Annotated in this window: 45 protein-coding genes and 2 tRNA genes (1 of these 47 only partly in view); 34 read left to right on the plus strand and 13 right to left on the minus strand. The window is 59.8% G+C overall.

Translation table 11 applies throughout. From position 1 onward, the window contains the following. Positions 1 to 81 precede the first annotated feature (81 nt). Entirely contained in the window at positions 82 to 1,716 is a 1,635-nt protein-coding gene (locus tag ACQ66M_RS00275; RefSeq protein ID WP_430401249.1) for an alpha-amylase family glycosyl hydrolase, read from the minus strand. A gap of 121 nt (positions 1,717 to 1,837) precedes the next feature. Here ACQ66M_RS00275 and ACQ66M_RS00280 point away from each other — a divergent pair, with 121 nt between their 5' ends. After that, positions 1,838 to 2,347 (plus strand): flavin reductase family protein, encoded by a 510-nt coding sequence (locus ACQ66M_RS00280; protein ID WP_350172541.1) that lies wholly within the window; start codon positions 1,838 to 1,840, stop codon positions 2,345 to 2,347. Positions 2,348 to 2,378: 31 nt separating this feature from the next. After that, a complete protein-coding gene (locus ACQ66M_RS00285) occupies positions 2,379 to 2,930 on the plus strand; it encodes a thioesterase family protein (RefSeq protein ID WP_430401251.1) in 552 nt (183 codons plus the stop codon). Positions 2,931 to 2,940: 10 nt separating this feature from the next. Here ACQ66M_RS00285 and ACQ66M_RS00290 read toward each other — a convergent pair whose 3' ends face one another. Beyond that, the gene (locus ACQ66M_RS00290) at positions 2,941 to 4,593 is read right to left on the minus strand and encodes a sensor histidine kinase (RefSeq protein WP_430401253.1); all 1,653 of its coding nucleotides are present in this window, start codon (positions 4,591 to 4,593) and stop codon (positions 2,941 to 2,943) included. 144 nt (positions 4,594 to 4,737) lie between these two features. Between ACQ66M_RS00290 and ACQ66M_RS00295 the strand changes: the two genes are divergently transcribed. Beyond that, positions 4,738 to 6,021: an FAD-dependent oxidoreductase gene (locus tag ACQ66M_RS00295; protein ID WP_350172547.1), complete on the plus strand. Its 1,284-nt coding sequence runs from the start codon at positions 4,738 to 4,740 to the stop codon at positions 6,019 to 6,021. Between the two features lie 53 nt (positions 6,022 to 6,074). Here ACQ66M_RS00295 and ACQ66M_RS00300 read toward each other — a convergent pair. Continuing rightward, positions 6,075 to 6,150 (minus strand) — tRNA-Trp (locus ACQ66M_RS00300). 161 nt (positions 6,151 to 6,311) lie between these two features. Beyond that, the gene (gene tuf / locus ACQ66M_RS00305; protein ID WP_430401255.1) at positions 6,312 to 7,502 is read right to left on the minus strand and encodes an elongation factor Tu; all 1,191 of its coding nucleotides are present in this window, start codon (positions 7,500 to 7,502) and stop codon (positions 6,312 to 6,314) included. A 214-nt stretch (positions 7,503 to 7,716) separates the two neighbouring features. Here tuf and pgi point away from each other — a divergent pair, with 214 nt between their 5' ends. The 7 genes from pgi (at position 7,717) to ACQ66M_RS00340 (ending at position 14,728) form a co-directional block, all read left to right on the plus strand. After that, positions 7,717 to 9,267 carry a glucose-6-phosphate isomerase gene (gene pgi / locus ACQ66M_RS00310; protein WP_430401257.1) on the plus strand — a complete coding sequence of 517 codons (1,551 nt, stop codon included), beginning with the start codon at positions 7,717 to 7,719 and terminating at the stop codon, positions 9,265 to 9,267. A gap of 1 nt (position 9,268) precedes the next feature. Continuing rightward, a complete protein-coding gene (locus ACQ66M_RS00315; protein ID WP_430401259.1) occupies positions 9,269 to 10,330 on the plus strand; it encodes a ribonuclease E/G in 1,062 nt (353 codons plus the stop codon). Next, positions 10,327 to 10,548 (plus strand): DNA gyrase inhibitor YacG, encoded by a 222-nt coding sequence (locus tag ACQ66M_RS00320; RefSeq protein WP_430401261.1) that lies wholly within the window; start codon positions 10,327 to 10,329, stop codon positions 10,546 to 10,548. Before ACQ66M_RS00315 ends, ACQ66M_RS00320 begins: the two co-directional genes overlap by 4 nt. Positions 10,549 to 10,604: 56 nt before the next feature. Further along, positions 10,605 to 10,679, plus strand: a tRNA-Phe gene (locus ACQ66M_RS00325). A gap of 145 nt (positions 10,680 to 10,824) precedes the next feature. Further along, positions 10,825 to 12,222, plus strand: coding sequence for an alpha,alpha-trehalose-phosphate synthase (UDP-forming) (locus tag ACQ66M_RS00330; RefSeq protein ID WP_430401263.1), 1,398 nt, complete (start codon positions 10,825 to 10,827; stop codon positions 12,220 to 12,222). Positions 12,223 to 12,230: 8 nt separating this feature from the next. After that, positions 12,231 to 12,962 (plus strand): trehalose-phosphatase, encoded by a 732-nt coding sequence (otsB, locus tag ACQ66M_RS00335; protein ID WP_430401265.1) that lies wholly within the window; start codon positions 12,231 to 12,233, stop codon positions 12,960 to 12,962. Next, on the plus strand, positions 12,959 to 14,728 hold the full coding sequence (locus ACQ66M_RS00340) for a glycoside hydrolase family 15 protein (RefSeq protein WP_430401267.1): 1,770 nt from the start codon (positions 12,959 to 12,961) through the stop codon (positions 14,726 to 14,728). Before otsB ends, ACQ66M_RS00340 begins: the two co-directional genes overlap by 4 nt. A 2-nt stretch (positions 14,729 to 14,730) precedes the next feature. On the opposite strand, the gene ACQ66M_RS00345 is transcribed toward ACQ66M_RS00340, so the two are convergent. Together ACQ66M_RS00345 and ACQ66M_RS00350 are read right to left on the minus strand one after the other, a co-directional pair. Then, positions 14,731 to 15,360 carry a GNAT family N-acetyltransferase gene (locus ACQ66M_RS00345; protein WP_430401269.1) on the minus strand — a complete coding sequence of 210 codons (630 nt, stop codon included), beginning with the start codon at positions 15,358 to 15,360 and terminating at the stop codon, positions 14,731 to 14,733. After that, entirely contained in the window at positions 15,357 to 15,935 is a 579-nt protein-coding gene (locus tag ACQ66M_RS00350; protein WP_430401271.1) for a hypothetical protein, read from the minus strand. Before ACQ66M_RS00350 ends, ACQ66M_RS00345 begins: the two co-directional genes overlap by 4 nt. 103 nt (positions 15,936 to 16,038) lie before the next feature. On the opposite strand from ACQ66M_RS00350, the gene ACQ66M_RS00355 reads away from it, so the two are divergent. Together ACQ66M_RS00355 and ACQ66M_RS00360 are read left to right on the plus strand one after the other, a co-directional pair. Beyond that, the gene (locus ACQ66M_RS00355) at positions 16,039 to 16,959 is read left to right on the plus strand and encodes a LysR family transcriptional regulator (protein ID WP_430401273.1); all 921 of its coding nucleotides are present in this window, start codon (positions 16,039 to 16,041) and stop codon (positions 16,957 to 16,959) included. A gap of 140 nt (positions 16,960 to 17,099) precedes the next feature. After that, positions 17,100 to 19,472 carry a transketolase gene (locus ACQ66M_RS00360; protein ID WP_430401275.1) on the plus strand — a complete coding sequence of 791 codons (2,373 nt, stop codon included), beginning with the start codon at positions 17,100 to 17,102 and terminating at the stop codon, positions 19,470 to 19,472. On the opposite strand, the gene ACQ66M_RS00365 is transcribed toward ACQ66M_RS00360, so the two are convergent. Next, the gene (locus ACQ66M_RS00365) at positions 19,473 to 20,522 is read right to left on the minus strand and encodes an acyl-CoA dehydrogenase family protein (protein WP_430401277.1); all 1,050 of its coding nucleotides are present in this window, start codon (positions 20,520 to 20,522) and stop codon (positions 19,473 to 19,475) included. A gap of 13 nt (positions 20,523 to 20,535) precedes the next feature. Further along, entirely contained in the window at positions 20,536 to 21,729 is a 1,194-nt protein-coding gene (locus ACQ66M_RS00370) for an acyl-CoA dehydrogenase family protein (protein ID WP_430401279.1), read from the minus strand. 149 nt (positions 21,730 to 21,878) lie between these two features. On the opposite strand from ACQ66M_RS00370, the gene ACQ66M_RS00375 reads away from it, so the two are divergent. Next, on the plus strand, positions 21,879 to 22,643 hold the full coding sequence (locus ACQ66M_RS00375) for a crotonase/enoyl-CoA hydratase family protein (RefSeq protein WP_350170973.1): 765 nt from the start codon (positions 21,879 to 21,881) through the stop codon (positions 22,641 to 22,643). 1 nt (position 22,644) lies between these two features. Here ACQ66M_RS00375 and ACQ66M_RS00380 read toward each other — a convergent pair whose 3' ends face one another. After that, positions 22,645 to 23,451 carry an RNA methyltransferase gene (locus ACQ66M_RS00380; RefSeq protein ID WP_430401281.1) on the minus strand — a complete coding sequence of 269 codons (807 nt, stop codon included), beginning with the start codon at positions 23,449 to 23,451 and terminating at the stop codon, positions 22,645 to 22,647. Positions 23,452 to 23,528: 77 nt separating this feature from the next. On the opposite strand from ACQ66M_RS00380, the gene ACQ66M_RS00385 reads away from it, so the two are divergent. Continuing rightward, on the plus strand, positions 23,529 to 24,746 hold the full coding sequence (locus ACQ66M_RS00385; protein WP_430401283.1) for an NADP-dependent isocitrate dehydrogenase: 1,218 nt from the start codon (positions 23,529 to 23,531) through the stop codon (positions 24,744 to 24,746). Between the two features lie 84 nt (positions 24,747 to 24,830). Here the strand turns inward: ACQ66M_RS00385 and ACQ66M_RS00390 are convergent, their stop codons facing one another. After that, positions 24,831 to 25,532, minus strand: a complete 702-nt coding sequence (locus ACQ66M_RS00390; protein WP_430401285.1) for a VIT1/CCC1 transporter family protein — start codon at positions 25,530 to 25,532, stop codon at positions 24,831 to 24,833. A 74-nt stretch (positions 25,533 to 25,606) separates the two neighbouring features. Further along, complete coding sequence (locus ACQ66M_RS00395; RefSeq protein WP_430401287.1) at positions 25,607 to 26,581, minus strand: peptidoglycan-binding domain-containing protein; 975 nt, start codon at positions 26,579 to 26,581, stop codon at positions 25,607 to 25,609. 183 nt (positions 26,582 to 26,764) lie between these two features. On the opposite strand from ACQ66M_RS00395, the gene purB reads away from it, so the two are divergent. Then, the gene (gene purB, locus ACQ66M_RS00400) at positions 26,765 to 28,063 is read left to right on the plus strand and encodes an adenylosuccinate lyase (RefSeq protein ID WP_430401289.1); all 1,299 of its coding nucleotides are present in this window, start codon (positions 26,765 to 26,767) and stop codon (positions 28,061 to 28,063) included. An 89-nt stretch (positions 28,064 to 28,152) separates the two neighbouring features. Here the strand turns inward: purB and ACQ66M_RS00405 are convergent, their stop codons facing one another. Next, positions 28,153 to 30,759, minus strand: coding sequence for a TonB-dependent receptor domain-containing protein (locus ACQ66M_RS00405; RefSeq protein WP_430401291.1), 2,607 nt, complete (start codon positions 30,757 to 30,759; stop codon positions 28,153 to 28,155). Between the two features lie 119 nt (positions 30,760 to 30,878). Continuing rightward, positions 30,879 to 33,641, minus strand: coding sequence for a hypothetical protein (locus ACQ66M_RS00410; protein ID WP_430401293.1), 2,763 nt, complete (start codon positions 33,639 to 33,641; stop codon positions 30,879 to 30,881). A gap of 290 nt (positions 33,642 to 33,931) precedes the next feature. Here ACQ66M_RS00410 and ACQ66M_RS00415 point away from each other — a divergent pair, with 290 nt between their 5' ends. The 19 genes from ACQ66M_RS00415 to ACQ66M_RS00505 form a co-directional block, all read left to right on the plus strand. Continuing rightward, positions 33,932 to 34,246, plus strand: coding sequence for a helix-turn-helix transcriptional regulator (locus ACQ66M_RS00415; protein ID WP_430401295.1), 315 nt, complete (start codon positions 33,932 to 33,934; stop codon positions 34,244 to 34,246). Between the two features lie 212 nt (positions 34,247 to 34,458). Then, complete coding sequence (locus tag ACQ66M_RS00420) at positions 34,459 to 35,349, plus strand: type II secretion system protein N (RefSeq protein WP_430401297.1); 891 nt, start codon at positions 34,459 to 34,461, stop codon at positions 35,347 to 35,349. Between the two features lies 1 nt (position 35,350). Continuing rightward, positions 35,351 to 37,294, plus strand: a complete 1,944-nt coding sequence (gene gspD / locus ACQ66M_RS00425) for a type II secretion system secretin GspD (RefSeq protein WP_430401299.1) — start codon at positions 35,351 to 35,353, stop codon at positions 37,292 to 37,294. A gap of 4 nt (positions 37,295 to 37,298) precedes the next feature. Continuing rightward, positions 37,299 to 38,801, plus strand: a complete 1,503-nt coding sequence (locus tag ACQ66M_RS00430; RefSeq protein ID WP_350170962.1) for a GspE/PulE family protein — start codon at positions 37,299 to 37,301, stop codon at positions 38,799 to 38,801. Then, the gene (gene gspF, locus ACQ66M_RS00435) at positions 38,788 to 39,996 is read left to right on the plus strand and encodes a type II secretion system inner membrane protein GspF (protein WP_350170961.1); all 1,209 of its coding nucleotides are present in this window, start codon (positions 38,788 to 38,790) and stop codon (positions 39,994 to 39,996) included. Before ACQ66M_RS00430 ends, gspF begins: the two co-directional genes overlap by 14 nt. A gap of 26 nt (positions 39,997 to 40,022) precedes the next feature. Next, complete coding sequence (gene gspG / locus ACQ66M_RS00440; RefSeq protein WP_350170960.1) at positions 40,023 to 40,472, plus strand: type II secretion system major pseudopilin GspG; 450 nt, start codon at positions 40,023 to 40,025, stop codon at positions 40,470 to 40,472. A gap of 8 nt (positions 40,473 to 40,480) precedes the next feature. After that, positions 40,481 to 40,975 carry a prepilin-type N-terminal cleavage/methylation domain-containing protein gene (locus tag ACQ66M_RS00445; RefSeq protein WP_430401301.1) on the plus strand — a complete coding sequence of 165 codons (495 nt, stop codon included), beginning with the start codon at positions 40,481 to 40,483 and terminating at the stop codon, positions 40,973 to 40,975. Beyond that, a complete protein-coding gene (gene gspI / locus ACQ66M_RS00450; protein WP_350170958.1) occupies positions 40,968 to 41,339 on the plus strand; it encodes a type II secretion system minor pseudopilin GspI in 372 nt (123 codons plus the stop codon). Before ACQ66M_RS00445 ends, gspI begins: the two co-directional genes overlap by 8 nt. Continuing rightward, positions 41,336 to 41,941 (plus strand): type II secretion system minor pseudopilin GspJ, encoded by a 606-nt coding sequence (gene gspJ / locus ACQ66M_RS00455; protein ID WP_430401303.1) that lies wholly within the window; start codon positions 41,336 to 41,338, stop codon positions 41,939 to 41,941. The genes gspI and gspJ overlap by 4 nt, the downstream gene beginning before the upstream one ends. Next, complete coding sequence (gene gspK / locus ACQ66M_RS00460; RefSeq protein ID WP_430401305.1) at positions 41,938 to 42,903, plus strand: type II secretion system minor pseudopilin GspK; 966 nt, start codon at positions 41,938 to 41,940, stop codon at positions 42,901 to 42,903. Before gspJ ends, gspK begins: the two co-directional genes overlap by 4 nt. Continuing rightward, positions 42,903 to 44,057, plus strand: coding sequence for a type II secretion system protein GspL (gene gspL / locus ACQ66M_RS00465; protein ID WP_430401307.1), 1,155 nt, complete (start codon positions 42,903 to 42,905; stop codon positions 44,055 to 44,057). The genes gspK and gspL overlap by 1 nt, the downstream gene beginning before the upstream one ends. Continuing rightward, complete coding sequence (gene gspM / locus ACQ66M_RS00470) at positions 44,054 to 44,539, plus strand: type II secretion system protein GspM (RefSeq protein WP_430401309.1); 486 nt, start codon at positions 44,054 to 44,056, stop codon at positions 44,537 to 44,539. The genes gspL and gspM overlap by 4 nt, the downstream gene beginning before the upstream one ends. Then, the gene (gspN, locus tag ACQ66M_RS00475; protein WP_350170953.1) at positions 44,536 to 45,288 is read left to right on the plus strand and encodes a type II secretion system protein N; all 753 of its coding nucleotides are present in this window, start codon (positions 44,536 to 44,538) and stop codon (positions 45,286 to 45,288) included. Before gspM ends, gspN begins: the two co-directional genes overlap by 4 nt. Before the next feature lie 2 nt (positions 45,289 to 45,290). Further along, positions 45,291 to 45,770, plus strand: coding sequence for a hypothetical protein (locus tag ACQ66M_RS00480; RefSeq protein ID WP_430401311.1), 480 nt, complete (start codon positions 45,291 to 45,293; stop codon positions 45,768 to 45,770). 252 nt (positions 45,771 to 46,022) lie between these two features. After that, entirely contained in the window at positions 46,023 to 47,273 is a 1,251-nt protein-coding gene (locus ACQ66M_RS00485; protein WP_430401313.1) for an efflux RND transporter periplasmic adaptor subunit, read from the plus strand. 14 nt (positions 47,274 to 47,287) lie between these two features. After that, positions 47,288 to 50,443: an efflux RND transporter permease subunit gene (locus ACQ66M_RS00490; RefSeq protein ID WP_430401315.1), complete on the plus strand. Its 3,156-nt coding sequence runs from the start codon at positions 47,288 to 47,290 to the stop codon at positions 50,441 to 50,443. 79 nt (positions 50,444 to 50,522) lie between these two features. Further along, the gene (locus tag ACQ66M_RS00495) at positions 50,523 to 52,430 is read left to right on the plus strand and encodes an ABC-F family ATP-binding cassette domain-containing protein (RefSeq protein WP_430401317.1); all 1,908 of its coding nucleotides are present in this window, start codon (positions 50,523 to 50,525) and stop codon (positions 52,428 to 52,430) included. A gap of 222 nt (positions 52,431 to 52,652) precedes the next feature. Continuing rightward, entirely contained in the window at positions 52,653 to 54,206 is a 1,554-nt protein-coding gene (locus ACQ66M_RS00500; RefSeq protein WP_430401319.1) for a PfaD family polyunsaturated fatty acid/polyketide biosynthesis protein, read from the plus strand. An 8-nt stretch (positions 54,207 to 54,214) separates the two neighbouring features. Next, positions 54,215 to 57,671, plus strand: partial view of a beta-ketoacyl synthase N-terminal-like domain-containing protein gene (locus ACQ66M_RS00505; RefSeq protein ID WP_430401321.1) — the 5' portion only. It continues 470 nt past the right edge of the window; only the first 3,457 of its 3,927 coding nucleotides appear in the window; it begins with the start codon at positions 54,215 to 54,217; its stop codon lies off the right edge, out of view.

Below are 57,671 nucleotides of genomic sequence, written 5' to 3' on the forward strand. Positions count from 1 at the left end.
GTTGCCAAAGCCGTTCTCGGCTCACAGGGCCAATCATTTGAATGCCCTAGCCACGCTAAGCTGTCGTAGCGTCAACGCGTGTCAGATTCGGCCAATCCAGACGGAATATTCAGGTACACTGTCCGATGCATTTTCAGCCCATCCGGACTCAGCCCAGGCTGTCACGCCCGATGGCAGAAAATCCGGGCGCGCAATCGGTACGGCACCGAGGTTGAACAGGCAAAGCACATTTTCGTCACGACCCATGCGACGGAACGCCAACAAAGGTTCCTGAGCATCGAAGAATTCGATATCTCCCACCATCAAAGCTGCCGAATCCTTACGAAGTCTCAGAATCTCACGCGTGAAATTAAGCACTGATCCGGCATCTTCGCTCTGCTGATCCACTGCGGCCTCGGCATGCCCCTGCCCGTTCGGAAGCCATGGGCTACCCGTTGTGAAACCTGCCGCCGCCTGCCCCTTCACCCATGGCATGGGTGTTCGGGCACCGTCCCGTCCAAGTGTGAGCGGCCAGTTCGCAATCGCCTCGGGATCCTGCAATGCCTCGTAGGCGATTTCCGCCTGGGGCAAGCCAAGCTCTTCGCCCTGATACAGTATCGGATTTCCCCGGAGGCATAGCAGGAGCGCATTGGTCAATCTCGCAAATCTGTTTCGGTCCCTGCCGTCATACCAGCGCGATACACATCGCGGCGCGTCGTGGTTGGAAAAGGCCCATGACGGCCAACCCGTTTCAAAACCGCCCATCCAGTTCGATTGCGCGCGACGAACGCGCCGCGGTGTCAATGTTGACGCATAGAGAAAGTCAAAACTATAGGCTGAACTCAAGCGCGCATCGCCCATCGTGAACGCTTTCATTTCCGGCAGCGGATCAGGCCCGGCAACTTCCGCCACCGTGAAGACCGCACCATATCCGTCCGTCAACCCGCGCACGCGTTCCAGGAATTTCGGGATGTCCGGATGGGATTGATTGTGGACGTGATGTTGCAGGTCGTGTGGCCGGGTGATTGTCCGGTTGCCGATTTCCCTGGCCGGGTTGTCCGTAAACTCGGGATCGAACATCGAGAAGTTGATTGCATCCAGCCTGAATCCGTCCACGCCCCGGTCCAGCCAGAAGCGAGACGCGGCGAGCAACGCATCCTGAACCTCGCGATTGTGGAGATTGAGCTGCGGCTGGCTGGGCAGGAAATTGTGCATATAATATTGTTGCCTGCGCGCATCCCAGGTCCACGCAGGGCCACCAAACACAGCCTGCCAGTTATTGGGTGGTGAGCCGTCCGGCCTGGCGTTCTGCCACACATACCAGTCAGCTTTCTTGTTTTCACGGTTGCCCCGGCTTTCGCGAAACCATGCGTGCTCATCCGATGTATGTGACATCACCTGATCGATGATCACGCGCAGGCCTTCTCCATGCGCAACCTCGATGAGGTGATCGAAGTCATCAAGCGTTCCGAAAATCGGGTCGACATCGCAATAGTCGGACACGTCGTATCCGAAATCCTTCATTGGCGACGTGAAGAATGGCGATATCCACAGCCCGCAGACGCCGAGCGAGGCGATGTATCCGAGCTTTTCGGTAATCCCCGGCAAGTCACCGACGCCATCGCCATTCGTGTCCAGATAGCTGCGCGGGTAGACCTGGTAGATAACCGCCCCGCGCCACCATGGCTGTGATGCACTACCGGTCGTGCCCAGTTGCGTCTGCTTGGAGCCCGTCATTTCATGCAAACCCTTCCTAACATGTATCCCGTTCAATCAATTGCTCCACCACAGGGGCAACTTATGAGAAATATGGGATTTCAACTTTGCTACACCACAAATGCAGCCTAGATGAACAGATATGGAATTTGACACCCGCTCTTTCCGGGACGCACTCGGCCTGTTCGTCACTGGTGTAACGATCATAACAGCCCGAACGGAAGACGGCGAACCCTTCGGCGTGACCGCGAACAGCTTCAATTCCGTTTCCATGGACCCGCCCTTGATACTCTGGTCGCTCAGCCGCGGATCACGCAGTGTCACAGCCTTTCAAAATGCCGGTCACTTCTGTGTTCATATCCTGCGAGAGGATCAATCGGAGCTTTCACGGCATTTCTCCAGAAGGGACGTCGACAAATTCGAAGGAATTGAGTTCGAACCCGGCGAAGGAGGCGCGCCCATTCTTCCTCGCAGCGCAGCGCGACTCGAATGCCGAACGTATGCCCAGCATGATGGTGGCGACCACATTATCTTCCTCGGTGAGGTCATTCGCATCTCGGCGGATCACACTGCCCGCCCGCTCCTGTTTCATGGCGGGCGTTATGCCGTGTTATCTGATACGGTAGAAAAACAGGACGCCGGGATTGGTTAGCAGGCGTCCGGGCAAAGGCGTTGGGACGCAGATGAACCTGTTCGTGCGATTCGTGTTCGTTTTGATTGCGGCGCTGCGCCGTCAGTCTTCCGTGGGGCCACTTGAAGCATCACGGCTTCAGCTACGCGTCTGGTTCACAGACCTGTCCTTCTCTCAGTGCGTGCCCCTGCACCGTATCCGCTCCTACACCGACCTGGCAACGGTCAACTCGGTGATGCAGATCGGCTTGGGCCGCATGGTGCGCCAGAACGGCTGGATGCCCATCATTCAGGCGGAATCAATTCGCCAGACCGGTGACCTGCGCCTCGCCCAGAAGTTCGAAGTTATTACATCAATCGTCGGATGGCAGGACAATTATGTCTGCTATGTCCATGAATTTATCGCGGCTGGCCAGCATGTTGCCGTCAGCACCATGCTGGCGCGAATCATCGGCCGCAAAGGATCGCCTGTGCCGATCAGCTCAATTGCCCGCGAACTGGGTGCACCTGATCTTAGCCCCGCTCTTGATCCCAGTTTTCGCCAGATGATTATCGATTCCGAACGCGGAAGAGCCGTCGGAGCAGGCTCCACGCCCTGCACCTGACACGGGCCGCTTAAATGTTTTCGCGAACAGGCGCTGGCTTCTCGTGCTCATTTGCTGATACGCAACGGCTTGGCGGAATCACGAGGAAGGCGCTCGTGCCACGGCCGTCCTGGCTATCAAGCAGCACATCGCCATCATGCTGCCGCGCCAGTTTCCGACTGACAGTCAAGCCGAGACCAACGCCTCGCCCATCCTTCATTTCATTCGTGCGCGAACTCTGGAAGAAAGGCTCGAACGCCTGTTCGACGTCGCTCTTCGTCATGCCAAGGCCGCGATCCCGCACCATCAGCAGAATACCGCGTCCGACGATCCGCGACACTTTCACGGTAATAGAGGATGCAGAGCCATGCTCGAACGCGTTCGTTACCAGGTTCTGGACGATCCGCTCCAGTGCAGTGCGATCATAATAGACATTGGGAAGCCCGGGTTCGATACTGATCTGGAGTGGCACGTCGGCATATCCAGGTGAGGCGAGGCGGACCCGGCTGACGGCACTATTGACGATTTCCGCCAGCTCCACGACCTCTTCCTCGGCCGTAACCGTTTCGCGGTTCAGCTTTGAAAAGCTGATGATCTGATCGATGATTCCGCCAAGATAAGAAGCGTGTTTTCGAATCTGATCGGCATAGCCACGGAATTCACGCTCGTCGAACGGTATGTTGGAATCACTGCCCATCAAACCTGAACACCCGACGATCACGTCGAGCGGCACTTTAAGCTCGCGGCTCATGGAGTTCAGGAAGCGGGTTTTGGCCGCATCAGCAGTTTCCGCTTCTTCCTTCGCAACTTCAAGATCGCGCTTACTTTGCTCGAGGCTTGTCACGTCGGTGTGCAAAATGACGTGCCCACCGTTCGGAACGGTTTCAACCGATTTCTGCCAATACCGGTCACCGGCTCGTGGCAACCGACGCGATCCCGTACTCAGGTCGCTTTCCGTGCCCGTGAAGTAGGCTTTGTGCAGGTCGTTTTGGACGAGCACGTTTCCCTTAGCATCGAGATACGCAAATGCCTGCCCGCTGGCATTCAGAGCGCCAATGAGAATCTCGTGCGACTCCATCGCCCTGATCCGCGATTCAACGTTGGATACAAATGTCATGTACGTCCGCTTCATGCCGAAATACACGGCGAACGTAAAAACCAGCACCATGACTGAAATCACGAGACTCGACTTTGCCGAGGATATTGCAGCGTATAGGAGCAGCATGAAAACGGCTGTAGCGGAATATCGCATCACGACTCTGGGCACAGACGGCAGGAGTGCCGACATGCCTGCAATCATCGGCAGGATCAGCAATGCGGCATAGATCACCGCCATATACTCATCGCCATTGATGAAGAAAGGCAACGAACCCCAAGCGCCCCCAAACGCATAAGCGAGCCATTCGGAACGGCGCAAATACCGGCCGCTAACAGCCGTCGGGCGCGACAGGCCACGCTTGAGGAGCGCGTCGATGAGAAGCACGATGGCGAGTGCCCAATTGAGGAACAGCCAGTAACGCATCGACGTATCCGCCACGCTGCTCTCGATCAACACGGTGGTCGCAGTCGAATTGATCAGCATGACGGCCGCCATCGTGGCCGCGTGGCTCGCGAAAGCCAGGTGCTGCTCCAGCAAGACAACCCGATCCACCGCAGTCGTGTTTGGGTGCTTGCGCTGTAGCAAGTACTTCAGGAACGAATTCTGTGACCCAGTCGTCGGCATAAGGGCTGAATACCGCCATAAGATGAAAATGAGCCTTGTCACCAAAGGCTAACTTTATGAGAGTGGCGATGATTTCGTTAATAATTAGAGTTCATGAAGCCGATATTGAAAAATACGGATCGATACAGAATAGCAGTTATCGGTGCGGGGCCTGCAGGCCTCAGCGCGGCGCGTTTCTTACAGGAGCAAGGCGTACGGCCGGTCGTCTTCGAGGCGAATGACCGCATCGGCGGCAAGTCATTCTCCATCCTTAACGGCGACAATCTGAACGAAATGGGAACGTGCTACACTACCCGCGCGCACACCATGATCAAAGGCTGGATGAAAGAAAACGCCATCACGCTAAAGCGGCTTGGCGAGGCGCGTTTCGATGGGCAATCCGTCTTTAATTATGTCAAGCAGGGGCCTGGCGCTCCCCTGCCCCTCCAGGTGATGCGCTTCATTGGCAAGGCAGGCGCGCTTCGCAAGGCTATTCGCGACCATCCGGATGATCCTGCGACCATGAAAGAAGCCTCCCTGTCAACGATCGACTGGGTGCGCCGCCTCAACATCCCCAAAATCGAACTGGCAATGCATCGAATCCAGACGACTCAGGGCTACGGCTATGTCGACGAAGCCACGATCGGCCAGACGGTCCAATGGTGCGACCTTCAATACCTGCTCTCCGGCGTCCTCAATGACCTGCATATGCCCGAGCAGGGCTGGAGCACGTTCTGGGAGCGGTTTGCGCGCCCGTTTGACGTCCGGCTTGGCGCCGGGGTGACCGGATTGGACCGCACCGGACCGAAACCGGTGATTTACACGCGCGACACAGAAGAGGCCTTTGACGCAGTCATTTCAACAATTCCAATGCAATTGTTCACTGGCATCACCCAGGCCAGCGAGCTTGAGCAGCGCGTTGCCGACAGCATCAGCTGGAAGAATTACACGACGACGCTGATTGCATCCAATGACTGGTTCACAGGGCATCAGGTGATCGGATACTCAAGAGCCTCCAGGAGTAGTGAACTCCGCGGGGCAATACTCGGCGGACGGGCAGAGGGCGAAAGTTTCGATCTCGGCGGGCGGCTTTACGTGACCGGACAATTTTCTGACGGCCTCACGCCAGACGAATTGCGCGAAATCCTGTTTGCCGACGCCGCATTGCACGGCTTCACAATCAACAACGTAATCCTTCAGAAAACATGGCAATATTTCCCGCAATATCGGGCCGAAGCCGTCGGATCCGGCCTGTTTGGCGATCTGCGACGCGTTCAGGGTCACAATAGCACCTGGTTCAGCGGGTCGACATTTTCCCACGAGCTGGTCTCAAGCGTGGTTTCGCGCAGTCAGACCGTCGTTCAGGACATGCTGGCTTCCCTGAAAGACAAAGAGATGGAGCTTGCCTGACCATCAAACGGCAGGCCGGCATGAGCGCTCGATTATCTGAAGAAAACAACGCCTGGCAGGGGCAGTAGGACTCGAACCTACGACACCCGGTTTTGGAGACCGGTACTCTACCAACTGAGCTATACCCCTACAGGCGAAGCGGTGGTTTGCCCCAAATGCTTGCGGGCTGCAAGACAGAAGGTTCAGACAAACATCAAAAGCTGGAGCCGTTTGGCCCCCTCACCCTGCCCTGACAAAAAAGGCCGCTTCCTTTTGGAAGCGGCCTTTGTCTTTGGGTTGCTGTTTCCAGCTTACTTCTTGATGGCCGAGACGACGCCGGCGCCGACGGTGCGGCCGCCTTCGCGGATGGCGAAGCGCAGGCCCTGGTCCATGGCGATCGGCTGGATCAGCTCGACATCCATTTTCACGTTATCGCCTGGCAGAACCATTTCCTTGTCGGCCGGCAGCGTCACAACACCCGTCACGTCGGTCGTGCGGAAGTAGAACTGCGGACGATAGTTGGTGAAGAATGGCGTGTGACGGCCACCCTCTTCCTTCGTCAGGATGTAGGCTTCGGCTTCGAACGTCGTGTGCGGCGTGATCGAACCTGGCTTGCAGAGAACCTGGCCGCGCTCGACGCCTTCACGGTCAACACCGCGAAGCAGCGCGCCGATATTGTCGCCAGCCTGGCCCTGGTCGAGCAGCTTGCGGAACATTTCAACGCCGGTACAGGTCGTCTTAACCGTCGGGCGGATGCCGACAATCTCGATTTCCTCACCCACCTTGATGATGCCCTGCTCGACACGGCCGGTCACAACCGTGCCACGGCCAGAAATCGAGAACACGTCTTCGACCGGCATCAGGAACGGCTTGTCCAGCGGACGCTCTGGCGTCGGGATATAGTCATCCACAGCCTGCATCAGCTCAAGCACCTTGTCCTTGCCGATCGCATCATCACGGCCTTCGACAGCCGCCAGCGCGGAACCCGCGATGATCGGAATGTCGTCGCCAGGGAAGTCGTACGAGGACAGAAGTTCACGCACTTCCATCTCGACCAGTTCCAGAAGCTCGGCATCATCAACCTGGTCAACCTTGTTCAGAAAGACAACCATGGCCGGCACGCCAACCTGCTTGGCCAGCAGGATGTGCTCGCGCGTCTGCGGCATCGGGCCGTCAGCTGCGTTCACAACCAGGATCGCGCCGTCCATCTGGGCCGCACCGGTGATCATGTTCTTCACATAGTCAGCGTGGCCCGGGCAGTCGACATGCGCATAGTGACGGTTCTCCGTCTCGTATTCAACGTGCGCCGTGTTGATCGTGATGCCACGCGCCTTCTCTTCCGGCGCAGAGTCAATATCAGCATACGATTTGGCTTCGCCACCCGATGCCGCCGCAAGCGTCATCGAAATCGCCGCCGTCAGCGTCGTCTTGCCATGGTCAACGTGTCCAATCGTGCCGATGTTCACGTGCGGCTTGTTGCGTTCAAACTTTGCCTTGCCCATCGGGCCTCTCCTTAATGTGTCTGGTGTCCGGCCCGCCGGACGAGGTTTGATATCCAAATAGCAGGCAGACTGCCCGTTAAACGCGCCTCATACCCATGTGTGGCACGGGTTTCAAGCGGGCATTTGTATGCCGACTGTGCGAGGTCACGCGGCTTGCCTTCGAGACCCAACGCCGGATATGCCATGAACCAGTTCATTCACCGAGGGACGTTTTATGGTTGTTGACCTTTCCGCGCACGCTCAGCGGGTTCGCACAAGCCCTCTGGCAGAGATAGCGGCGAAACGCGCCGGTTTATGTACCTTGTCTGCGGCTGGCTGGCGCATCGATATGGCGCGCCACTACCTCGACGCTGAATCAGAAACCGCGCTTATCGAATTCGGCCGCGCCATCGATCTCGAATCGACGGCGGAAGCGCTGTTCGGATCGGCTATCGTCAATCCGTCCGAGGGGCGTCCCGCCCTGCATTGGGCGCTCCGGGCACCATCACCCCTCTCCGGAGAGGCTGAGACGGTCAGGCGAAGCATACTGCCTGCCCTGCAATTCGCCCGTGACGTGCGTTCAGGCAAACAGACGACCGCCAACGGCAAACACTTCACCTCCATCGTTCATATTGGAATCGGTGGATCCGATTTCGGGCCACGCCTCATCGCGGACGCATTCGAAGATTCCGCGCCTGCGGGAATAGATCTTCGCTTCTGCGCCAATGTCGATCCGCTGGATCTCGACCGTGCACTGGCAGGCCTCAATCCCGAAGAGACACTCGTTATCGGCGTATCCAAGTCGTTCGGAACCGAAGAAACCCTTTACAATCTGGCGCGTGCACGCAAATGGCTGGAGCGTACCTTGGGCAACGATACCGCTCGCCACCTGGCTCTTGTGACTGCAGCCCCGGAGAAGGCGAAAGCCTGGCTGGGCGGACGCGACGCTCATGTGTTCGACATGCCGCTATCGGTCGGCGGACGCTTTTCACTCTGGTCCGCCGCATCTCTCGCCTGCATGATCTACCTGACCGCCGACATCTTCGAACGCGTTCTGGCGGGCGCCGAGGAAATGGACAGGCACGCTCGCGAGACACCGCTGAACAGCAATGTCCCAATGCGTCTTGCTCTGCTCGACTACTGGAACACCTCTGTCCTGGGTGACAGGATGCGCGTTATTCTGGCCTATGCAAACCGCCTGAGACTACTCCCAACCTATCTGCAGCAGCTCGAAATGGAATCGAACGGCAAGAGCGTCGGCCCGGACGGCGCGCAGGTGCCCGTGGCCACAGCCCCTGCCCTGTGGGGTGGAGAGGGCTCGGTTGGCCAGCATTCCTATCATCAGTGGCTGCACCAAGGCTCTCAATCTGTACCGTGCGAGTTCATACTCGCGCCGGACACCGGGCGTGATTCCGAAGGCCTGGCTGCGCTAACGGCACACGCCCTCGCCCAGGCCGAAGTCCTCGCCAATGGCCGCAACCTTGCCGAGGTCATGAAAGAAGAACCCGGCCTAGAGGACAGTGTCGCGCGCCAGAAGGTCCATGCCGGAGGACGCGCTTCGACATTCATGATGCACACCGCGTTTGGACCCGAAGCATTTGGAGCGCTTGTCGCCATGTACGAACATCGCACCTATTTCGTCGGCAAGCTTTGGGGCCTTAATCCCTTCGACCAGTGGGGCGTCGAACGTGGCAAGACCATGGCGGCGCGTTTGAAGCCAGTTCTGACGGGCGATGCGTCCGCCACCGATCCCGTGACGGCCTCCTTGATCGCAGCTCTGCGCTGACATGCCGCCAAGCCGGATCCTGCGTGAAAAGGCTGTCGGGGAGACGCGATGGGTCGCCCTTGACGCAACAGATCGTCCCATCGCCCTCCGGCTGGACAGATGGAGCGATCAGGGGGCGCGCGCGCAACTTGGCACCATCACTGAATGCAGAATTCGGGCGATCCACGAACGCCAGGGAGGCGCTTTTGTCGAACTCGCTTATGGACCGGAGGCCTTCTTGCGCCTTGCTGAGGGACATCGGCTGACAGAGGGCCAAAGCATTGCCGTCAAAATTGCTGCGGAAGCCCGGCGCGGAAAGCTCGCCCGCGTGCAGTTGATTGATGCTGCCCCTGAAAAGGGACAGGCTAAAGCCAGCGCAGCAGACCTGTGGCTTTCACGCCTTTCCCATGGGGCGAGCGTGACACCGGAAGATGTGCCTGTCGGCGACCCGAATATTCAGGCTGCATTCGACGAGGCGCTTTCTGAAACCGTAACATTGCACGGCGGTGGCACGCTCCGTATCCAGCCCACAGCCGCGATTGTCGCTGTAGACCTCGATACATCAGGCCGCAGCGACACCGGCCGTGCAGCGGCCCGCGCGCTTCGCATAAACCTCGAAGCCGGTCGTGAACTCGCCCGCCAGCTCAGCCTTCGTAATCTCGGCGGCGCCGCCGTGCTGGATTGCGTGTCGCCGATAAACCGCGACGCAGGCCTCAAGGTGCGCGATGAATTCCTCGCAGCTTTTTCTACCGTTTCAACACGGCAGGCCAAGGCACTCGCTCCGTCTCCTTTCGGCCTGATGGAAGCATCGATTGCCTGGGGAGAAACACCGATTGCAGACCGGATGCTGGATTCAGACGGCTTGCCGAGCGACGAAACCCTGTGTCTGGACGGGCTTCGCCACCTGCAGCGCGAAGCTCTCGCGCAACCCATGGCGCGTTTTCAGGTGAACCTCCCCGAACGCGCACATGCGTGGATGACAGGATGCGGTCTTGACCTTCAGCCCCGCCTTGACGAGGCTTTCGGTGCCAGATTGGCAATATCACCCCACGCCAAGCCCCAGCCTGAAGTGTTCCAGATATGAGCAAGCCGATTTCACCTGAGAAACGCATGCCAAAGTGCGCCCAGTGCCGTAAGAAACCCGTTTCGCCAGACTATCGGCCTTTCTGCTCGAAGCGATGCGCTGATGTTGACCTGGGCCAATGGCTGAAGGGCGGATATGCCATCCCCGGCGCACCCGTTGAATTGGACGAGAACGTCGACAGTGGACGCACGCTGGAAGACTTCGCAGGTGATGACTGAAAACGCGATAGACAAGCGTGCCTGCCTTGGTTATTACCCGCCTTCCCTACTGGCCCGCCCGGGTAGCTCAGGGGTAGAGCAGCGGATTGAAAATCCGCGTGTCGGTGGTTCGATTCCGCCCCCGGGCACCATTTCACCACCGTGCTGGAAACCGTTCGCCCCCCTATCGGGCCAACCAACTGCCTTAAAATCGGGCAGTCCCAACATTATTCGCACGTCCGACGCCGCAGAACGGAACCGGCTAAAGGTTCGTGAGTACCCTTGCCAAGTGCTCATATGAACAAACCGCGTCCACATTCGTCCCGTCGCCTCGTCGCCGTCTCCAATCGCACGTCGTTTGGCAGCCCCGGCGCTGGCGGGCTCGCCGTAGCCCTGTCGGACACGCTGGCCGAAACAGGCGGCCTGTGGATCGGCTGGAGCGGCAAGATCTTTGACGTGCCCAGGCGGCGCGTGAATTTGACCGAGGAAGGTGGCGTGTCCTTCGCCCTGATCGACATGTCTAAGGCAGATTATGAGGGATTCTATCTGGGCTACGCCAACAGCGTCCTTTGGCCAGTCATGCACAATCGACTGGACCTGGCCGTATTCGACAGTGAGTATTTTGCCGCCTACGTCGCCATCAATCAACGATTCGCCCAGGCCATCGCAAACCAGACGACCCCTGACGATATAATCTGGGTCCAGGACTACCATTTCTTCCTGCTTGCGAAACAGCTGAAAGAGCAAAATTGCCCGCGACAAACCGGGTTTTTCCTTCATATTCCGTTTCCCGCGCCAGAAGTCTTCCGTTCTATCCCTGACCACAGGTTGCTGGGAGAAGGCCTGTGCGCCTACGATGTCGTCGGCCTTCAAAGCCCGCACGATTGCAAGAATTTCTCCCGCTACATGCAGGAGGAGCTGGGCGCCGAGCAGGTCAGCGAAGAACGCTACAGGATCGGCGACCACACACTCACGTTGCGGCTTTGTCCGATTGGAATTGACGCAGAAGGATTCAGTCAGAGCGCCACCAGCGACACAGCTGAAAACGCGGCTCAAAAACTCGCGAAATTCCTTGGCGACCGACATCTAATCATCGGTGTCGACCGGATGGATTATTCAAAAGGCCTGCCTCAGCGGTTCGAAGGTATGGCAACGCTTTTCGACAAATATCCAATTCTCCATGGCACCATATCATTCACCCAGATTGCGCCGCCATCCCGTTCTGTCGTCGAGGAATACGCCCAACTGCGACAGCAACTCGACGAATTGTCAGGCCGCATAAATGGTGATTATGGCGATCTCGACTGGATACCGATCCGTTACCTGGCACGCGGCTATGAGCGGGATGAACTTGCCGGGCTTTACCGACTGGCGCGAGTGGGGCTCGTCACGCCACTGCAGGATGGGATGAATCTCGTCGCTAAGGAGTATATTGCGGCGCAGGATCCGGAAGACCCCGGCGTGCTGGTGCTCTCTCAGTTTGCAGGCGCGGCCGAGCAGATGAAGGAGGCCCTCATCATCAATCCTCATGATCGGGACGCTGTCGCCGATGCCGTACTCACGGCGCTGAACATGCCGCTCGCAGAGCGAAAAAGGCGCTGGCGCGCCCTGTATGACGGCATTTGCCGTCAGGATATCACCTGGTGGCGTGGACACTTCCTCGCTGCGTTTGACTCAGACCCGGCCGGTATCTAGTGCAGGTCATGCCCTGTACTCCTCAACGAACCTTTGCGCTCTCGGCGCAGGACGCCGTCTTTCTCGACTTCGACGGAACGCTCGCGCACCTTCAGGATGATGCGAAATCTGTCTGCCTTGCAGATGGCATGGCCTTGGTATTAGAGGCCTGCGCCAATCGCTTGAGCGGCGCGCTTGCCATCATTTCCGGACGTGATGCCGATGACCTCGCCAAGCGGGTGCCGCAAGCGATCTGGCGCTTCGGCAACCATGGCCTGCGCGCGCTGGCTCCGGGCGAACATTCTGGTAACCGCATAGCGGCCGCACCAAAAGACCTGATCGACACATTCTCCAATATTGCGAACCGGCATCCCGGCGTTCACGTAGAACCGAAAGGGCCGGTGCTTGCCGTGCATTACCGCGCTGCGCCTTCAGTCGAATCGGCGCTTGGCACCGCCCTGAGACAGGTCATCGACGCTTTCCCGGACTATAGTCTGCAACATGGAAAGATGGTCTACGAAGCCAAGCCTGCCGCAGCCAACAAGGGCGCCTGCCTGCTGAAAGCGATTCAGACGGAACCCTTCGCAGGGCGTCGCCCGGTGATGATCGGAGACGACACCACTGATGAGGACGCGTTTATCGCTGCCCAGAGCGCTGGCGGTATTGCGGTCAAGATCGGTGAAGGCAAAACGGCCGCGCGCCATCACATGCCGGCGGTAGATGACGTGCACGCACTATTGAGGGAGTTTGCAACCGAATGAGCACATTGGATATGGGCATTGTCGGCAACGGAACCATTGCCGGTCTGGTCAGCGCTGAGGGTGACTATCAGTGGCTTTGCCTGCCGCGCTTTGATGGTGAGCCCGTCTTCAATCAGCTATTGGGCGGTTCCGGCACTTTCAGTGTCTGGATTGACGGGCTGAAATCCCGGTCACAATCCTATGATGCCAATACCGCCATTCTCCGCACACGTCTGGAGGCAGAAGATGGCGCCATACTTGAAATCGTCGATTTCGCACCCCGGTTCGAAAACCGGGGCCGTGTATTTCGCCCGGTATCAATCGTGCGCCGATTCCATGTTGTCTCCGGCACGCCCCGCGTCCGGATCACACTGACGCCCCAGACTGACTGGGGCGCGCGGCAACTGCCTTCGGTACGCGGCGTCAATCATATCCGCTTTACCGACGGCGAACTTGCGTTCCGGGTCACCACGGATGCGCCTGTTTCCTACGTCCTGTCCGGCACAAGCTTCCTCCTCGAGCATGATGTCTCTTTTATCCTCGGTGCGGATGAGTCACTCACCGATACGGTCGATGTCATCACGCTCGACTGGGAAGAACGCACGCGGAAATACTGGTCAAAATGGTCGCGCAACCTCGCCGTACCGTTTGAATGGCAGGAAGCCACCATTCGTGCCGCCATTACGCTGAAACTCTGTGTGTTCGAGGAAACCGGCGGCATTGTCGCTGCGCTTACAACCTCTGTTCCCGAACACGAAGGGTCAGAGCGAAACTGGGACTACCGCTTCTGCTGGATCCGTGATGCCTATTTCACGGTGTCTGCCTTGAACCGCCTGTCGGCCATGGGCACGCTGGAACATTACATGCGCTGGGTTCGCAACATCGTCGCCCAGTCACGCGGCGGACACATTCAGCCAGTCTATGGCATTGGTCTTGAGGCCGACCTCACTGAAGAGATCGCCATGCACCTGCCCGGTTATCGCGGGATGGGCCCGGTCCGCCGCGGCAACCAGGCAGCTGAACATGTCCAGCATGACGTCTATGGCCAGGTCGTTCTTGGCGTGGCGCAATCCTTCTTTGATCATCGCCTGCTTTCGCCGCCAGGCATTGCCGAGTTTCGCCAGCTCGAACCTGTCGGTGAACGCGCCTTCGCCGTGCACGACACACCGGATGCCGGCATCTGGGAATTCCGGACGATTGCAAACGTGCACACGTCATCTGCGATCATGTGTTGGGCCGCTTGCGACCGCCTGTCAAAAATCGCCGCGCATCTTGGCCTGCCGGATCGGGCAACGTATTGGTCGGAGCGCGCCGCGATCATCCACCAGACGATTGTTGAAAAGGCGTGGAATCCCGACATTGGCGCCTTCACGGCCGCCTTTGGCGGCGGCGAACTCGACGCATCGGTGCTGCTCATGGCCGAAATTGGGTTCCTGCCTGCAGGTGACGCGCGCTACATCGCAACCGTCGATGCAATCGATAAGACCCTTCGCGAAGGAAACCACGTCTATCGCTACAAGACCGAAGACGATTTCGGACGTCCGAAGACTGCCTTCACCGCCTGCACATTCTGGCATATCGATGCCTTGTTTCGCGTTGGCCGCGCAGACGAGGCTCGCGAAATGTTCGAATCTGTCCTCGCCAGTCGCAACCATGTGGGCCTGCTTTCGGAAGATGTTGATCCCGCCACAGGCGACCTCTGGGGCAACTTTCCGCAAACCTATTGCATGGTTGGCATCATAAATTCGGCAGCCCTGCTCAGCAAACCCTGGACGTCCGTCATCTAGATTCAGGCAGCAGGAACAGGCGTTCCAGATCGCGCGGCCGACGCGTCGAGCACGCCCGGAACGTCCCATTTCCCCTCGGGGCGGATCATGACCATGGGATCCGTCGCAGGCTTTAACGCCTGCGGATGTTCGGGTAGAGGAATTTCGATCTCAAGATAATCGAAATCCGAGAATGAGAAATGTGGGCGCCCTTCAGCCTGCTTGCACCGGAACGTGCGCGACCAGACCGGCCATAGTCGCGACTGGATCTGCGCGATCATCAACCGGTAACCTTTTCGCGTCGCCAGTTCGAATGCCTCAGCCAGTATCACCTGCAGCGCCGGGCGGCCCCTCTCATTGCGCAGCAGAACAACGCGCTCCAGTTTGGCAAAGCCAGCAAACCATCTCATCCTGAGTGAACCGACCGCATTTTCACCGTCAAAAACGAGAAAGTGAGTGGCACACAGGTCATTACCGTCAAACTCCTCCGTGTACGGGCACGCCTGCTCAGCCATGAAAACCGCCGCACGGATGGATACCATCTTCTGGAAGTCCTCAAGGGTCCGCACTGGCCGCGCTGTGTAATGCTCAAACGCTCCGGCGGGAACGGCGCGACACAATACCGACTCTCCAATCAAGGGCCGGCTGGTCACGCCAACTCCCCTGAAACAGGTGTGAGCGCTTCCTGGACAAAGAGGTCTGCAAGGCCGCCTTTACAGGGCTTGAAGCCCAGGCCTTTCATGGATCGCCGTCCATCCTCGGTCGCGCCGCGCGCAAAGCATGGATAGGCACTGAACAGTTCCACACGCATGACAGCCGCCGCCGTCATCACGTTTCGGCGCGCCTCACGCGTCGCACCGGCATAAACGCCGATATAGAACGCCGCGCATCCCTCACCATTGGCACACAGATGTGCCGGATCAGGGCTCGCCGGATTGTAGGATCCATCCCTCACCGCCGCCTCACCCTTCTGAGACAGGGGCAAGGTCAGGAAAATGCCTTCGACGGGGTCTCCGGTCACCCACGCCGTCATCGCCGTGATCCGATCCATTTCGGCGACAGCGTCGGGAGAGGCAATCTTTGAAGACATCAGAGACTCGGCGAGCGAAATCCCCTGTTCGAGCTCCGAACGGGTCGCCCGGCGAAAGCCGAATTCCGCGCCCTTCTCAGCCACGCGCACCACGTCGATCAGGCCATAACCTGAAGAACTATTTCTGATTGTATTCATATTCATTTACCACTACAGGCGTACTTGAGTGATGCCACAGGCGTTGCAGTGTGGCTTTACCGACAGATGAAACGGGGGATTACACCCGTGAAAGGGGACGCACGTGCTGAACGAGACATTTGACTGGGATCGCATGCGGATTTTCCGCGCCGTCGCCGAACTGGGCAGCATGTCTGCCGCGGCCGAAAAACTGGGTGGATCAGTCCCCACAATCAGCCGGCGCATCAGCGAGCTTGAACACGCCCTCCGAACGGAGCTCCTGAAGCGATCCACCAGGGGGATTGACCTGACTGAGGCAGGCCGCCTTCTGCTGCGTCACGCCAATCTCATGGCTGATATTGTCTCTGCAGCGCATGATGACGTCTCAGATACCGATACGCCTGATACAGGCCCGGTTCATATCGTGACATGCGATGCACTTGGCCCCTATTGGCTCGCGCCGCGGCAGCCGGAATTTAAGATCCGTCATCCCGGCGTGGAGCTGACCCTCTCGGCCACAGATCGTGTTCCGGACCTGCTCGACAATGAAGCAGATATTGCGATCCAGTATGAACCGCCCACACGCAGCGAGCTCATCTGCCGCCGCCTGGGCGTCGTTCACTATCTTTGTTTCGCGTCACAGGACTATCTCGATCAAAATGGCGTTGCCACTAGCCTGTCTGACTTTCATGAACACCGGTACTTACTGCACGAAGGCTATACTCATCAGTCAAAAAGCTGGGCAAACGGCGCCGAGCTGGCGAGACAGCTGATCCCGTTTTCGCTGGTCACCAATTGCACGGCCACACTTATCTCATCTTGTCTGGCTGGCGGCGGTGTCGCCGTACTCCCGTCCTATATTTCGACTGCTTATCCGGCACTTATCCCCTTGCCCCTTCCGGCCATGGCATCGATCCAGTTCTGGCTCAGCTATTCCGAACGCATCCGGCGCCTCGGTCGAGGCCAGGTCGCCATCGAATGGTTGCGCCAAGCCTTCGATCCATCAAGATCCGACTGGTTTCGCCAAACCCTCGTACGACCATAAACAACAGGAAGCATCAGTTTCGAGACACCAATACGCCGACGAAGGCGCATAATGCGAAGAATTTCACTCCGGTTTTCCTATTCCCGCGCACGGTCTTTCCCGCTAGGTCTGGGACATCGTCGCACAACAGGAATCTGCCAATGCCGAGCGAACTCGATCATCTCAAGGCCCTCGAGCAACGCCTGCTCTGGCTGTCGGCCTGGACCGTCCACAATGCGAACCACCTGCGCGACAAGCGCGACGATGATGTAAAGGTCGGCGGTCATCAGGCTTCCTGCGCCTCCATGGTCTCGATCATGACCGCGCTCTATTTCCACACACTGCGCCCGGAAGATCGTGTCGCCGTCAAACCGCATGCCGCACCGGTCTACCACGCCATGCACTACCTGATGGGCAATCAGACACTTGAGAAGCTCCAGAACTTTCGCGGCTATGGCGGCGCGCAGTCCTATCCCAGCCGCACCAAGGACATTGACGATGTGGACTTTTCCACAGGCTCGGTCGGCCTCGGCGTTGCGGAAACCGCCTTCGCATCGATCGTGCAAGACTATCTCGAAGCCAAGCCATGGGCCGCACACCGGACGCTCGGCCGGATGGTCGCGCTGGTGGGCGACGCCGAACTCGACGAAGGCAACGTCTACGAGTGCCTGCAGGAAGGCTGGAAGCACGACCTGCGCAATACATGGTGGATCATCGACTATAACCGCCAGAGCCTCGACGGCGTCGTGCACGAAGGACTCTGGGAAAAGGTCGAAGCCATCTTCAAGGCATTCGGCTGGCGCACCGTCGTGCTGCGCCATGGCGCGCTGCAGCGTGCGGCGTTCGCAGAGGCCGGTGGCGAGGCGCTGAGGGAATGGATCCAGTCCTGTCCGAATACTGACTATTCCGCCTTGACCTATCAGGGTGGCGCCTCCTGGCGCAAACGGCTGATGGATGATCTCGGCGACCAGGGAGACGTCACCGCCCTCCTCTCGAAACGGAGTGATGATGAACTGAGTGCGCTAATGAACAATCTCGGCGGCCAGTGCATCGAGACCCTGACAGAGGCCTTTGACTCCATCACCGATGATACGCCCACCGTCTTCCTCGCTTACACGATTAAGGGCTGGGGCACGCCGCTCGCCGGTCACAAGGACAATCATGCCGGCCTGATGAACAAGGCCCAGATGGCCGACTTCCAGGCCAGGATGGGAATCGCCGAAGGCGAGGAATGGGCCCCCATGGCAGGCGCCGAAGACCCGGATGCCCTCAACGCCTTCCTGCGGAGCGTTCGGTTCTTCGAAGGCGGCCCCCGCCGCTTCATTGCGCCCCGGGTCGCCAGTTCCGGACCGATTTTTCTCGACGATGATGTCCAGTCCACGCAAGCTGGTTTCGGCAAGATCCTGGATGCCCTCGCCAAGTCGAAATCCGAACTCGCCGACCGCATCGTCACGACATCGCCGGATGTCACCGTCTCGACCAATCTTGGCCCCTGGGTGAACCGGCGATCCCTTTTCGCCCGCGAGGCCAAGGGAGACACGTTCCGCGACCAGCAGATCCCGTCGACGCAAAAATGGCAGTTCTCCCCGACCGGCCAGCATATCGAACTCGGCATTGCCGAAATGAACCTCTTCCTGCTACTCGGCGCGGCGGGCCTGTCGCATTCCCTGTTCGGCGAGCGCCTTATCCCCATCGGCACGGTCTACGACCCCTTCATCGCCCGCGGCCTCGATGCGCTGAACTATGCCTGCTACCAGGATGCGCGTTTCATCATCGTCGGCACGCCCTCGGGGGTCACGCTCGCCCCCGAGGGCGGCGCTCACCAGTCAATCGGCGCACAGCTCATCGGCATGAGCCAGGACGGCCTCGTCTCGTTCGAGCCCGCATTCCTCGACGAACTTTCAATCATCATGGACTGGTCGTTCGACTATCTCCAGCGCGATGGTGACGGAGACCCTGACGAGCGCACCTGGCTGCGCGACGAGACGGGCGGTTCAGTCTATCTGCGCCTCACCACGCGCCAGCTGGAACAGGTCCGGTGGTCTGATCGCGGCGACGACACCTTCCGGCAGGGCGTTATTGACGGCGGTTACTGGCTGCGCAAGCCCGGCCCGAATTGTGAGATCGTGATCGCCTATCAGGGCTGCGTCGCGCCCGAAGCCATCAAGGCCGCCGGGCGCATCGGCAATAATCGCCGCGATATCGGTGTCCTTGCTGTCACCTCTGCAGACCGCCTCAATTCAGGCTGGACCGCAGCCCGCCGAGCCAGAGTCCGCGGCAACAAGGGCGCAAAAAGCCAGATCGAACGCCTGATGGAACTGGTGCCCCGCGACTGCACGCTCATCACCGTCACCGATGGTCACCCCGCCACGCTCGCCTGGATCGGCGGCGTGAAAGGCCACGCGACGACGCCGCTCGGTGTCGAACATTTCGGCCAGACCGGCACGATTCGCGACCTCTACCGCCACTTCCAGATCGATGCCGAAGCCATTGTCTCGGCGGCGAGCCACCTGTCGCCCGGCAAGGTCATCTGATCAGGCCGTTTCAAGCCATCCCTGCAGGCGCGCCGCATCGCTGCGGCATTGTTCCGGGCTGCCGAAGAGCTGCCTGTTCACGCCGATCCGTTTGAACCAGTAATGCAGGCCGACAAGGTCCGTGAACCCCATTCCGCCATGCACTTCTGTCGCTGTCCGCGCGATGAACGTGCCGGCTTCGGCGAGGTGCGACTTCGCCAGTGTCGCCATGACCAGTCCTTCCGGCTCGCGAGTATCCAGCGCATGCGCCGCATGCCAGATCAGCGCCCGTGACGGCTCCAGCCGCGCAGCCATCTCGGCGCACATGTGCTTTACAGCCTGGAACGAACCAATCACGCGCCCGAATTGCTGGCGCTCGCCCGCATAGGCCACTGCCTTGTCCAACATGGCCTGCGCCGCGCCCAGTGTATCGGCCGCCACCAGCAGCCGCGCCGCTGCCAGCACTTCATCGTCACGTTTCAGCGTCATTTCGCTCGTCTGACCACCAAAGCGCACTTCCGAGAAAATCCGCGTCCGGTCGATTGTGTGCATCACCGCAAGCTCCGGCGTCTCCACGACATGAAGTACGCCGCTGATATCTGCAGCCAGCAAATGCGTCGATCCCTCTGCAGACAGCGCCAGCAGCGAGGTGCCCGAAAGCTTGTCTTTTTCCACCGTCACGCCGGCTCCATCGCGGCGCGATGACAGCTCGGTCATAGCCAGCCCCATCCTGGTCTCGCCCGAAGCGATCCCCGGCAGGTACTCTTCCCCGGCAAACCGCATGGCATGCGCGGCCACGGTCGTCGCCATGAACCGGCTAGGCGCAATCGCATAGCCGAGCGCTTCCTGCACAACACAGGCATCCAACAGGCCGAGGCCCAGCCCGCCATGGTCTTCAGAGACGTGAAGCCCGGCGAGCCCAAGTTCATCCAGCCCCGATGCCAGTACGGCACCAGATGCTTCATCCCCGACCGCGATCTTGCGAATGGTATCGAGCGATGCGGCATCCTTCAGGAAGCCGTTCAGACTGTCCTGCAACATGCGCTGGTCTTCAGAGAGCGCAAATTCCATCGGTCTTCTCCTCTCAGGCCTTGGCCGGTTTGGGTTCGCGCGGCAGGCCAAGGCCCCGTTCCGCGATGATATTCTTCTGGATTTGCGCCGTGCCCCCGCCAATGATCAGGCCAAGGTCGTACATGTAGCGCGCCTGCCACGCGCCATCGGCCCTCAAATGCTCGCCCTGCTCGTACATCACGCCCAGCTCGCCCAGCGCATCAATCGCCAGCCGCGCAATCTCGTGGTTGAGTTCGCACCCCATCAGCTTCACGATGAGACCCGCGAGGCCTGCACTCTCCCTCTTGAGGCTATGAGTCGTGATCCGAAGTCCGTTCGCCTGCATCGCATAGACTTCACCTTGCAATTTCAACAAACGGTCGCGCAGTAGCGGATTGTCGATCAGGCGCTCGCCATTCACCCTCTCCCGCTTCATCATCTCGACCAGCTCGACAAGGCGTGCCTTGGTCGCGTTCGGGTCACCCAGCATGCCCCGCTCGTGGGTCAGGGTCGCATTGGCGACCTGCCAGCCCTTGTTGGCCTCGAACACGATCCCGCTCTTGGGTACGCGCACATCGGTGAAGAACACCTCATTGAAATTCGCCGTGCCGGTCATGTCGACCAGTGGCCGCACCTCGATGCCAGGCGTGTCCATCGGGAACAGGATGTAGGAAATACCAAGGTGCTTCTTGGCGCCAGGGTCCGTCCGCACAAGGCAGAAGATCATGTCAGCCTGCTTGGCGGTCGATGTCCAGATCTTGCTGCCATTGATCACGTAATCATCGCCGTCTTCCACTGCCGCTGTACGCAGCGCCGCAAGGTCCGATCCCGCACCCGGCTCCGAATAGCCCTGGCACCAGATCATTTCGCCGTGCAAAGTTGGCCGAATATAAGCCGCCTTCTGCTGCGGCGTGCCGAGTTCCAGCAATGTCGGCACAAGCATTGAAATGCCTTGATTGGACATCGCACGCGGAAGGCCCGACCGGGCGAATTCCTCGGCAATGATACGCGACTTCAGGATATCGGGCTCAGCGCCATACCCACCATACTCGGTCGGAATGGTGCGTGCCGCGAGGCCTTTTTCGATCAAAAGCTTCTGCCAGGCCAGCCGCCTGGGATTCTTCATCCCCTTGTCGTCACTGGTCGGCGCGAGGTGCGCATTTGCGGCAAGAATGTCGGCCACTTCCTGGCGGAAGGCCTCATATTCCGGGCTGAATGTTAGATCCATGGTCGCGAAGCTCCCTGATTTTTTCGGGACACTGGCAGCCCTTCCCTTGCGGCTGCCAAGAGGAGTTTGGCGCTTTCGCGTCTTTCTGCTTGCTGAACGCAGCGTAAGCCACCCTAGTGTCAGTCAAACCAATATGGAGGACCGCCCCAATGTCAGTCGAATATGAAACCCGAGGCCATCTCGCGATCATCACGCTCAACCGTCCGGAAGCCCGCAACGCCATCAACGGCGTCATGGCCACCGGGATCGAGAGCGCACTTGACCGTTTCGAAGACGATCCGGAAATCTGGGTTGCCATCCTTACCGCCAATGGCAAGGCATTCTGCGCGGGAGCAGACCTGAAAGAAATCAACGCCGGAAATGGCGGCAAGCTTGGCACCGAAAAAGGCGGCTTTGCGGGCATCGTGAAGCGTGAGCGCACCAAGCCGCTCATCGCAGCCATCACCGGCAGCGCACTTGCTGGCGGCACCGAGATTGCGCTCTCCTGCGACATGATCGTGTGCGCCGACACCACGAATTTCGGCCTGCCGGAAGTCAAACGCTCGCTCGCTGCCGCTGCGGGTGGCCTGTTCCGCCTGCCCCGCGTCATCGGCATGCCGACAGCGCTCGAAGTGATCCTGACAGGTGACCCGCTGCCCTCGCAGCGCGCCTACGAACTCGGTATGGTCAACAAGGTCGTCCCCGAAGCGGACGTCATGGACGAAGCCACGAAACTGGCTGACCGCATCATCGCAAATGCGCCACTGGCCGTTCAGGCCAGCCGCAAGGTCGCGGCAGCCGCTCTGACCGACAATGACGAAAACCTCTGGCGTGCCAGCGGCAAGGCCTTTGCCGGCCTTGTCGGAACGGAAGACTTCAAGGAGGGCCCGCTTGCGTTTATCGAAAAGCGTGCGCCGGTCTGGAAAGGCAAATAGCCTAGTCCTCTCGCACGACACGTGCCTTTCCGCGGCCGAGGGCCAGCGCCTTGATCGCGCCGCGGAAAGTCTGCACTTCCTGCTCGGTCCAGTCCGCCCGGATGAGGGCTGCACGCAGATTGTCCTTCATCAGGGGCGTTTTTGCCGGCGGAAAGAAATACCCGGCCCGTTCCAGCTCTGTCTCGAAATGTTCGAACATCCGGAACACATCATCGCGCGCTGCGGGCGGTGATCCTTCCGTGTCGGCGTCCGCTGGCGCCCCGACGGGTGTGACATGGCTCTGCGAAGGATAATCAGCCGGGTTTTCCGCTGCATTGAGCTTGCCCCACTCGTGCGCAAACACGCAAACCGCCTGCGCGAGGTTCAGGCTCTTGAATTCGGGATTTACCGGATAGGTCATCAGAAGATCAGCCAGGGCCACCGCCTCGTTCGGCAGGCCCGACTTTTCCCCCCCGAACATCACGGCTGCAACACCCTTCCCGGCCACAGACCGCCCATGCGCAGCCTTCGCCGCCCCCACCGCATCCGTCACGCGCTTCTCGATGCCCCGCAACCGCGCCGTCGCTGCGATCAGGTAAGTCACACCCTCCAGCGCGCCCTGCAGTGTTTCATGCACACTCACAGTCACGCCCGCGTCGAACGCTCCCGCTGACATCGTTTCTGCGGCCGGATTTGGCCAGCCATCGCGCGGGGAAACCAGGCGCAGGTCCGTGAGGCCAAAATTGCGCATCACACGCGCCGCAGCGCCAATATTTTCGCCAAGTTGCGGGGAATGAAGGATGACGCAGGGTCTGCGCTGTTCTGACATGGTGGAACCTGTTTTGACGCGGGCAGCCGCTCTGCTATAGCGCAGTCCAATAGCTTCAACCGCAAGGATTACAAAACATGGCTAAGATCAAGGTCAAGAACCCGATTGTCGAAATGGACGGGGACGAGATGACCCGCATTATCTGGCAACTCATCAAGGACAAGCTGATCCATCCCTACCTGGATGTCGATCTGAAGTATTATGACCTGTCGATCCAGAAGCGCGACGAGACTGATGACCAGATCACCGTCGACGCGGCTGAAGCCACCAAGAAATACGGCGTTGCAGTCAAGTGTGCCACGATCACACCTGACGAACAGCGTGTTGAAGAGTTCAAGCTCAAGAAGATGTGGCGCAGCCCAAACGGCACGATCCGCAACATTCTTGGCGGCGTCGTTTTTCGCGAGCCGATCGTTATCTCCAACGTCCCGCGCCTTGTTCCTGGCTGGACAAAGCCAGTCGTCATTGGCCGCCACGCCTTCGGCGACCAGTACAAGGCCACTGACTTTCTTGTGCCCGGCAAGGGCAAGTTGACCATGACCTGGGTCGGCGAGAATGGCGAAAAGATCGAAAAGGAAGTCTTCGACTTTCCCGAAGCCGGTATTGCCATGGGCATGTACAACCTCGACCAGTCGATCCGCGACTTCGCCCGCGCCAGCTTCAACTACGGCCTCCAGCGCAAGTGGCCCGTCTACCTGTCGACCAAGAACACGATCCTCAAGGCCTATGACGGCCGCTTCAAGGACCTGTTCCAGGAAATTTTTGACACGGAATTTGCGGACAAGTTCAAAGCGTTCGGCGGCACGTATGAGCATCGCCTGATCGACGACATGGTGGCAGCGGCGATGAAATGGTCGGGTGGCTATGTCTGGGCCTGTAAGAACTATGACGGCGACGTGCAGTCCGACACCGTTGCCCAGGGCTACGGCTCGCTGGGCCTGATGACATCGGTTCTGATGACGCCCGATGGCAACACGGTCGAAGCCGAAGCCGCTCACGGCACTGTCACGCGCCACTACCGCAACCACCAGAAGGGCGAAGCCACCTCGACGAACTCGATCGCCTCGATCTATGCCTGGACGCAAGGCCTGAGCCATCGTGGCCGCATGGATGGCACACCTGACGTTCAGGCATTTGCTCAGACTCTGGAGCAGACCATCGTGAAGACAGTGGAGGCCGGTTACATGACAAAGGATCTCGCACTCCTCGTGGGTCCCGATCAGGAATGGCTGACGACCGAAGGCTTTATCGAGAAAGTCTCGGAAAACCTGAAAGCGGAAATGGCGAAGTCCTAGGCGTCTCGCCTAATGCGCAAAAAAACCCCGGCACTCGACTGTGCCGGGGTTTTCTTTTTCTGGCCTACGCCTGCGAACATCAGTCTAGATCACCCCGCCAACCAGATGGCCAATCCCTGCCGTCAGTGCCATGGCCAGTGCGCCCCAGAATGTCACCCGCAGGGTTGGCCGCCATATGCTGGCCCCGCCTGCCTTCGCCCCCACAGCGCCGAGCAAGGCCAGGAACACAAGCGACGCTGCCGCTTCGACAGGTACAAGCATACCGAGCGGCACCAGCCAGATCAGTGACAGAGGCAAGGCTGCACCGACGGCGAAAGAAATTGCGGATGATATTGCGGCCTGTACCGGCTGTGCCACGCTCAGATCGGTTATGCCGAGTTCGTCGCGTGCATGCGCTCTCAGCGGATCGTCCGCCATCAACTGGCTCGCAACCTCCTTGGCCGTCTCCGGATTCAGGCCTCTCGCCTCATATATGTCGGCCAGTTCCGCATGCTCTGCTTCTGGCAAGTCGATCAGTTCCTGTCGCTCTTTGGCGAGCTCTGCCTGTTCGGCATCGGACTGCGAACTGACTGACACGTATTCACCCGCTGCCATCGACATGGCTCCGGCAACCAGCGCGGCAATACCTGCAACAGCAATCTCGCCCTGGCCGGCAGAGGCCGAAGCCACCCCGATGATCAGGCTGGCCGTGGATACGATGCCGTCATTCGCTCCCAACACGGCAGCCCGCATCCAGCCGATCCGGGACAACCGATGATGTTCATGATGAAAATGAGACCGAGCCATACGAGTCCTCGTTGAAGGCGACTTCCTGCACGGTCAAGCGCAAGAGACAACCGCAGAATGCGTCAGATTCCGTATTAATCGACCTGGTTCACCGAAACACCCAGGGATTCTACGGTACTGACAGTCAGGTGGCCCACAGGGAGTCCATTGGCGCGTTGGTAGTCTTCCATCGCCTTGCGCGTCTCCGGTCCAAAATCGCCGTCTGCCGGAACGGTGTAACCTTTTTCGTTCAGCGCCTGCTGCACCGCCTGTATCGTCTCCGGAGAGGCATTTGTGTCACACAGGCTCTCTCGCCGCTCAACGCTGCCTCCGCCCGTCACCACGCGCTTCTCGACAGTGCGGTATGTTGCTGGAATGACAATCGTCTCTTCCTGCGCCGGCCTAACCACTCTCTGCAGGGTGATGGTTTCGTACACTGCCGGAACTTCCTCCTCCACAACCCGGGCAGGCGACTCCACGATTTGCCGGGATATCGTCCGGTATCGCGCTGGAATGACCTTCGTCTCCGCTCGCTCCGGGTTCACCAAGCGTGTGCGTGTGACGTCCTCATACTGCGCGGGCACCTCCACCCGCCCCAGTGGTTCCCCGGTCGACACAGCAGATCCGGCCTCTTCACCCTCATCCGGGATATTTCCGCCATGGAAACCTGCCCCCGGCTTCCAGGTCGTATAAGCAGGCCTAACGAGCACCTTCTCTGTATATGTCTCGAAACTGGCAGGAATGATTCTGGTCTCGATACGCTCCGGTTCCTCCAGAATCTGTTCGGTTTGTGTGATGAATTGCGCCGGAATCACCGTGTAGGCCTTGGAGGCTTCCGTGACCAACACCTCTTGTGTGTAAGTCTCGAATACCGCCGGAATGAATTTCACCTCGGTTCGCTCGGGTTCATCAATCATCTGTTCCGTTACGATCTCGGTCGTTTCAGGGACCAATACGCGCGCGAAGCAGGAACCGGCATCCGACGCGGGTGGGTGGGCCTCACCCTCCTGCGCAAGGACGCACCCGGAAAGCGCGATGGCTGCGATCGAAGCGATAATCAACTTGCTCATACTTCATTCCCCTGGCCGCGGTCAGCCTCCCCGCGTCAATCATGCATCTTCACCGTGTTTAAACCAGCGCCAGGCCACCGACCAGACCGTTCAGCCCCTGCAGGATTTGATTCGTGTGGCCCGCTGGCACTGGCATTCGAGGGATTCCGGGCTATACGGGCCTCACAAGCAGAGAGGCGCGATATGATTCCCCGGTACACCCGTCCTGAAATGGCTGAAATCTGGTCTCCCGAGACACGTTTTGGCATCTGGCTCGAGATCGAAACGCTTGCCGCCGAAGCCATGGAAAATCTCGGCATCATACCAGCGGGCGTCACGCAGGCCGTGCGCGAGCGTGGCACGTTCGAAGTCGAGCGTATCGACACGATTGAACGCGAAGTGAAGCATGACGTCATCGCCTTCCTGACCAATGTCGCAGAACATGTGGGCGGCGAAGCCCGCTTCCTTCACAAGGGCATGACCTCGTCAGATGTACTCGACACCTGCCTCAGTGTTCAGCTCGTTCGTGCCGCCGATCTTCTGATGACAGGTCTCGACCGTGTGCTCACCGCCCTTGAAAAACGCGCGCGTGAGCACAAGTTCACCCCCACAATTGGTCGCAGTCATGGAATACATGCAGAACCGACGACGTTCGGCCTCAAGCTGGCAACGTTTCACGCGGAATTCCAGCGCGCACGGACCCGCCTCGAAATGGCGCGCGAAGAGATCGCGACCTGTGCAATATCAGGTGCAGTCGGTACGTTCGCCAATATCGACCCGGCCATCGAAGCGCACGTTGCCGCCAAGCTTGGCCTTATCGTCGAGCCTGTTTCCACACAGGTTATTCCGCGCGACCGCCATGCCATGTTTTTCGCCGTGCTGGGCGTGATCGCATCATCGGTCGAACGCCTCGCCACCGAAGTGCGCCACCTGCAGCGGACTGAAGTGCTGGAAGCCGAGGAGTTCTTCTCTGCCGGACAGAAGGGCTCATCTGCCATGCCACACAAGCGCAATCCCGTTCTCACCGAAAACCTGACGGGTCTCGCACGGCTCGTCCGGTCGGCCGTTACGCCTGCGCTGGAAAACGTCGCCCTTTGGCACGAACGCGATATTTCGCACTCCTCCGTCGAGCGCGGTATCGGTCCGGACGCAACGATTCACCTTGACTTTGCCTTGCACCGCCTCGCGGGTGTGGTGGAAAACCTTGTTGTTTATCCAGAGAACATGCTGCGCACGATTGAAAGCATGGGCGGCCTTCACAATTCCCAGCGCATCCTGCTCGCACTCGTCGAACATGGCATCAGCCGCGAAGATTCCTATTCCCTCGTTCAGCGAAACGCCATGCGCACCTGGCGCGGCGAAGGCAATTTGCTCGACCTGCTCAAGGCAGACCCGGACGTATCAGCGAAGCTTACTGACGCTGACCTCGAAAACCTGTTCGACCTCGAATATCACTTCAAACATGTCGACACGATTTTCGAACGCGTTTTCGGAACCGCTTGAAGGCATACTCTTCACACTGAGTTCTACCAGATAAAAAACACCCCGCAGCACGCTGCGGGGTGTTTTGTCATGTACTGGGCAACGCCTGACTAGAATGTCGTGGACAGGCTGGCCGAGATGGTCGTGCCGCGCTCATACGTATTGTACTCGGTACGGCCTATTTCGCTTTCAGACGTCTGATACTCGGTGTGCTTTTCACCCAGAAGGTTACGCCCTTTCAAACCGAGCGACAGTTCCCGGCCAGCAATCGTGAAGTCACGATTGTAGACGAGATCCAGCTGTATACCGGGATCTTCGATCACGTCCGGCAGTGCTGCCGCGCCCACGCCAAACCCACGCTGCAGGATACGTTCATCAACCCAGCCGACGAGAAGCGTCATCTGCTCGACGTCGCTTTGCCAGCCAAATTGTGCGTTCAGAATGTTTTCCGGCGTGCCCTGAAGGTCTGATCCATCAAGCCCGAAAAGGGATGCATCACGGAGTGAACGCGAGATTGGATCGAACACCTGATCCTCATCCTGTGCCTGGACTTCAGAAGCCGTGTAAGTGTAGTTCGCCGAGAACAGCCATTCGCGATCATCCATCCAGGGATTGGAGATCGGCATGCTGAAATTGGTCCTGTATTCGAGCTCCGCACCATACAGCTCTGCTTTCGGGCTGTTGATGAAGGTTGTCTCGAACACGAAAGACGCTGTCGAATACTGCACTTCCTCGATCGGATTCTTGATGTCCTTGTAGAACGCTCCCAGTGTCACGAACTGATTGCGACCAAGATAATATTCCAGGCGAGCGTCATAGTTTTTCAGTTCGCTGTCCACCAGGCCACTGTTCCCGCGGTAGGTACGATCAGTCTCTGGATCAACGAAGGACGACAGTGCAAGTTCGCGAAATTGCGGACGGGCAATCGTTTGCGAATAGCCGGCACGCAACTGCAGGTCGTCTGCAAAGTTCCATGTCAGGGTCAACGCAGGCAGGACATAGTCGTTGCTGAGATTCACGTCACCAGCACCCTGATTCCCGAACCGGTCGAACGTCTCCACGGTTTGCTCAGCATCTTCGTACCGGAAGCCAACCGTTCCGCGGACATAGTCGAGAATGTCCAGCTCCGTCTGCACATAGAATGCGTTGACATCGAGCGCACCTGAATAGGAGTCATTTGGCGTAATGACTTCCTGCAGGAAAAACCGTGCAGGATCGATATTGTCGGGAGAAAACAGGTAATCAGGTCGTGCGGCCTGCGCGTCTGCCGGCAGGGCGTTACCACCGACGAAGCGAAGGGACAGATAGTTGTAGTCGCGATCAGTCGACGCAACGTCAAAACCACCTGACATCACCAGTTCCTTGGCGTTTCCGATGTCCACAGTATACGTGGCGTCCGCACCAAAGCTGGCAATCGTGTCCTCAAGGTCGGAGAAGACAATGTTGTAATTGTTAGCCGTGGAATACAGTGGCACGCCATCCGCATCGGGGCTGCGACGGAGTGAACGGTCATAAGGCGCGTCACGTGTGGAGACAGCATATGCGCCGCGCCAGTTCAGATCCAGGTCTCCAATTCCATGTTCACCGCGCAACTGGAAGAATGCCAGTTCACGTTCGAACCAGCCGCTCGATTCATCAAAGATCTCACCTGTGGCGCCCGGTGCGTTGAAGTCCGTGCCGGTGGTGATTTCTGCCTGCTTCGAAGTCGTATGGACATAGAACATTGTGGCCTGGATCTCGTTTTCGCCCCAACCGATGGAGCCTGATCCGAGCGCATTAAGCGTGGCATCATAAGTTGTAGAGAACTGGTTCTGGTCGCTGCCGAGCACGCCAGCTTCTACTGATTGACGGATGGCATCTCTGGTTGTCCATCCAGAGTCAAAACCGACAACGCCGATCAGGCCGATATCGTACTGGCCTTTGTCAAGGATCAGGCCGCCCTCGATCGAGCCACTTGGATCCGGACCGAGCTCACCCTGCTGGATGACCGACAAGGGCGAATTGACCAGGCTCTCGCCAATGGTCTCGATCTGTTCTGGGGTTTGATCGCTCAGCCGTTCTCCGGATGCAAGAATTGCAGCCAATGGTCCCGGAATGTCCCGGAGGCCGTCATCGTAACCCGACCAGTCGAGGTCGCCGCCATTGACGTACAGTCCATCTGATCCAGTCGTTTCAGTGTTGGCCGAAATGCCGCCCTTGACCGTCAGAAAATTCTCGGACGGCTGGCGAAGCGTCTGAAGGTCAATCACACCACCGCCAAATTCACCCGGATAATTGGCCGAGTATGTCTTCTGGACGGCCGCACCAGCCAGGACGCTCGACGGGAACAGGTCAAGCGGCACAGTACGACGCAGAGGTTCAGGGCTTGGAAGCGGTGATCCGTTGAGCAAGGCCGACGAATACCGATCGCCAAGGCCCCGCACGAAGGCGAAGCGTCCGGATACGATGCTCAGACCACTGAGACGGGTCAGGGCAAGCGCCGCGTTGGAATCGCCTTGACGCGCCAGATCCTCGGTCGACAGGAAAGTCGCAACCTGGGACGTTTCACGCTGCGGTTCCGGAATGAACTGCCCGCGCACGACCACAGTCTGGAGGGTGCGGCTCTCTTCGGGCGTTTCTGCAGGAGGTGTTGCTTCCTGCGCGCCCGCGACGGGCGATAAAGCAAGCATGATTGCTGTCGACAGCAACCATTTGTATTTGACGGAAGTGATGTGCATTTTTCTTGACCTAGCTTGGCGTGGATCTGAGGCTTCCAATCGAGAACCTCGGTATCTGCCCTGAAATGAAAGTGCCGGGATGGCGCACGGCTTGCGTGGCCATCCCGGCGGTTCTCAACTTAACAAGGATCGCTGGCTTCGAGGCCGCACGACCAACCCTGCCACCAGGTGTCCGAGGCGTTCTCGACGGCACCGATATAGTCGACTGGCTCAAGGTCAGCAGACAGGCCCGTTACATCGAAGGCCGTGACGGCCGACTCGGCTGCACCATTGATGAAACTGTTGATCAGGGTGCTTGCCGTTGCCGTGGAGTTATTGGTGCCCGCTGCGATGGCTGCTGTTGCAGCACCCGGATCGGAGTTTGCCGTTTCCACGCCAGCGGCGCAATCAAACAGCACCGAGTTGAACGCCGGGTCCACACCTGCCTGGTAACCTGCCACGCCATTGCCTGCCGAAGATTCCCAGCGGAAGCATTCCGTGACTTCCTTCACCACGCCATTGACGTAGGTGCCGACCGTACCTGTGTTCAGGCGGAAAGCGTTACCGCCAGCTTCACCAAGGAAGGTGAAGTTGGAGACCTTGGCATCGGAAGGCGGCGAAATGCCTGCAACCGAGCTGGCTTCAACCATGTTGTCACCACCGGCCGCACGCTGCTTCACGATGACGAACTGAATGCTGCCATTGTAGCCATTGTCGGTGTCGAGCGAGTCATCATCATTGCCCGTCAGCACGAGGTGCGTTGCGTTCACCCCGCCGCCGAAGAATTCGATACCGTCGTCCGAACTGTTATGGACCTGGACATGATCAACCGTCGTACCCGTACCAACACCGGCTAGCGTGATCCCGTTCAGCTCATTGCCCGTCGTAACCTCGAAACCGGAATGCTTCATCACCGTGTAACGCAGTGAACCGCTATTGTCGGTTGGCACGGCACCGCCGTAAACCGCATCAGGATTGGTCACGCCTTCAACCACGTTGTCACAATCGACTGTCGCAGGCGTCGCTGCATTGCGGCAGCGGTTGATCGGCGCGCGGCCGAGGATAACCAGACCGCCCCATTCGCCAATAGCGTTTTCCGGGTTTGGTTGCGTACCGGTGACATCAGCTTCGGATGTCAGGACGACCGGATTTTCCTTTGTTCCGTTCGAGAATATCTGGGAGCCGCGGTTCACGACGATATAGTCTGCGCCGCTTCCGCCGAAGAGGGTGACGCCGGACTCAATCGTCAGAGTGGCTGGATCACCATCAGCAGCCGCACCATCGGCACCGACATCTACACCGACACTCACACGTCCAACAACTTCGTAGATATTTCCGCGCGTCAGACGAACATCATCGGTGATCACACCTGTGATGCGGCAAACCGTTTGGTCGTCGATTTCGAGACCTGAATCGGTCGTACCGGTCGGACACGTCGGATCAGGGAAAAGACCAAATGACCAACCGGATGCCCAGTTCTGGGTTTCCGTTTCGGCCGGACCAAAGGCGCCGATATAGGTCGTCGCATCGAAAGATGCAGACAGCGTTGTCGCATCAAATGGTGTGACAGCTGCTTCGTTCGGGCCAGGGAAGAAAGATGCGGCGAGCGTGCTTTCCGTTGCTGTCGAGTTATTGGTGCCCGCAGCGATTGCCGCTGTTGCAGCACCCGTATCGGAGTTTGCCGTTTCCACGCCAGCGGCGCAGTCAAACAGGACCGAGTTGAACGCAGGGTCTACACCCGCCTGGTAGCCGGCCACGCCATTACCCGCCGAAGCTTCCCAGCGGAAACATTCAGTGACGTCGGTCACGATGCCGTTGACGTATGTGCCGACCGTACCTGTATTCAGGCGCAGGGCGTTGCCGCCTGCATCACCGACGAAGGTGAAGTTGGAGAACTTGGCGTCGGACGCAGGCGAGATACCTGCAACCGAGCTGGCTTCAACCATGTTGTCACCGCCAGCCGCACGCTGCTTCACGACAGCATACTGAATGCTACCATTGTAGCCATTGTCGGTGTCGAGCGAGTCATCATCATTGCCCGTCAGCACGAGGTGCTTGGCGTTAACCGTGCCGCCGAAGAATTCGATGCCGTCGTCCGAGCTGTTGTGGACCTGGACATAATCAACCGTCGTGCCCGAACCAACACCCGCAAGCGTGATGCCGTTCAGCTCGTTGCCCGTGCCGATTGCAAACCCGGAGAAGCGCAATGAGACGTAACGCAGTGTACCACTGTTGTCCGTCGGGTCAGCGCCGCCGTAAACGGCGTCAGGGTTGCTCACGCCTTCAACCACGTTGTCGCAATCAACTGTCGCCGGCGTTGCGGCATTGCGGCAGCGGTTGATAGGCGCCTGGCCCAAAATCACAAGGCCGCCCCATTCACCGATATTGTCGCCGCCAAAATCATTCGACGGATCGCTGTCCGCGCGGCGGACAAGGTCGTTCGCGCTGGTCATGACGATCGGATTGGCTGCATTACCGTCTGCATCGATCTGTGAACCGCGATTGACGACGATATAATCAGCACCGGAACGACCGAAAACAGTCACGCCTGGCTCGATGGTCAGCGTTGCCGATGTTCCGTCAGGGTCCGTGCCGTCAGCACCGACGTCTACGCCGATATCCACCCGGCCGTCGACGGCATAAGCGATGCCCGAAACAAACGGAAGCGTCAGGTCGGCGAGATAGGTGCCGGAAAGGTTACAGGTCGTGAGGCCGCCGACTGCAGCGCCTTCCGTGAAACCTGCCGGGCAGGAAGCGGTACCGCCGCCGCCACCGCCGCCACCGCCACCGCCACCAGGAGGCGTGCCTGGATTGCTTGGCCCCGGCGAAGCAATGTTACTTCCTTGCGAACACGCTGCTGCTAAGCACAGCGCAAGCGCGCTAACCGACCTGCGAAATATCATTGGAACCCCTTAAATTAACCGTTGGACAGGCCGACTCCGATGCGGCCCCGTCAGCGGCTCAATAGCTGTCGGCCATGACAAACAATTAACGGATATATTTCGCTTTTAAGACACTCAGAAGTCATTCTGGTATTGAGGCAGGGTCGCTCACAGGACTCACACTTCCATAGCAAGTGCCGTCACAAAACTTTCGCGAAAACGACATGTGAGCGCGTTAAATCCAGAATAATTGAGCGCCAGTTGAGACCCAGAGGAATAATGCAACCAAGGGGGCTGCCTCGGTGGAAAATATGGATCTTATTTACAGACTGGAGGGGCGCCTGATCGATCTTGAGCTGAAGGTCGCGCAACTTGAGAAGACCCTGGCTGAATTGCCGACGGCCGAACCGGCCATTCCGGAAGAGGCGCAAAAGCGTATTTCTGCCGGCGAACACCCGGTTCGCGTCATGCGCGAACTGAGATTGCTGACACAAAGTCAGTTGAGCGAATTATGCGGTATTCGTCCCAATCACATATCGGCAATCGAGCGCGGCCAGACGTTTGGCCTCAAGACAGCGCGCAGGCTGTCAGAAGCACTGGACGTGCCGGCAAGCGTGCTGTTTTGAATGGTTTTGATGTCCAGATGACAGAAAACCGTACATTATCAGGACAACATCCAATTATTGAGTATCAAAACGATGATCTGCAATTCAGCTTGGCATTATTGACCTGTTTGCTTCATCAACATTCTAAATACCCGAGCCCGGCGATGGCTCACCTGTTTAACAGGTAAACCGGCAATCCAATCCGGGCAGGGATTTTGCAGTCAGAGTCGAATATGAGCCAGATAGACATTCTTTCGAAGAAGGCACTGCATGTCCTGCCACGCCTGCGCGTTGGCCTCACATTCCTGCTGGTCGCGATTCTGGGGCTGCTGTCTGCGCGTTTGCTCTGGCTCCTCGTCGAACCAGGCGGCGCGGTCAGCCATCCCTTGCGCTTGCCCACCACAACCGCCGCCGCATCGGCAAATTCCAATCTCGCCTCTGCCGACCTCACCCTTTTGACGCGCTCAAGCCGCTTCGGAACGCAGGCGCCCGGCGGTGACATTATTCCGGATGCACCTGCGACCAGTCTCAACTTGACCCTGAAGGGCGTGCGGTTTGTCGCGTCAGACACCCGCGAGCTTACTTCCCGCCAGGTTCCAACGGCTATCATCCTCACCCCGGATGGTCGGGCGCTGACATATCATCCCGGCGACGCGATCATTCAAGGCGTCACCCTTGATCGGGTCCTGCAGGACCGCGTCCTCATCCGCAAGTCAGGCGCGCTGGAAACGCTGGTGATGGACAGCAGCAGTGATTCACTGGCTGTCCTCTCGCGTGCTGGAGAAAGCGGCTTGATCGAAGGCGCGCCCCGTCCTGCCACGATTTCTCAGTCGCCGACTGCCATTGTGACCCGGTCATTGCTCGCATCGGTCGACATCGCTCCCGTATATCTGGAAGGGGTCCTGACGGGCTATCGCATCACGTCCCCACGCTCACCATCCGACCTGTCAGGCACTGGCCTCCAACCCGGTGACCTTGTCACAAGGGTTGAAGGCAGGCCTGTCGGAGAAATCGACATCCAGAGCTTCACGGAGCGGCTGTCGAATTCAACCGAGTTATCCATGACGGTACAGCGCAACGGCGCTTCTGTGCCCGTCACGCTCCGCTTCCCTGAGGGAGATTAGAATGAATTTCCGCATTGGCCTGTCGGCAGTTTTGCTGGCCTCCACAGCCTTGCCCGCCTTCGGACTAACCGGAGAGTCTGCGAAGGAATCGTCACGTCATGTGCTTAATTTTGACGATGTCGAACTGAGTTCGCTTATTGCCGATGTTTCCATCGTGACCGGATACACTTTCATCGTTCACCCCGATGTTCGCGGCAAACGCGTCACCGTCACATCATCCTCGCCTCTCTCGAAGGAAGGCGTCTTTGATGTCTTCCTGTCCACGCTGCGTGTTCATGGCTTCACGGCCATTTCCGCCGGCAAGGACACCTATCGCATTATCCCGGAGCAATCCGCCGTCAGCGAAGCGGGAACGCGTTCAACAGGCGCCAACAGTCTGGTCACTGAGATCATCCACCTCAACAATTTCAACGCGCTGGAAGCAGCGCAAATGGTGAAGCCGATCGTCGACGCACAAGGTCAGGTGATCGCCAACCCGCGTTCCAACACATTGGTCGTTGTCGACTATGGCTCGAACATTCCGCGCATCCGTCAGCTGGTCGCCGGACTGGACGAAGATCGTACGCGCACCGAAACAATTTCGCTCAGGAACATTCCATCGGGAGAAATGGAATCAATCCTGATGGCGCTGCAAAAGTCTGGTAGCGAGGAATCTTATGCCTCGAACTTCCAGGCAATTGCATCCCCTTCCGGCAACGCGATCGTGATACGCGGCGACGACCTGATGGTTGAACGTGCCTTGAAAGTCGTGAACCAGCTGGACGCGACCGACCGCGTCGAAGATACGCTCCGCGTCATCTCCCTGAAGAATGCTGACGCTGCTGACATTGTTCCCATCCTCGAAAAAGTCGCAGGTGCCATGGCATTCAGGCGCGGCGAGGCGGGCGGCGAAGTAACGCCCAGCACCATCGCCTTCCATGACTCTACCAACTCGCTCGTCATCAACGCCCCGGGCGAAACGCTGCTTACCCTTGAACGCGTAATACAGGACCTCGACAAGCGCCGCGCCCAGGTCCTCGTCGAGGCCATCATTGTCGAGATGTCCGACGACACTGCGCGTGAACTCGGCCTGCAGTTCCTGCTCAGCGGCACGGGCAATTCGTCAGTACCATTCGTCTCGACGAATTATTCGCGATCGGCCCCCAACCTGCTGGCTCTTGCAGGTGCCCTGAGCGGCGACACACCCTTCAATAGCGGTGATACGAATCCTTTCGCCTCTGCTGCAGTTTCGTCCCTGCTTGGCCTGTCAGGCATAAGCGCGGGTGTTGGCGGCCAGGATGGGAACACACTGTTCGGCGCCATCCTGACAGCCGTGGAATCCGACAAGAACTCTCGCGTCCTGTCGAAGCCGTTCAACATGACACTGGACAACGGAACCTCTTCCCTCCTCGTTGGGCAGGAAGTCCCGATCATCACCGGAACGGTTCTCGGCGCCGACAATACCAACCCCTACCAGACTGTAGATCGCAAGGAGATAGGCGTCCGGCTTGACGTCACGCCGCGCATTTCGTCAGACGATGCCGTCCGTCTGGAGATCAACCAGGAGGTCTCCAGCATCGATGGTGCCATTTCGACAGCGACGTCGGATCTTGTCTTCAACAAACGCCAGATCACAACGGATGTCCTCGCCGACAGCGGTGAAATAATCGTCATTGGCGGGTTGATCCAGCAATCCGATACGATCGCCAACGAAAAAGTCCCCATTCTCGGCGACATGCCGGTTGCGGGTCGCCTGTTCCGGTCAGAAGGCAAGGCGACCAAGCGCACCAACCTCATGGTCTTCATCCGCCCAACCGTCATCCGCGACCGCGAGAGCGCCCGCGAAGTCACTTCGCGCAGCTATCGCTTCGTGCGCGCCGAAGAACTCTGGAACGACAAGAAGTCGAACGTGAATTCACTGGACGCGTTTGTCAGCGAAGTTCTCGGGTCACCACCACCGCAATAATCCCATGAACACACACGCCGCCTCTGCCCGTCAATTCACCTACGCCTTTGCCAAGGAGAAGGGCCTCATCGTGATGCCTGATCGCGATACGCTAACCGTAGGCGTACGCACAGGTGCTGACGCGATGTCGCTCATAGAGGCACGCCGGGCGCTCGGATGTCCCCACGCCATTGAATCGCTTGATCCGGCAAGTTTCGACCGTGCCCTGACAGCGGCCTTCAGCCAGGGACCGCTCGGCAATACGGATATCGAAGCCGCCGTCGCCAGCCGTGGCGGACTCGAGAGCCTGATTGACGACATACCCGAAGCTGCTGACCTGCTCGGTGGCAGCGATGATGCCCCCGTCATCCGATTGATCAATGGCCTCATCTACGAGGCCATGAAACGCCGGGCCTCTGATGTCCATATTGATCCGTTCGAAGACAAGCTATCCATCCGTTACCGGATAGATGGAGACCTCGTCGAAGTCCTCACACCGCCGCGCAAACTGGCGGCCCCCCTCGTGTCTCGCATCAAGGTCATGGCCCGCCTTGATATCGCCGAAAAGCGCCTGCCTCAGGACGGGCGCATCTCGCTTCAGGCTGGCGGTCGCTCGATCGACGTCCGCGTGGCCATCCTGCCAACGCGCTTTGGCGAACGCGTCGCGCTACGCCTGCTCGACACGCAGAATGCGCTTCTCACACTTGAACAGCTCGGCATGGATTCCGACACCTACCAGCGCTTCGATCAGGTGCTCGGCCAACCCAATGGCGTGATCCTGGTCACTGGCCCTGTCGGCTCAGGTAAGACGACGACACTTTATTCATCCATCTCGCGTCTGAATACCGGCAACGTGAACATCATGACGCTGGAAGACCCCGTAGAGTATGGCCTGCCCGGCATCAGCCAGACCCAGATGGACTCCAAAGTCGGCCTCACCTTCGCCCGGGCCCTGCGCAATATCCTGCGTCAAGATTTCAACATCGTCATGGTCGGTGAGATCCGTGACCTTGAAACGGCCGAAGCAGCCTTTGAGTTCGCATCGACTGGCCGCCTCGCTTTCTCCACCCTCCACACCAACAGCGCCGCCGGTGCAATCACCCGCCTGCGCGACATGGGTGTCGAGACCTATCTCATGGCATCCACCCTGCGCGCTGTGATGGCGCAACGCCTCGTGCGAAAGCTCTGCGATGTCTGCAAGGAACCTGCGACAGCCGGAGCGGCCGAATACGAAGCGCTCGACCTGCCACATGCCGATTCCTTTACCCATTACACGCCCAAGGGCTGCATGGCCTGCGGCAATACCGGCTTCCATGGCCGTATCGCCATTTACGAACTTCTCGTCGTCGACAATGCCGTGCGCAACCTGCTGCATGCTGATGCGACCGAGGATGCCATTGAGGCCGTCGCCTTCGCCGACCATCACCGCCTGATCGAAAATGCGCGGCGTTACGTATTCTCTGGCGAGACAAGCGTGACCGAAGTGCTTCGCGTCTGCCGCAAGGAGACCCGCGATGGCAGCGTTTGAGTACATCGCTGTCGATAATGGCGGTAAGCGCACGCGCGGCGTTATCTCAGCTGACAGTCCCCGCGCGGCCCGCAAGGAATTGCGGATGCGGGACCTCATGCCGGTTGACGTCTCTCCGCTCAATGCGAAGACAGCCCGCGGGGGCAAGGGCGCGAGCGGACGCATATCCGAAAAGGACCGCGCCCTGCTTGCGCGCCAGCTCGCCGTCCTGCTCCAGTCCGGCCTGACGGTCGAACAGGCCCTGACAGCGGCCGCCAGTGACGCCAAGCCGGAAACCATCGCCATCCTCCACCGGGTCCGCAACGAAGTGACAGAGGGCTCGCGTTTTGCCGATGCGCTGGGCACGGCTCCGCGCGCTTTTCCACCCTTGTTCAAGTCGGTCGTTGCCGCTGGCGAGATGTCAGGGCGTCAGGGCGAGGTAATGGAACGCCTGGCCGTCTATCTGGAAAACACCTGGCGCCTTCGCCAGAAGGTCCAGTCCGCCCTGATCTATCCCGCACTACTCGCCACACTGGCCATTGGCATGGTCGTCGCCCTGATGATCCTCGTCGTGCCTCGGCTCATCGAACAGTTCGACATGTTCGATGCGGACCTGCCCTGGCTGACCGAGCAAGTCATCGGACTTTCCAACCTTCTGCGCAACTGGGGTTTGCTCATCGCGATAATCATCGTCGGCGGAGTCCTTCTTCTCACCCGCATCATGCGCGCACCCGCCATTCGTGAGATGGTGGACCGGCTCGTTCTACGCCTTCCCATCGTCGGCAATCTCGCACGCACGGTCTCAGCTGCACGTTTCGCCCGCATTTTCGCAACCCTGTCTTCATCCGGCGCAACCGTTCTTGAGTCGCTCCAGGCCGCGCGCGGCGCCATGTCCAACAGCGTCTTCCGCAAGGCAACCGACGAAATTGCCTTGCGGGTCAGCGAAGGCGCCTCCTTCGCTGCGGCCCTGAAAGGCACAGGCGCATTCCCGCCAATGATGGTCCACATGGTCGCCAGCGGCGAAGCAGGCCGCGACGTTTCCGGCATGATGACGCGCGCAGCCGAGTTCCTTGAAGAGGAATTCGAGAACGCCACATCGACCGCGCTCAGCCTGATGGAACCTATCATCATCGTTGTGCTCGGCGGCCTTGTCGGCATGATCGTCTTGTCGATCATGCTCCCCATCATCCAGCTTAACACGCTGGCGCTGCAATAGCGCCGCAACCCATTCAGGAGGCCATCATGACCTATCACACACACCAACAGGCTGGCAATTCGCGCTCGAAGGATGCCGGCTTCTCGCTCGTCGAACTGCTGGTTACCGTTTCGATCATGGCCCTGCTCGCAACGGCCGTGGTCATTTCGGTGGGCCCGGTACTAGGCAAATCCCGCGTCGACCGCGCCCGCGCTGATATCGCCGCGCTGGAAAGCGGTCTGGAACAGTACAGTTTCGACATGTTCAACTATCCCGGTGCCGATGCCGGACTGGACGCCCTGAAAACGCCGCCCAATAATGACAAAGTCGACCAGTATCGCCCCGGCGGCTACATCAAGCGCATTCAGCAAGACCCATGGGGCAACGACTATTACTATGCCGTACCCGGCCCCCGGTCCGGCGGCGCCTATGACGTCTATTCCGCCGGCCCTGATGGCGAGCCCGGCAATGACGATGATATCGGCAACTGGAACTGAACTTAAGCATGACGCACACACGCCACTTTTCCCACACCACTGATTCAGGCATGACCCTGACCGAAGTGCTGGTCGCAGTGTTCATCATGGCGCTGGCAGCCGGCATGGTCACGATGACCATGCGCCCCCGGGCAGACCCGCTTGAAGAAGCCGCCACGCGTCTGGAACGGGACATTACCGCTGCCCTTGATCTGGCGCTGGTGACGGGCGTTCCGCAAGGGTTCATGGTCACGGATAGTGGCTACCAAAGGGTCAGCTGGACCAACCAGCGCTGGGTTCCTGCGCCAGGCGGCACGGTCACGTTTGGGCGAACGGTTGAACTGGATGCGCAACGCTCGCCGACGCAGACACCATCCGATACAGATACGCCTCTCCCGGACATCGTGCTCGACACGACCGGCACGGCTGAGGGCAAACCGCTGAAGCTGGTACGCGACCGCGAGACAATCGATCTGACCATTGCGCCTAATGGAGATGTGACATGGGAGGCACCCGATGCCTGACCATTCATCTCAATCCGGGTTCACGCTTGTTGAAGTCATTGCAGCGCTCGGCGTGTTCTCCATATCGGCCATCGGCCTGATCCATCTGAACAGCGAAACGACTGTCGGCGCAAAGCAGGTCGATATGCGCGCCCTTGCAGAGATTGAAGCCAGTAACCGCATGGCAGACACCATGACCCTGCCCCTGGCGCTCTCCACCGGTGTCACTGCCGGAGACGCCATCCAGCGGGGCCGCACGTTCGACTGGACGCGCGCCGTCACACCCACACAGGAAGACGGCCTCTATCTCATTGAGGTTACCGTATCCGCGCCGGAAACCGGACAAGTGCTCGCACGCGTCCAGGCATTGAGGGCGGGCGAATGAGACAGACAGACGCTGGCTTCACACTCATTGAAACGCTGGTCGCGCTCGGCGTCACAGCCATGCTGGCAACAGCCGGCACACTGATGATGCTGCAGACCCTCCAGGGCAGCCGTGCCATCGACACCCGGATGGAACAGGTCCGCCAGCTCGAGGCAGCCAACGGCCTCCTGCGGGCCGACTTCAGCGAGATGACCAAACGACTGTCGTCCGCGCCTGACAGCTACACACCCGCCCTTGGATTTTACGGACGCAAGGGAAACGCCAGCGGCGACCTGATCAGCTTTGTCCGAACCGGGTGGTACGACCCGCGCGCTGAAAGCGACCGCAGCGATCTGCAGCGCGTTGCATACGTACTCGACGATGGAAAACTCATCCGCAAGGCATGGCTCCGGCCAGACCCTGTGCGCACCACGCCCACGGTCGAGCGCGTTCTTCTGGATGGCATCGACACACTCTCCATTCGCTACCGCCAACGCGGCGCATGGTTCGATGAATGGCCAGCAGATATATCGGGCCATCACCCTGACTTGATCCAGCTCGACCTGACATTCGCGGAGGATGACCAGTTGCGGCTCATGTACATGGTGGGCTCAGCGCATTGACCCCGTCCCGGACCCCTAATGATCGCGGCGCCGCACTCCTGTCGATCCTGATGATCGTTGCGGTCATGTCGGTTGCCGCGCTCACCGCTGTCGACGCGCTTGGCCGCTCACTCGGTCTTGCGCAGGTTTCTTCGCAACGCTCGCAGACCATGTGGGCGGCCCATTCTACCGAATCCATTGGCGCGGTCGCGATTGCCCGCCTGCTCAAGCTTGACGATGACGCGTTCCGGCTGGCCATGGAAAACCAGCAGGATATCACGTTGCCGTTCGAACGCGGCGTGATCGAGGCAAGGTTGAGTGACGATTCGAATTGCTTCAATCTCAATGCCATCGCCGCTGAGCCAGGTGACGTTGCAACCGTCCGGCTCCGCGCACTGCTCGAAGCACAGGGCATGTTCCCGTCGGATGCGCGCGCGCTGGCAGACAGCCTCACTGACTGGATTGACCGCGATACGGAGCCGCGCGCCTATGGTGCCGAGGACAGCTATTACGGAACGCTCAAGATTCCCTATCGCGCAGCCAACACGCACCTCGAGAACCTCTCTGAGCTACGGGCAATCAAAGGGTTCACGCCGGAAGTCATGGACGCCATCCGGTCTCTGGTCTGTGTTCGCCCATCCCGATCACAGTCCGCTCTCAACATTGAGACACTCACCGAGGCAGATGCGCCTTTGCTGATGGCCCTTTACTCCAGTGAACTCGGTCATGAAGACGCCCTGTCCGTGATCCGCGCACGTCCCCTGTCTGGCTGGCAATCGCGCGACGCATTCCTGGCGAATAGCAGGATCCAGTCAATAGCAGCTGAGGCCCGGAATGACACCATTATCGGCGTCAGGCCGACACATCTGCGTTTGACAGCCCGCATTACATCAGGCTCAACTCAGGAAACGCTTCATCTGGTCTATGCGTCCGATACAACGGGCAAGGCCGGTCTCATCCAACGCACGACGGGAGACTTTTGATGGCCCGGCGACTATACACTTTGCTCCCGAGCCAGGGTGAACCAGCAGAATATGCCCAATCGGGTGAAAAGGGCGTTCGCCTCATGTCCCCGAGTGAGGCGCAAATCGATCCTGGCGACGAAATCATCGTGTTCGTTCCGGGTACTGAGGTTGCCTGTTTCGACGTTCGCCTCCCTGCTCAGGGCATAACGGAACTGCGTCGTTCGGCAGCGTTCGCCCTGGAAGACGATCTGGCCGTGGCTGTGGAAGACGCGCACGTCGCGATTGGCCAGCCCCTGCCCGGCGGCCTGCGGCCTGTCCATGTGGTCGATCCCGACTTGATGGCGCACTGGGTGTCACTGCTGAACGCAGCTGGCCTGAAATCTGCCCGGCTCGTTGCAGACGTGTCGGTTCTGCCTGAAACGCCGATAGCGGTCGACGCCAGATCCCACATTCTCTTTTCAACAGGGAATCGGTGTTTCGCAGCAGATGCCAGCCTGCCTGACGATGCGCTCAGCGCGCTTGCCCAGACCGCCGCAACCCCGCTCACCACATACAGTGCCCAACTGGCGCGCAGGCTCGGCGTAACGGCCTGTGAACCTTCGTCCATGCCCCTCCTCGGCCAGCTCGCCCAATGGGCCGAGAAGTCTGGCCCGCTGACGGACCTGCGCCAAGGGCCCTTCGTGAGCCGGAAGCAGGCCGAGTTCCGGATCGGCGCGTGGCGGCCGACCTTGATCCTGGCGGCTGCTGCCCTTGTCGCGTTCCTCTCGGTAACGGCCCTCGAATCTCACTCATTGTCCCGGCTCGACTCTGCACTGGACCGCCAGGCGCGCGACATCTATTCAGCCGCCTTCCCCGGCACACCTGTTCCCGGCAACCTCGCATCAGCTGTCCGCAGTCAGGATACCGCTCCCGTCGCCAACCGTCTTCCCTTCCTGGAAGCGGCCGCCTTGCTCTATGAAGCTGTCCCGACTGATAGCAACATCTCCATTCAGGGCCTGCGCTATGATCAGACCACAGGACGCCTGATCGCGAACATGACCTATCCAAGGTTCGGGACTGACACCGACCTCAAAAACGCTCTTGAGGCCAAAGGTCTGGCGGTCTCCTTGGGCGACTCACGCCAGCAGGATGGACAGGTGCTCGGCGACCTTACCCTGGAGGGGCCCCAATGATGGAATGGTGGGAAAAACTCAGCCAGCGTGAACGCACACTTGTCGGCGCGGCAACAGCGCTGCTCGCCCTGATTGTGCTGCTTCAGGTCATCCTGATTCCGCTGCTTTCAAGCCGGTCCGATGCAGCCCTTCGCGCGGAACAGTCGGCACGCACACTTGACCTGATGACCTCGCGCGGTATGTCCTCCTTAAACGGAACAAATGCAGCATCCGCCGCGGCAGCGCCCATGGATTCCGATGCTCGCCGGCGCGCAATTCTTGAGGCCGCCACACGCCGCGGTCTGGCCATCGCCCGTGTTCAGGTCAGCGAAGACGGTGTCGTCACAGTGCAGGTCGACGATGCAAATGCCGAGGCCGTCTTCGCCTGGCTGTTTGAACTTCGCTCCAGCGCGGGGCTTGAAGCAAGCCGGGCCGCCATCAATGAGGCCGGCCCCGGAATTGTCCGCTCCAGTTTTGAATTCGGAGGCCAGATTTCCGGATGAAAAACCTGACACTCATTCTCGTCTTCATCATCACGCTCGCTTTTGGAATTGCATCCGGAATCCCGTTATCCTTTGTCATGCGGAATGCCGGTATCGCGCAAAAGGGTGTCAGTTGGCAGCAGGCACGTGGCACGGTCTGGCACGGGCAAGTGACCGGTCTTGGTTATCAAGGCCACGCGATCGGCGCGCTTGATGTGAAATCGTCGCCCTTGTCGCTACTCTCAGGTTCAATCGGCTCCAAAATCAACTGGACAAGCCCGGCAGGGCGCGCCCGCGGCAATATCAGCGTTTCGACATCGGCCACAAAAATTTCGGACGTGGCTGCAGAGCTGGACATCAGCCGTCTCCAGGGCGTTCATCCCGAACTGCGCCGTGTCGGCGGCGTACTGAAACTCTCCAACGCCGCTGCCGCTTTCGACGCCTCCGGCACATGCGCAGACGCCAGTGGCACCGCCCAGCTCGACCTCGTCAGGCGCCTCGGCGTCCAGTATGGACGCGACTGGCCGATGCTGACCGGCGCGCCCGCCTGCAATGCGGGAAACCTGCAGCTTCCGCTATCTGGCGACGGTCCGAATGGCGAACGCTTCGAGATCACATTGAAGGCGCTGTCCGATGGCAGCACCGGTCTGGATATTCGTGTCGAGCGGCTTGACCCGGAGGCGAACGCCGCTCTTTCGGCAATGGGCTTCACAAACACCGGAAACGGCTACACGCTGCGCCAGGAAGCAGCATTGGCCGAGGAGAACTAGGCATGCAGACGCTCAACGCCATCGGTCTCGTCGCGGCACTCGCCACTCTTGGCGCCTGTGCCGGCACGCCCGATTCCTCGTCCGGGATGACCTCTGCAACCGAGGTCATTTCGAACTCTGGCGAACTCCCGTCGCAAACGCTCGCCCCGGGCGCCTGCGGCCTCTTCCTGTGGACTCAGTCACCCCCTGTACGTTTCGTTTTCTTTACCGAAGCCGGCTCGGACACCGCCATCATGAATGTCGACGGAACCGAAACGCCGCTACAATTGACATCGACCGGTGGCAGCCTGTTTGGCCAGTTCATGACCCAGATGACCTACCGTTCCCCAACCGGTAATGTCGGCGTCAGCTACCAGCCCGGCGAGCAGCTGGACGGCGGACAGAGAATCCGGAATGGGCGGCTGTCACTCGTCGGCAGGGACGGCTGGGAGACCATGATACCGGTTTTGGGTCTCAGCGCTTGCCAGCCGGCTGAACGCTAGCCCTTCAGGACACACAACTCTGTAGCTAAAGGACAATTCATCCCGTGACCGGGCTGGTGACGCTTTTCATCGCCATCAACCGGACATGCGGCCATGTGGCGGAAAAACCGTAAAACAACAATTCTTTGTCGTTTATCATCCATCACTTATTGTTTTTCAATAATTTCGATGCTATCCAGACTCATCAAGGTGGGCGGCGCCACATGGACGCCATGTCCCCGCCAGCAAAAGTCAAATCTGGGTACCTCAACCATGTCCTACGCCGAAACAGCTCAAAAGCCGCCATTCAGGTTTGGACTGCTTATCAAGCGCATCCTGTTCCTGGCGCTCCCGGTATTCGTTCTGATTGGCTCAGTCGGTGGTTTCGTCGCCATGGGCGCGCTGAAGCCTGCGCCGGAAGAAAAAGCCAACATTATCGAGGCCCTCCCCGTCCTCACCGCCACCGCACGGTCCGAAGCGGTCTCGATCAAGGTGCGCGGCCAGGGTGAAGTCAAAGCCCGGTCTGAAGTCGTTCTTGCCTCCGAGATCAGCGGCCGTGTCGCGTACGTCTCTCCGAAATTCCTTGCCGGTGGCCAGTTCGAGCGTGGCGAGACGCTGGTCCGCCTGGAATCACGCGAATACGAACTAGGCATCGTCCAGGCTGAGGCTGCCGTGGCCCAGGCCAATACGGCCCTCATGCAGGAAATTTCCGAAGGTCAGATCGCCACCCAGGGTGCAGAACAGCTCGGAATTGACCAGGTATCCGACCTCACGCTTCGCCGCCCCCAGCGGGCACAGGCCGAGGCCCAGCTCGCATCGGCCCGCGCGCGCCTCGATGACGCCCGGCTCCAGCTTCAGCGCACCCGCATTGAGGCTCCATTCTCAGGGCGCGTACGCGAGAAATCCGTCAATATCGGCGCCTATGTTTCACCCGGTGTTCGTCTCGGTGAAATCTATGCCAGCGACGTCGTCGATATCGCCATCGCCCTCACCGATTCCGACCTTGCCAATCTCGGTCTCGGTATCGGCTTTTCAGAAACCAACACGCAAAAAGGCCCGCCAGTGACCCTCTCTGCCATCGTCGCTGGTGTGCCGCACACATGGACAGGCCGCATCACGCGCACCGATAGCGGCTTTGATCCCGAGACACGCGTCCTCTTCGCCTATGTCGAAGTACAGGACCCCTATGGCAAAGGCGCCGACAATGGCACGCCGCTCGCCACCGGTCTTTTCGTTGAAGCGGAGATTGACGGACGCACGCTGGAAGACAGCGTCGTCCTTCCCCGCACTGCGCTGCGTGGCAAGGACAGCGTGTTCATCGCACGTGACGACGAAACGCTTGAGATCCGTCCCGTTCAGGTCGCCTTCTCCGAACGTGAACGCCTTATCCTTGCATCCGGCGTTGACGAGGGTGAGCGCGTGGTCACATCACCCGTGCGCGCCGCTTCGAATGGTATGAAGATCAAACCTGTCGATCGCCTCGAAACCGCTTTTGCGGTCGATACCAGCGCATCTGAAGAATAGAGGGAGCCAGGGGCATGTCTGGAATCGTTCGCTGGTGGGCCAACAACAAGGTCGCAGCAAACCTGCTGATGATCGCCATCATCCTCGGAGGCCTCGTTGCCTTCATCCGCATGGAACGTGAAATCGAACCCTATGTCGAATTCCCGGGCGCCCAGATTTCAGTCGTCTGGCGCGGTGCCTCTCCGCAGGACATCGAAGAACAGATCACCGTCCGCATGGAGGAAGCTGTCAGTTCGGTCGAAGGCATCAAGGAACTGCGCTCGGTGTCGAATGAAGGCGTCGGTACTCTTATTGTCATCGGCAACCAGGATCTCGACGAAGGCAAGTTCCTGCAGGAACTGAAACGCCAGATCGACTCCATCAGCAGTTTCCCCATCTCGGCCGAACCAGCCCAGCTCAATGTCTTTCGCAGCCGCGACGAGATCATCCGCATCGCCGTATCCGGTGACGACACCGTCAGCGAACAGGCGCTGAAACACTTCGCCGAAGCCACGCGCCGCGAGATCGGGCTGCTCGGCCATGTTCCCGCTGTCGAACTGTTCGGTGTTCGCAACGAGGAAATCTCGATCGAGGTTTCCGAAGAAGCCCTGCGTCGCTATAGCCTCAGCCTGTCCGACGTCGCCGATGCCGTTGGCGGCACCTCGGTCAACATCTCCGCCGGCAATGTCCGCAGTGACGGCGGCAACGTGCAGCTTCGCACGCGCTCGCAGGCCGACACCCAGGCCGAGTTCGAGAGCATCATCGTGAAGCAGATGCCAAACGGCGCCGTTGTGCGTGTCTCTGACATGGCCAAAGTCATCGACGGCTTCGAGGAAGTGAACCTTCTCGCCACCGTCAACGGAAAGCGCACGATCCTCGTCCAGGTCATGAGCGGCCCGAAGATGAACATCGTGAAAATGTCGAAGAACGTGAATGCCTATTTCGATGAGGCCGTGAAGAACCTGCCGCCCGGAATCTCGATGACAATCTGGCAGGATTCAGCCGAAGACTATACCAGCCGCATCCAGCTTATTGGCTCCAACTTCCTGACAGGCCTCCTCCTCGTCCTGATCACGCTTCTTCTTTTCCTCCGGCCCGCCATCGCCCTCTGGGTGGCAGTCGGAATTGGCACGGCCTTCGCGGGCGGCCTCGCCCTCCTGCCGCTGGCGGACGTCTCGTTCAACATGATCTCGACTTTCGCCTTCCTGCTTGTCATCGGCGTCATCGTGGACGATGCCATTATCGTCGGCGAGGCGATCCACTCACGCACGGAAGAGGGTGAGGAAGGCTTGGTCGCCGCTGTGAACGGCACGAAAATGGTCATCAAGCCGGTTATATTCGCCGTCTTCACCACGATGATCTTTTTCGCCCCATGGATGTTCCTCTCAGGTGGCACCAGCGAGTTCACGCGCTCAATCTCTCTTGTCGTGATCTTCGCGCTGCTCTTCTCGCTCATCGAAGCCCTTCTGATCCTGCCTGCCCACTTGTCCCACCTGAAACCGGTCAATCCCGAAAGCCGGATTGCCCGGTTCCAGGGCGCGATTGCCAACAGTATCGTCTGGGTTGCCCGCAACCTCTACCGCCCCCTGATGATACGCGCGCTACGTCATCGCTACCTCACGGCGTCCATCTTCATTGGCGGCATGATCCTCTCCGTTGGCCTGCTCAGTAACGGACTCGTCAAAACCGTGTTCTTTCCGGAAACCGAATCCGACCAGATCGAAGTCACAGTCGAAATGCCGGAGGGAACGCCCTATTCCCGTTCGCTCGAAGTCCTCGCCCAGATCCAGGCAGGCGAAAAGGCCCTCGAGGAAGAGATCAATGCTTCGACCAATGGCGAGGGCAAACTGATCGAAAACTGGTACACGCGCTCACGCGACAACAATATCCTTGCGTTGGTAAAGCTCGTCCCGCCTGAAACCCGTACGCTGACGGCAAAGGAAACCGCCGAACGTCTCCGCGTGCTGATCGGTGAAGTACCGGATGCGGAAACCATAACGGTGAACTACAAGAACGCCGACACAGACCCTCCGATCCAGTACATGCTGAACTCGACGGATCTCGACGCACTCAACGCCGCGGCTGAGGATCTGATGCTCAAGCTGCGGTCGTATGATGGCGTCTACAATGTCGTTAACGACGTCCAGAGCGCGACCGATGAAATCCAGTTCGACCTCAAGCCCGGCGCAGAATCGCTCGGCATCACCACGGCCGAGGTCGCCCGCCAGGTCCGTCAGGGATTCTATGGCGAGGAAGTCCAGCGCCTGCCCCGCGATGGCGAAGACGTTCGCGTCTTCGTGCGCTACCCGCGCACAGACCGGGAGTCGCTCGACTTTCTGAACAATATTCGCATCCGAACTGCGGATGGACGCGAGTTGCCGCTCTATGCCGTGGCGGACATCCGCTTTGAAAAGGGCATCTCCCAGATCAAGCGCCGCGAACGCCGCCGAGCCGTTGTGGTCAGCGCTGAAGTCATCGCTGAGCGCATTACGGAGATCCGGGGAGATCTCAATGACAATTTCTTCGCGGAATTTGACAAGGCACACCCCAAGGTCCGGCGCGGCAGTATCGGCCGGGCGCAGGGCGAGGCCGAATTCTTCGTCGAAATCATGACATTCCTCCTGATTGCTATCGGCGTCGCCTATTTCCTCGTCGCTGTGGCGTTCAAGTCCTATGCGGAACCGATCCTCATCTTGCTGGCGGCAATCCCGTTCTGCTTCACGGGCGCCATGGTCGGACATCTGGTCATGGGGTATCCGCTCAGCATCCTGTCCTATATGGGCATCATGGCTGCGGCGGGCGTGGCGGTGAACGACAATCTCGTGCTCCTCGATTACGTGCACCAGCTGCGGGACAAGGGCATGGACGGGGCACGCGCGCTGATCGAGGCTGGCACCCGCCGCTTCCGGCCCATCCTGCTCACGTCGCTCACCACCTTTGTCGGCCTCCTGCCGCTGATGATGGAACGCTCCATCCAGGCCCAGTTCCTTATCCCGATTGCCGTCGGCCTGGCCTTCGGTGTGCTGTTCGCCCTGCTAGTGACCCTTTTCTTCGTCCCGGCCCTTTATGGTATCGGCGCAGATATCAAGCGGTTCTTCGGTTACCTCATCAGCGGAAAACCCCGGCCCGGCTTCAATGCCATGCTCGATGACGGCAAACTGAAGGACCTGGCACCGGTTCCTGCCGAGTAACACGCCCATGCCGCCAAAGTCTGAAGGCAACAGAGCATAGGCTCTTGCCTTCAGACCCTTGACCGTTAAACCCCCCGATATGCTCACAATATCCAACCTCGACTATCGCATCGAAGCGCGCCTCCTGTTTGAAGGCGCATCCTCCCAGGTTGCGTCTGGCTGGAAGGTCGGGCTCGTGGGCCGCAATGGCACCGGCAAGTCGACGCTGCTCAAACTGATCCGCGAAGAGATCGAGCACCCGACAAATGACTCCGCCATCCGGCTCAATCAGGGCGCCCGTCTCGGCTGGGTCGCTCAGGAAGTCGCCCCAACCGACGAAACAATTCTCGAAGTTGTCCTCGCCGCCGACACGGAGCGTCACGCCCTGATGCAGGAAGCCGAGACGGCGGAAGACCCCATGCGCATCGCCGACATTCACACGCGCCTGGTTGATATCGACGCATGGTCGGCTGAATCCCGGGCCGCTGAAGTGCTGATGGGCCTTGGATTCACGCAAGCCGACCTTGAGCGCCCGACCCGCGAGTTCTCCGGCGGCTGGCGCATGCGCGCGGCCATAGCCGGCGTCCTCTTCTCCCAGCCGGACCTGCTCCTTCTCGATGAACCGACCAACTATCTCGACCTTGAAGGCGCCGCCTGGCTCGAAGGCTACATCAAGAAATACCCGCACACCGTGCTGATCGTCTCGCACGACCGGGAAATGCTCAACCGCTGCGTCACGCACACGATGGCGCTGGAGCACAGGAAACTCACCATCGTGCCCGGCGGGTATGACGCCTGGCTGCGCCTGCGCGCCGCCAAATACGCCCAGCTGGAAAGCCAGCGCGCCAAGCAGGAAGTCGACAAGGCCCACCTCCAGGCCTTCGTTGATCGTTTCCGCGCCAAGGCTTCCAAGGCCCGACAGGCCCAGTCGCGCGTCAAGATGCTCGAGAAGATGCAGGACATCTCGATCCCGATGGCCGAACGGACCGTGCCCTTCCATTTTCCCGAGCCCGGCGACAAAATGGCGCCGCCCCTGCTTGAACTGCGCGGCGCGGAACTCGGCTATGGCGGTGATGCCAGCATCCTGCGCGGTGTTACGCTCCGCCTCGACCCCGATGACCGGATCGCCATTGTCGGCACCAATGGCCAGGGCAAGACAACACTGGTTAAATCCATTGCCGAGCGCCTGCCGCTGATGGACGGCGCCCGCGTCACCCACAGCAAAGTCCGCATCGGCTATTTCTCGCAGGACCAGCTCGATGAGCTGACCCCAGGCGAAACCGTGCTCGACCACGTCCGCCACGCCATGCCCAAGGAAACGCCGGTCGCGAAACAGCGCTCGACCGCTTCCCAAATGGGTTTCAGCCATGAAAAGGTCGAGACCAAGGTTGAGAAGCTCTCCGGGGGCGAAAAGGTCCGCCTGCTCCTCGGCCTCATGGCCATGGAAAAACCCCACATCCTGATCCTGGACGAACCGACCTCGCACCTGGACATCGACAGCCGCGAGGCCCTGATCTACGCGCTGAACGATTTCAAGGGCGCCGTCCTGCTGATCACCCACGATATCTTTCTGGCAGAGGGCACCGCCGACCAGCTCTGGCTGGTCAAGGATGGCAAGGCCGACGTCTATGATGGCGACCTGCAGGATTACCGCGCTCTTGTGCTTCAGGCCGACCGCAACAAGTCCGATCCGAAGCCGAAATCAGGCAAGTCGCAAGCCACTGAAACGTCCCCCAAGGTCAACAAGGCCGACCAGCGCCAGCGCTCATCCGAAAGCCGCAAGGCCGCATCGGGCCTGAAACGAAAGGCGGACGACGCCGAAAAACTACTCGACAAGATCAATGCGACGATAGCCACCATCGATTCCGAACTCGCCAAGCCGGGCTTGCCGTCGGAACAGTTGCAGGATCTGCTGCGCCAGCGCGCCGATCTCGTCGCTGAGGCGGAAGGCACTGAGGCGATCTGGCTTCAGGCAGTCGAAGACTATGACATGGCCCTCAACGACTGATCGGTGCGCGCCGGTCGAATAGTTGGTCACTATTTGTGCTATCATGCAGGATAGGTGAAATTTGCTTAAGCCAGACAATATGTTTGAAGGGTCTGTCACAATAGTACCACTATACAAACGGGACGAAATTTGCGCAGTTAGAAATTGAAAACGCTCGCGAAGAACTTGTGAGCCGACAGCGTATATTGTCCGGACATGAGAACGTGCCCGCAGAGGATTGAAATGGGTGTTTCAGATAATCTGAAAAGGGCCATCGCCTACCCGCGGGAACAGGTGGCTCTGGCGCACGCGACAGGCGCGGGTCTCACGATTCTCGATCACGACCGCCCTTCTGCCGCGCCTGCGAATGCCATACTGCTGCCTCCCATCTACCCGGAATGGCTGGGTGACCGCCTCTTCTCCCACACCCATGGCTGTCGCTTTAACTACGTTGTCGGCGAAATGGCCCGCGGAATTGCCACCACCCGCATGGTGGTTGAAGCGGTCCGCGCGGGTTGCGTCGGTTTCTATGGCAGCGCCGGCCTCACACCCGACGTCATCGAAGCCGGACTTCGGGAGATCAAGTCGCAACTGACCCCGGACCAGACCGCCTGGGGCGCTAACCTGATCCATTCGCCCCAGCAGCCCGGCTATGAAGCGCGCGTGGTCGATCTCTTCCTGGCTGAGGGGGTAAAGCGCGTCTCAGCTTCTGCTTTCATGAAACTCTCGGTTGATCTGGTGCGCTATACAGCAATCGGCCTCTCGCGCGCGCCGGATGGCACGATCAGCCGCGAGAACCATGTCTTCGCAAAAGTCTCCCGGGCTGAAGTCGCCGAACCTTTCATGTCGCCCGCTCCGGACAAAATCCTCGCAGACCTCGTCGCCAGCGGCGCAATCACGGCCGAACAGGCCGATCTGGCGCGTCAGGTGCCAGTCGCCGCCGAGATCACGGCCGAGTCCGATTCCGGGGGCCACACCGACAACCGCCCCGCCAGCGTCCTTTTCCCCTCGCTCACCCTTGCCCGGGACCGCGTTGCCGCGCGCACAGGGGCTGACGCCAATGCCATCCGCATCGGCCTCGCAGGCGGCCTCTCCACACCGGCATCGGTCGCCGCCGCCTTTTCAATGGGTGCCGCGTACGTTCTCACGGGGTCGATCAACCAGTCCGCTGTCGAATCCGGCCTGTCGGAAGCGGGGCGCCGCCTGCTCGCCAAGGCCGGCCCGGCAGATGTCGCCATGGCGCCTGCCGCCGACATGTTCGAGCAGGGTGTCGAAGTGCAGGTGCTCAAACGCGGCACTCTCTTCGCCATGCGCGGCAAACGCCTGCATGCCATGTACCGATCCGGCGCGAGTTACGAAACGCTCCCCGAAAAAGACCGCGCGTGGCTCGATGACGTTTTGGGCGAGCCGTTCGATGCCGCGTGGCAGCGCACCCTCGCCTATATCCGGCAGGCCAACCCCGCTGAAGCCGCCCGCGCTGAATCTGACGGCAACAAGCGCCTTGCCCTCGTCGCCCGGCGCTACCTGTTCATGGGGGCCCAGTGGGCGCGCGAAGGCACGCCCGGCCGCGAGATGGATTACCAGGTCTGGTGCGGCCCGGCCATGGGTGTGTTCAATGAATGGGTCGCCGGCAGCTTTCTCGAGCCGACCGACAACCGCACTGTCCGCCAGATCGCGTGGAACCTGCTCGAAGGCGCCGCCCAGGTCACCCGCGCGGGCCAGTTACGCGCCCTCGGCCTGCCCGTGGCCCCGACAGACTTCGCCTACACACCCCGTCAATTCGCTGACGCTGAATGAGATCTTCCATGCCAAACGAGACCCGCACGCAAGCAGAACCCGTCGCCGTCATCGGCATCGGGTCGATCTTTCCGGGCCGCGGCGGCAATACCGGCTATTGGCGCGACATCTTCCAGGGCCGCGACACGTTGAGCGAAACGCCCGCCACGCACTGGCTGCTTGATGATTATTACGATGCCAACCCGCTCACCGCCGACCGCACCTATGGCCGTCGCGGCGGCTTCATCTCTCCTGTCGCCTTTGACCCCATGGCCTTCGGCATTCCGCCCAACGCCCTGCAACAGACCGACAGCGCCCAACTCCTCGCCCTGATCGCTGCCAAGCATGCGCTGGACGATATCGAGAGCACTACGGGCTGCGAGATAGACCGCACACGTACCAGTGTCATGCTGGGCGTCGCCTCGGCAACTGAACTTACCGCGCACATGGCTGGCCGCCTCCAGCGCCCAGTCTGGGTCAATGCCCTGCGCCAGTCTGGACTCGGCGAGGCAGACGTGCAGGCCATCACGAAGCGGATGGAAGCCCACTATATCGAGTGGAAGGAAAGCACATTCCCCGGCCTGCTCGGCAATGTCGTGGCGGGCCGCATCGCCAACCGCCTCGATCTCGGCGGCAGCAATTATGTCACCGATGCCGCCTGCGCCTCCAGCCTCTCGGCACTCCAGATCGCCCTGCACGAACTTCGCTCGGGCGATTCCGACACGGTCCTTGCTGGCGGCGTCGACGCGCTCAATGACATCCTCATGTACATGTGCTTCTCGAAGACGCCGGCCCTGTCGCCCACGGGCGACTGCCGGCCCTTCTCCATGGACGCAGATGGCACGATGCTGGGCGAAGGCGTCGGCATCCTCGCCCTGCGCCGCCTGTCGGATGCCGAGCGCGACGGAAACGTGATCCACGCTGTCATTCGCGGCCTTGGCGGCGGATCGGACGGCAAGGGCACCGCCATCTACACGCCGCTCCCCTCCGGTCAGGCCCGCGCCATCGAACGCGCCTATGTCCAGGCGGGCTACGGTCCGGAATCGGTCGATCTGGTCGAAGCCCATGGCACCGGCACAAAAGCGGGTGACAAGGCAGAGCTTGCCGGCCTGCATCTCGTCTTTGACGGCAAGGGTAGGGGCGAACCGTGGTGCGCTGTCGGGTCGGTCAAGTCCCAGATCGGCCACACCAAGGCCGCCGCAGGTGCTGCCAGCCTGATCAAGTCCGTCCATGCCCTCAGCCGCAAGATCCTTCCGCCCACGATCAAGATCGGCGAACCGGCAGACGTCCTGAAAGACAGCAAGAGCTTCTATCTCAATAGCGAGGCCCGTCCTTGGGTCTCGCCTGAAACCCGCCCGCGCCGGGCCTCGGTCAGCTCCTTCGGTTTCGGCGGAAGCAATTTCCACGTCGCGCTCGAGGAATATACTGGCCCGAACGCCATCCATCCGCCACGTGTGTTCCCGTCGGAACTCTTCCTCTTCTCGGCCAGCTCCACCGATGCGCTCGTCGAAGAGATTGAAAGCCTGATCCATACGGAGACTGGTGAAGATGGTCTCGCCGCTCTCGCCACGTCCACCCATGCCAGCTTCCAGCCGGATGACCGTGTGCGTGTCGCCATCGTCGCTGACGACCAGAAAGACCTTGCCGCCAAGGCCTCGCGCCTGATTGGCCAGATCGAGTCTGGCACGCTCGGCACCGCCCCTCTGGGCGCAGGTATTCACGCCTCCACCACGCCGCCAGAGACTGGAAAGATCGCTTTCCTCTTCTCCGGTCAGGGCAGCCAGTATGTCGGCATGGGCGCCGACCTTGCCATGGCTTTCCCCGCTGCGCGCGCCGTCTGGGATATTGCAGCGGGCCACAAGGTCACCGGCCCGAAAAAGCTTCACCGGCTTGCCTTCCCGCCCGCTGCCTTCGATCAGGTCGAGTTTGGCGAACAGACCCAGCGCCTCACCGAAATGCAGAATGCGCAGCCCGCCATCGCCGCTGTCGCCCTCGCCCAGCTCGCCCTGCTTGAGCGCCTCGGCATTGATCCGGACATGGCCGGCGGCCATAGCTTCGGCGAGATCATGGCGCTCCATCTGGCGCGCAGCTTCGACATCGACGGCGCACTGACCGTTGCCGCCGCGCGCGGCCGCCTCATGGCAGACGCTGCAAAGTCCACGCCCGGCGCCATGATGGCTGTGCAGACAGACGCGGAAACCATCGGCCCCATCGTCGCGAAAGTACCCCACATTGTCCTCGCCAATGATAACGGGCCAAGCCAGGTCGTCCTGTCCGGCCCGGTCGATGCCATCAAGGCGGCCGAAACCCTCTGCATCGAAAAGGACCTCAAGGCGCGCCGTCTTCAGGTCGCAACGGCGTTTCACTCGTCCATCGTGCATGCGGCGGTCGATCCCTTCGCGGCAGAGCTTGCATCCCTTCGCCCGCGCAAGCCGAAACTACCCGTCTATGCCAACGCAACGGCCTCGCCCTACGCCGTCAAGGTCGCCGACCTGCCCGCCGTCATCGCGGGACAGATCGCCACCCCCGTCCGCTTCCGTGAACAGGTCGAGGCCATGTATGCGGCAGGCGCGCGGCTGTTCGTTGAAGTTGGCCCCGGCTCCATCGTGACCGGTCTTGTAAAGGACGTGCTGGGTGACCGTCCCTGTCGCGCCCTGTCACTCGACAACAAGCGGGCCAACGGCCTGACACTATTCCTTTCAGCCGTCGGCGAACTCAGCATTGCAGGTCAGTCACTCGACCTCGCCGCCCTGTTTGCCGACACGCCGCCACCCGTTCCGGCTGCGCCACCTTCCAGACACGCGGTTTACATTTCCGGTGCCAATTACGACAAGCCCTATCCGCCCCGGAATGGGGCCGCAGGCCGCGCCGCACCAAACACCGTCCCGACAATGACGGTCCAGCCACCCATGGCCGCGCCGGTCACGCCCCCGCCAGCCACCACGCCCACTGCACCTCCGCCACCCGTATCAACACCGTCGACCACTCCGATTTCCAACAGGACCACAGCAATGCCCGACACGCCCCAAACCTATCCCGCGCCCGTGCCAGCTTCTTCCTCAGCCGAGCGCATCTGGAGCGAAGTGTCCCAGCTTCATTCTGAATATCTCGCGACAACCGCAGCCAGCCACACGGCTTTCCTGAACGCGGCCGCGTCCCTGCTCGGCGGCCAGCCGCTCGCGCCATCGCCAGCGCCTGTTCCTGTCCAACGCATTGCCGCGCCCACCCCAACGCCTCAGCCCCAGCCGGTTCCTCAGGCTGCTGCCCCGACACCAGCGCCCCAGCCCTACACGAACGGCGCCGCCACCCCGCCCCCCCAACCGGCCCCGGCCCCTGCACCTGCCGCAGCCCCTGCTTCTGCGCCCGTCCCGGCTGCCGCCAGCGGCCAGAACCCGGTCGAACTCGTCCAGGCCATCGTCTCGGAAAAGACGGGCTATCCCGTCGACATGCTCGACCCGGATATGGACCTTGAAGGTGAACTCGGTG

The organism is Hyphomonas sp. (assembly GCF_965284475.1).
Lineage (GTDB): Bacteria > Pseudomonadota > Alphaproteobacteria > Caulobacterales > Hyphomonadaceae > Hyphomonas.

Coding starts and splice junctions, on each gene's coding strand:
- ACQ66M_RS00280 (WP_350172541.1), top strand. CDS start 1,838: ATGGAATTTGACACCCGCTCTTTCCGGGACGCACTCGGCCTGTTCGTC.
- ACQ66M_RS00485 (WP_430401313.1), top strand. CDS start 46,023: ATGTCCTACGCCGAAACAGCTCAAAAGCCGCCATTCAGGTTTGGACTG.
- ACQ66M_RS00285 (WP_430401251.1), top strand. CDS start 2,379: ATGAACCTGTTCGTGCGATTCGTGTTCGTTTTGATTGCGGCGCTGCGC.
- ACQ66M_RS00415 (WP_430401295.1), top strand. CDS start 33,932: ATGGATCTTATTTACAGACTGGAGGGGCGCCTGATCGATCTTGAGCTG.
- ACQ66M_RS00390 (WP_430401285.1), bottom strand. CDS start 25,532: ATGGCTCGGTCTCATTTTCATCATGAACATCATCGGTTGTCCCGGATC.
- gspJ (WP_430401303.1), top strand. CDS start 41,336: ATGAGACAGACAGACGCTGGCTTCACACTCATTGAAACGCTGGTCGCG.
- ACQ66M_RS00410 (WP_430401293.1), bottom strand. CDS start 33,641: ATGATATTTCGCAGGTCGGTTAGCGCGCTTGCGCTGTGCTTAGCAGCA.
- gspI (WP_350170958.1), top strand. CDS start 40,968: ATGCCTGACCATTCATCTCAATCCGGGTTCACGCTTGTTGAAGTCATT.
- ACQ66M_RS00315 (WP_430401259.1), top strand. CDS start 9,269: ATGCCGCCAAGCCGGATCCTGCGTGAAAAGGCTGTCGGGGAGACGCGA.
- ACQ66M_RS00405 (WP_430401291.1), bottom strand. CDS start 30,759: ATGCACATCACTTCCGTCAAATACAAATGGTTGCTGTCGACAGCAATC.
- tuf (WP_430401255.1), bottom strand. CDS start 7,502: ATGGGCAAGGCAAAGTTTGAACGCAACAAGCCGCACGTGAACATCGGC.
- ACQ66M_RS00320 (WP_430401261.1), top strand. CDS start 10,327: ATGAGCAAGCCGATTTCACCTGAGAAACGCATGCCAAAGTGCGCCCAG.
- ACQ66M_RS00385 (WP_430401283.1), top strand. CDS start 23,529: ATGGCTAAGATCAAGGTCAAGAACCCGATTGTCGAAATGGACGGGGAC.
- ACQ66M_RS00500 (WP_430401319.1), top strand. CDS start 52,653: ATGGGTGTTTCAGATAATCTGAAAAGGGCCATCGCCTACCCGCGGGAA.
- ACQ66M_RS00350 (WP_430401271.1), bottom strand. CDS start 15,935: ATGAATACAATCAGAAATAGTTCTTCAGGTTATGGCCTGATCGACGTG.
- gspN (WP_350170953.1), top strand. CDS start 44,536: ATGAAAAACCTGACACTCATTCTCGTCTTCATCATCACGCTCGCTTTT.
- gspD (WP_430401299.1), top strand. CDS start 35,351: ATGAATTTCCGCATTGGCCTGTCGGCAGTTTTGCTGGCCTCCACAGCC.
- ACQ66M_RS00275 (WP_430401249.1), bottom strand. CDS start 1,716: ATGACGGGCTCCAAGCAGACGCAACTGGGCACGACCGGTAGTGCATCA.
- ACQ66M_RS00365 (WP_430401277.1), bottom strand. CDS start 20,522: ATGGAATTTGCGCTCTCTGAAGACCAGCGCATGTTGCAGGACAGTCTG.
- ACQ66M_RS00375 (WP_350170973.1), top strand. CDS start 21,879: ATGTCAGTCGAATATGAAACCCGAGGCCATCTCGCGATCATCACGCTC.
- ACQ66M_RS00420 (WP_430401297.1), top strand. CDS start 34,459: ATGAGCCAGATAGACATTCTTTCGAAGAAGGCACTGCATGTCCTGCCA.
- gspL (WP_430401307.1), top strand. CDS start 42,903: ATGGCCCGGCGACTATACACTTTGCTCCCGAGCCAGGGTGAACCAGCA.
- gspM (WP_430401309.1), top strand. CDS start 44,054: ATGATGGAATGGTGGGAAAAACTCAGCCAGCGTGAACGCACACTTGTC.
- gspF (WP_350170961.1), top strand. CDS start 38,788: ATGGCAGCGTTTGAGTACATCGCTGTCGATAATGGCGGTAAGCGCACG.
- ACQ66M_RS00480 (WP_430401311.1), top strand. CDS start 45,291: ATGCAGACGCTCAACGCCATCGGTCTCGTCGCGGCACTCGCCACTCTT.
- ACQ66M_RS00430 (WP_350170962.1), top strand. CDS start 37,299: ATGAACACACACGCCGCCTCTGCCCGTCAATTCACCTACGCCTTTGCC.
- ACQ66M_RS00370 (WP_430401279.1), bottom strand. CDS start 21,729: ATGGATCTAACATTCAGCCCGGAATATGAGGCCTTCCGCCAGGAAGTG.
- ACQ66M_RS00395 (WP_430401287.1), bottom strand. CDS start 26,581: ATGAGCAAGTTGATTATCGCTTCGATCGCAGCCATCGCGCTTTCCGGG.
- ACQ66M_RS00330 (WP_430401263.1), top strand. CDS start 10,825: ATGAACAAACCGCGTCCACATTCGTCCCGTCGCCTCGTCGCCGTCTCC.
- pgi (WP_430401257.1), top strand. CDS start 7,717: ATGGTTGTTGACCTTTCCGCGCACGCTCAGCGGGTTCGCACAAGCCCT.
- otsB (WP_430401265.1), top strand. CDS start 12,231: ATGCCCTGTACTCCTCAACGAACCTTTGCGCTCTCGGCGCAGGACGCC.
- gspG (WP_350170960.1), top strand. CDS start 40,023: ATGACCTATCACACACACCAACAGGCTGGCAATTCGCGCTCGAAGGAT.
- ACQ66M_RS00445 (WP_430401301.1), top strand. CDS start 40,481: ATGACGCACACACGCCACTTTTCCCACACCACTGATTCAGGCATGACC.
- ACQ66M_RS00495 (WP_430401317.1), top strand. CDS start 50,523: ATGCTCACAATATCCAACCTCGACTATCGCATCGAAGCGCGCCTCCTG.
- ACQ66M_RS00360 (WP_430401275.1), top strand. CDS start 17,100: ATGCCGAGCGAACTCGATCATCTCAAGGCCCTCGAGCAACGCCTGCTC.
- ACQ66M_RS00490 (WP_430401315.1), top strand. CDS start 47,288: ATGTCTGGAATCGTTCGCTGGTGGGCCAACAACAAGGTCGCAGCAAAC.
- purB (WP_430401289.1), top strand. CDS start 26,765: ATGATTCCCCGGTACACCCGTCCTGAAATGGCTGAAATCTGGTCTCCC.
- ACQ66M_RS00340 (WP_430401267.1), top strand. CDS start 12,959: ATGAGCACATTGGATATGGGCATTGTCGGCAACGGAACCATTGCCGGT.
- ACQ66M_RS00380 (WP_430401281.1), bottom strand. CDS start 23,451: ATGTCAGAACAGCGCAGACCCTGCGTCATCCTTCATTCCCCGCAACTT.